Annotated in this window: 48 protein-coding genes and 2 pseudogenes (2 of these 50 cut by a window edge); 40 read left to right on the top strand and 10 right to left on the bottom strand. The window is 45.6% G+C overall.

Annotated features, from left to right (window positions below; translation table 11 throughout):
- Positions 1-401: pseudogene (locus tag NLX82_RS01830) on the top strand (NucA/NucB deoxyribonuclease domain-containing protein); it begins 38 nt to the left of the window's first position.
- Positions 402-635: 234 nt separating this feature from the next.
- Entirely contained in the window at positions 636-1,370 is a 735-nt protein-coding gene (locus tag NLX82_RS01825) for a fibronectin type III domain-containing protein (protein ID WP_226887760.1), read from the top strand.
- 475 nt (positions 1,371-1,845) lie between these two features.
- Here the strand turns inward: NLX82_RS01825 and NLX82_RS01815 are convergent, their stop codons facing one another.
- Positions 1,846-3,321 carry an FAD-binding protein gene (locus tag NLX82_RS01815; RefSeq protein WP_028540685.1) on the bottom strand — a complete coding sequence of 492 codons (1,476 nt, stop codon included), beginning with the start codon at positions 3,319-3,321 and terminating at the stop codon, positions 1,846-1,848.
- 607 nt (positions 3,322-3,928) lie between these two features.
- Between NLX82_RS01815 and leuC the strand changes: the two genes are divergently transcribed.
- The 22 genes from leuC (at position 3,929) to NLX82_RS01705 (ending at position 33,899) form a co-directional block, all read left to right on the top strand.
- Positions 3,929-5,353, top strand: a complete 1,425-nt coding sequence (gene leuC, locus NLX82_RS01810) for a 3-isopropylmalate dehydratase large subunit (protein ID WP_013310634.1) — start codon at positions 3,929-3,931, stop codon at positions 5,351-5,353.
- Positions 5,354-5,373: 20 nt separating this feature from the next.
- Entirely contained in the window at positions 5,374-5,976 is a 603-nt protein-coding gene (gene leuD, locus NLX82_RS01805) for a 3-isopropylmalate dehydratase small subunit (RefSeq protein WP_013310633.1), read from the top strand.
- 232 nt (positions 5,977-6,208) lie between these two features.
- Complete coding sequence (locus NLX82_RS01800) at positions 6,209-7,783, top strand: N-acetylmuramoyl-L-alanine amidase family protein (protein WP_068942691.1); 1,575 nt, start codon at positions 6,209-6,211, stop codon at positions 7,781-7,783.
- A 293-nt stretch (positions 7,784-8,076) separates the two neighbouring features.
- Complete coding sequence (locus NLX82_RS01795) at positions 8,077-9,576, top strand: N-acetylmuramoyl-L-alanine amidase family protein (protein WP_023989083.1); 1,500 nt, start codon at positions 8,077-8,079, stop codon at positions 9,574-9,576.
- Between the two features lie 45 nt (positions 9,577-9,621).
- Positions 9,622-10,272: a GerMN domain-containing protein gene (locus NLX82_RS01790; protein ID WP_023989082.1), complete on the top strand. Its 651-nt coding sequence runs from the start codon at positions 9,622-9,624 to the stop codon at positions 10,270-10,272.
- 213 nt (positions 10,273-10,485) lie between these two features.
- Positions 10,486-11,160 (top strand): endonuclease III, encoded by a 675-nt coding sequence (gene nth / locus NLX82_RS01785; RefSeq protein WP_023989081.1) that lies wholly within the window; start codon positions 10,486-10,488, stop codon positions 11,158-11,160.
- Between the two features lie 56 nt (positions 11,161-11,216).
- The gene (locus NLX82_RS01780; protein WP_013310628.1) at positions 11,217-11,489 is read left to right on the top strand and encodes a hypothetical protein; all 273 of its coding nucleotides are present in this window, start codon (positions 11,217-11,219) and stop codon (positions 11,487-11,489) included.
- Between the two features lie 482 nt (positions 11,490-11,971).
- Complete coding sequence (locus NLX82_RS01775) at positions 11,972-15,634, top strand: dynamin family protein (protein WP_068942687.1); 3,663 nt, start codon at positions 11,972-11,974, stop codon at positions 15,632-15,634.
- Positions 15,635-15,897: 263 nt separating this feature from the next.
- Positions 15,898-17,673 (top strand): ABC transporter ATP-binding protein, encoded by a 1,776-nt coding sequence (locus NLX82_RS01770; RefSeq protein ID WP_076159253.1) that lies wholly within the window; start codon positions 15,898-15,900, stop codon positions 17,671-17,673.
- A complete protein-coding gene (locus NLX82_RS01765; protein WP_068942685.1) occupies positions 17,670-19,508 on the top strand; it encodes an ABC transporter ATP-binding protein in 1,839 nt (612 codons plus the stop codon). The genes NLX82_RS01770 and NLX82_RS01765 overlap by 4 nt, the downstream gene beginning before the upstream one ends.
- 129 nt (positions 19,509-19,637) lie before the next feature.
- Positions 19,638-20,822: a formate-dependent phosphoribosylglycinamide formyltransferase gene (purT, locus tag NLX82_RS01760; RefSeq protein ID WP_076159250.1), complete on the top strand. Its 1,185-nt coding sequence runs from the start codon at positions 19,638-19,640 to the stop codon at positions 20,820-20,822.
- Positions 20,815-21,276, top strand: a complete 462-nt coding sequence (locus NLX82_RS01755) for a GNAT family N-acetyltransferase (protein ID WP_013310623.1) — start codon at positions 20,815-20,817, stop codon at positions 21,274-21,276. The genes purT and NLX82_RS01755 overlap by 8 nt, the downstream gene beginning before the upstream one ends.
- 208 nt (positions 21,277-21,484) lie before the next feature.
- Positions 21,485-22,225 (top strand): CAP domain-containing protein, encoded by a 741-nt coding sequence (locus tag NLX82_RS01750; RefSeq protein ID WP_076159247.1) that lies wholly within the window; start codon positions 21,485-21,487, stop codon positions 22,223-22,225.
- A 225-nt stretch (positions 22,226-22,450) separates the two neighbouring features.
- Positions 22,451-23,131 (top strand): TIGR00266 family protein, encoded by a 681-nt coding sequence (locus NLX82_RS01745; protein WP_076159244.1) that lies wholly within the window; start codon positions 22,451-22,453, stop codon positions 23,129-23,131.
- Positions 23,132-23,306: 175 nt separating this feature from the next.
- Entirely contained in the window at positions 23,307-24,254 is a 948-nt protein-coding gene (locus tag NLX82_RS01740; protein WP_049828345.1) for a GDSL-type esterase/lipase family protein, read from the top strand.
- Positions 24,254-25,330, top strand: a complete 1,077-nt coding sequence (locus NLX82_RS01735; protein ID WP_028540691.1) for an ABC transporter ATP-binding protein — start codon at positions 24,254-24,256, stop codon at positions 25,328-25,330. The genes NLX82_RS01740 and NLX82_RS01735 overlap by 1 nt, the downstream gene beginning before the upstream one ends.
- On the top strand, positions 25,323-26,312 hold the full coding sequence (locus NLX82_RS01730; protein WP_023989072.1) for an ABC transporter permease: 990 nt from the start codon (positions 25,323-25,325) through the stop codon (positions 26,310-26,312). Before NLX82_RS01735 ends, NLX82_RS01730 begins: the two co-directional genes overlap by 8 nt.
- A gap of 98 nt (positions 26,313-26,410) precedes the next feature.
- The gene (gene parE / locus NLX82_RS01725; RefSeq protein WP_028540692.1) at positions 26,411-28,390 is read left to right on the top strand and encodes a DNA topoisomerase IV subunit B; all 1,980 of its coding nucleotides are present in this window, start codon (positions 26,411-26,413) and stop codon (positions 28,388-28,390) included.
- Positions 28,391-28,412: 22 nt separating this feature from the next.
- Positions 28,413-30,875 carry a DNA gyrase subunit A gene (gyrA, locus tag NLX82_RS01720; protein ID WP_023989071.1) on the top strand — a complete coding sequence of 821 codons (2,463 nt, stop codon included), beginning with the start codon at positions 28,413-28,415 and terminating at the stop codon, positions 30,873-30,875.
- Positions 30,876-31,150: 275 nt separating this feature from the next.
- Positions 31,151-31,621, top strand: coding sequence for a MarR family winged helix-turn-helix transcriptional regulator (locus NLX82_RS01715; protein ID WP_013310615.1), 471 nt, complete (start codon positions 31,151-31,153; stop codon positions 31,619-31,621).
- A 306-nt stretch (positions 31,622-31,927) separates the two neighbouring features.
- Positions 31,928-32,413, top strand: a complete 486-nt coding sequence (locus NLX82_RS01710) for a MarR family winged helix-turn-helix transcriptional regulator (RefSeq protein ID WP_023989070.1) — start codon at positions 31,928-31,930, stop codon at positions 32,411-32,413.
- Positions 32,397-33,899 (top strand): DHA2 family efflux MFS transporter permease subunit, encoded by a 1,503-nt coding sequence (locus tag NLX82_RS01705; protein WP_028540693.1) that lies wholly within the window; start codon positions 32,397-32,399, stop codon positions 33,897-33,899. The genes NLX82_RS01710 and NLX82_RS01705 overlap by 17 nt, the downstream gene beginning before the upstream one ends.
- Positions 33,900-34,036: 137 nt before the next feature.
- Here NLX82_RS01705 and NLX82_RS01700 read toward each other — a convergent pair whose 3' ends face one another.
- Both NLX82_RS01700 and NLX82_RS01695 read right to left on the bottom strand, forming a co-directional pair.
- Positions 34,037-34,783, bottom strand: coding sequence for an RluA family pseudouridine synthase (locus tag NLX82_RS01700; protein WP_023989069.1), 747 nt, complete (start codon positions 34,781-34,783; stop codon positions 34,037-34,039).
- Positions 34,784-34,792: 9 nt separating this feature from the next.
- Positions 34,793-35,656 carry a class I SAM-dependent methyltransferase gene (locus NLX82_RS01695; protein ID WP_028540694.1) on the bottom strand — a complete coding sequence of 288 codons (864 nt, stop codon included), beginning with the start codon at positions 35,654-35,656 and terminating at the stop codon, positions 34,793-34,795.
- A 364-nt stretch (positions 35,657-36,020) separates the two neighbouring features.
- Between NLX82_RS01695 and NLX82_RS27495 the strand changes: the two are divergent.
- From NLX82_RS27495 to NLX82_RS01645, 11 genes and pseudogenes are all read left to right on the top strand, one after another.
- Positions 36,021-36,164, top strand: a pseudogene (locus NLX82_RS27495) (hypothetical protein); the annotation flags it as partial.
- Between the two features lie 107 nt (positions 36,165-36,271).
- Entirely contained in the window at positions 36,272-36,730 is a 459-nt protein-coding gene (locus tag NLX82_RS01690; RefSeq protein WP_034095047.1) for a flavodoxin, read from the top strand.
- Positions 36,731-36,750: 20 nt separating this feature from the next.
- Complete coding sequence (locus tag NLX82_RS01685; RefSeq protein WP_023989066.1) at positions 36,751-37,563, top strand: hypothetical protein; 813 nt, start codon at positions 36,751-36,753, stop codon at positions 37,561-37,563.
- Positions 37,564-37,919: 356 nt separating this feature from the next.
- The gene (locus NLX82_RS01680; protein ID WP_023989065.1) at positions 37,920-38,573 is read left to right on the top strand and encodes an HlyD family secretion protein; all 654 of its coding nucleotides are present in this window, start codon (positions 37,920-37,922) and stop codon (positions 38,571-38,573) included.
- A 15-nt stretch (positions 38,574-38,588) separates the two neighbouring features.
- Positions 38,589-40,106 (top strand): DHA2 family efflux MFS transporter permease subunit, encoded by a 1,518-nt coding sequence (locus tag NLX82_RS01675; protein ID WP_023989064.1) that lies wholly within the window; start codon positions 38,589-38,591, stop codon positions 40,104-40,106.
- A 68-nt stretch (positions 40,107-40,174) separates the two neighbouring features.
- Entirely contained in the window at positions 40,175-41,641 is a 1,467-nt protein-coding gene (locus tag NLX82_RS01670; protein ID WP_023989063.1) for an efflux RND transporter periplasmic adaptor subunit, read from the top strand.
- Between the two features lie 222 nt (positions 41,642-41,863).
- A complete protein-coding gene (locus tag NLX82_RS01665) occupies positions 41,864-42,706 on the top strand; it encodes an STM4015 family protein (RefSeq protein WP_023989062.1) in 843 nt (280 codons plus the stop codon).
- 66 nt (positions 42,707-42,772) lie between these two features.
- A complete protein-coding gene (locus NLX82_RS01660; RefSeq protein WP_076159241.1) occupies positions 42,773-44,113 on the top strand; it encodes an STM4014 family protein in 1,341 nt (446 codons plus the stop codon).
- Complete coding sequence (locus NLX82_RS01655) at positions 44,106-44,888, top strand: STM4013/SEN3800 family hydrolase (RefSeq protein ID WP_023989060.1); 783 nt, start codon at positions 44,106-44,108, stop codon at positions 44,886-44,888. Before NLX82_RS01660 ends, NLX82_RS01655 begins: the two co-directional genes overlap by 8 nt.
- Before the next feature lie 69 nt (positions 44,889-44,957).
- Positions 44,958-46,376 carry an STM4012 family radical SAM protein gene (locus NLX82_RS01650; protein WP_076159238.1) on the top strand — a complete coding sequence of 473 codons (1,419 nt, stop codon included), beginning with the start codon at positions 44,958-44,960 and terminating at the stop codon, positions 46,374-46,376.
- On the top strand, positions 46,373-47,227 hold the full coding sequence (locus NLX82_RS01645; RefSeq protein ID WP_076159235.1) for an STM4011 family radical SAM protein: 855 nt from the start codon (positions 46,373-46,375) through the stop codon (positions 47,225-47,227). Before NLX82_RS01650 ends, NLX82_RS01645 begins: the two co-directional genes overlap by 4 nt.
- A gap of 156 nt (positions 47,228-47,383) precedes the next feature.
- Here NLX82_RS01645 and NLX82_RS01640 read toward each other — a convergent pair whose 3' ends face one another.
- From NLX82_RS01640 to NLX82_RS01615, 6 genes are all read right to left on the bottom strand, one after another.
- Positions 47,384-48,205 (bottom strand): N-acyl homoserine lactonase family protein, encoded by an 822-nt coding sequence (locus NLX82_RS01640; RefSeq protein ID WP_044647803.1) that lies wholly within the window; start codon positions 48,203-48,205, stop codon positions 47,384-47,386.
- Between the two features lie 84 nt (positions 48,206-48,289).
- Positions 48,290-48,919, bottom strand: coding sequence for a TetR/AcrR family transcriptional regulator (locus NLX82_RS01635; RefSeq protein WP_060628785.1), 630 nt, complete (start codon positions 48,917-48,919; stop codon positions 48,290-48,292).
- A gap of 275 nt (positions 48,920-49,194) precedes the next feature.
- Positions 49,195-49,473: a YxcD family protein gene (locus NLX82_RS01630; protein WP_044647775.1), complete on the bottom strand. Its 279-nt coding sequence runs from the start codon at positions 49,471-49,473 to the stop codon at positions 49,195-49,197.
- A 3-nt stretch (positions 49,474-49,476) separates the two neighbouring features.
- Complete coding sequence (locus NLX82_RS01625; protein ID WP_076159232.1) at positions 49,477-49,932, bottom strand: hypothetical protein; 456 nt, start codon at positions 49,930-49,932, stop codon at positions 49,477-49,479.
- A 152-nt stretch (positions 49,933-50,084) separates the two neighbouring features.
- Positions 50,085-50,657 carry a PadR family transcriptional regulator gene (locus tag NLX82_RS01620; RefSeq protein WP_076159229.1) on the bottom strand — a complete coding sequence of 191 codons (573 nt, stop codon included), beginning with the start codon at positions 50,655-50,657 and terminating at the stop codon, positions 50,085-50,087.
- Between the two features lie 250 nt (positions 50,658-50,907).
- On the bottom strand, positions 50,908-51,471 hold the full coding sequence (locus NLX82_RS01615; RefSeq protein WP_075154367.1) for a beta-class carbonic anhydrase: 564 nt from the start codon (positions 51,469-51,471) through the stop codon (positions 50,908-50,910).
- A gap of 173 nt (positions 51,472-51,644) precedes the next feature.
- Here NLX82_RS01615 and NLX82_RS01610 point away from each other — a divergent pair, with 173 nt between their 5' ends.
- From NLX82_RS01610 to NLX82_RS01590, 5 genes are all read left to right on the top strand, one after another.
- The gene (locus tag NLX82_RS01610) at positions 51,645-53,162 is read left to right on the top strand and encodes a carboxypeptidase M32 (RefSeq protein WP_076159225.1); all 1,518 of its coding nucleotides are present in this window, start codon (positions 51,645-51,647) and stop codon (positions 53,160-53,162) included.
- 146 nt (positions 53,163-53,308) lie between these two features.
- Positions 53,309-54,400, top strand: coding sequence for an ABC transporter substrate-binding protein (locus NLX82_RS01605; RefSeq protein WP_023989053.1), 1,092 nt, complete (start codon positions 53,309-53,311; stop codon positions 54,398-54,400).
- Positions 54,397-55,209, top strand: coding sequence for an ABC transporter ATP-binding protein (locus NLX82_RS01600; protein WP_023989052.1), 813 nt, complete (start codon positions 54,397-54,399; stop codon positions 55,207-55,209). The genes NLX82_RS01605 and NLX82_RS01600 overlap by 4 nt, the downstream gene beginning before the upstream one ends.
- A gap of 8 nt (positions 55,210-55,217) precedes the next feature.
- Positions 55,218-56,051 (top strand): ABC transporter permease, encoded by an 834-nt coding sequence (locus tag NLX82_RS01595; RefSeq protein WP_013310592.1) that lies wholly within the window; start codon positions 55,218-55,220, stop codon positions 56,049-56,051.
- Positions 56,052-56,168: 117 nt separating this feature from the next.
- Positions 56,169-57,125 (top strand): aromatic acid exporter family protein, encoded by a 957-nt coding sequence (locus tag NLX82_RS01590; protein WP_023989050.1) that lies wholly within the window; start codon positions 56,169-56,171, stop codon positions 57,123-57,125.
- A 21-nt stretch (positions 57,126-57,146) separates the two neighbouring features.
- Here NLX82_RS01590 and NLX82_RS01585 read toward each other — a convergent pair whose 3' ends face one another.
- On the bottom strand, positions 57,147-57,671 hold the final stretch of the coding sequence (locus tag NLX82_RS01585; protein WP_069080287.1) for an amino acid permease. Its footprint extends 792 nt past the window's final position; only the last 525 of its 1,317 coding nucleotides appear in the window; its start codon lies beyond the right edge, outside the window — the gene reads right to left on this strand; the stop codon is at positions 57,147-57,149.

The raw sequence follows: 57,671 nt of genomic DNA, 5'->3' as shown, positions 1-57,671 counted from the left end.
ACTGGCAGCTATCTTTTCCGTACAGGGTGTTTATGCTGAACCGGCAGCAATCAACCAACAAGCAGCAGTTGGGTATACGCTGGAGTTCCCAAGCTCACGTTATCCAGAAACAGGGGATGCAATAGCAGCCGGACATTCTGCGGTGTGTACAATTGATCGGGATGGAGCCGAAGAAAACAGGAAGGAATCGCTCAAGGGCTATCCGACGAAAAAGGGATATGATCGCGATGAATCGCCAATGGCAATGTGTGCAGAAGGTGGCGCAGGTGCTGATATCAGATACATAAAGCCTAGTGATAACCGGGGAGCAGGATCATGGGTAAGTCATCCGTTAGATGAGTATGAAGATCGGGACTAAAGTGAGGTTTATTGTAAAAAAAACAAGGACTCAACCAGTATAGAAGCTGGCATGAGCCCTTTTTAATACCCAATAAAAAATAAATATGCAAATATATTGATTATATTTATAGATTAGCAAGTTTATGTTTAGACACATTCTAAAGAATGTATTACCGTAGTATCTGTTATACAGCACTTCAAAATATACGACCCAATCGGGAGCGCAGATTAAGTTCTCATTCTATGGAACAAAACTGAGACTGATTGGTACAAGATACCTAGATAGACCAACTAATGTGCAAATTACAATAGATAATATTGATGAAGTATTTTCTCAAAATGGAACGCTTTTAAGACAAAATCTATCATATGAAAAAACAGGACTACCAGAAGGAAGACATAATGTAACAATTACTGTACCACAGCTTACCGGGGGTCACTATGATTTGGATGCAATTGATATTGATAAAAATGGTAAATTAGTAGATGTTAATACTGCCGCTAATCTTACAGCAAAAGCTGGAGACGGCAAGGTTACTTTAAAATGGGATCAAATAGAGAATGCAGAAAGCTATACAGTTAAATACGGAACGGAGTCAGGTAAATACACTGAAACTGCTACAGCAACAAAAGATGCCTATGGAAACTTCATCATTCCAAGTCTGACCAATGGAACGAAATACTACTTTGTTGTGAGTGCTAAAGTAAATGGTGTGGATTCAGAATACTCCAATGAAGCTTCAGCAACTCCACTAGGAGGAGGAGGCAGTCAACCTGATCCAGAGCCAACTACTGGAGATCGTGCAATATTGGTGGTCACTATGACAACAGGCTTGGAAAAAGAGTTTGACCTAAGCATGAAAGAGGTTAATGACTTTATCTCGTGGTACGAAAACAAACAGGCTGGTTCTGGATCAGCTTCATACGCAATCAATAAGCACGATAACAATAAAGGCCCATTCAGCAGCCGCAAGGACTACATGCTGTTTGATCGTATCCTTACGTTCGATGTAAGTGAATACTCTAAATAAATCAAAAAGCTCAGCTGACCTTAATTGGTCGGCGGAGCTTTTTTTTGTTAAGAAGCCCTTCCTTTAACCAAGACCTCGCATAGCCTATGGAGTATAGTACCCTAAAGTAAAGGAGGCGTTACGTGTGGGGGAAATGAAAAGAGACTACGAGGGAATCACCGGAAGAGTTTGGACATCGATAGCTGCTGTATTGGCATTGTTCATTTTGCTGGTAATCATCTTAAAATTAATTCATTTATAAAGATTCTTAAGCTCCACCGGCATTTTTTCGAATTGCTGTTTAGCCCTGTGCTTTTTATCCTTTTGGTCATAATGACTAAAGCGTGTTGAATTTAATTTCTTGAGCATAGCCACATTAGTTCCCGAGGAATCTATAAGGTTCGCCGTTCGGCCCTAGGCTAATCCATGAGGGTCGCCTCTTTTTGGAATGGTTGGGTGGTACTTTCCATTAGCCAAAAAGGCGACTCTTTTTATCCTATTTTTGGATACTCAACAAGCCTGACTTTGCTTCAAGATCTTCTATAATTTCCATTGCAACAAAATATCCAAAAGACAATGTTAAAATATCCTCGTATCGTTTTCCTGATCCTCTTGCTCTACTTAATATGATGTTTTGACTTTCTTGTATTTTTTTTCTAAGGAATGATAGAGAAACCACAGGTGGATTGGAAGCGATCAAATCCATCATCAGAGTTGACAACTTTTTCTGAAACTCTTCAATCGGAAAGTCATTATTTTCTTTTGAATACAGATGCATCGTTTCAGGTGGATCTTTAAATGAAGTTTGATATTGAGTATTGAAAACACCTTCATTAGCTATTTTGTCCGCAATTAATTTACCAAAAACGATCCCCGATGCGAATGCTTGCCCAGGGATTCTTCCTATACCAAGATCACCATTAAATTGAGCTTCTCCAGTAGCAAAAACACGATTCAAGTTTATAGCCTCAGCATTAGCATTGATTTCGATTCCTCCTGAAGAATAGTGCATCGTTGGTGTAATTTTAATTCTTTTATTTTTAACTACCTTAGGACTAAATCCATATTTTTTGAATTTTTCATTTAAAACATTTTCATCAGCATGGCTCATATCCAAGTACATGTCTTTTTTTTGTTTGATACATTCAAGTTGGAATTTTAAAATCTCATCAATCATTTCGTGGTAATCATCTCGAGCAATTGCATCACAAATATACTTATCTTTTAATAATTGAACTCCATCCTCATCTATTATTTTCCCTTGACTCAAAGATACAACCCCGCCCAATAAAATTTGCCTTCCGTTATATATAGACCAAGGATGACACATTACTGTAGACATTCCCTTTAATCTTGCACCTATTTTTTTAGCTAAGATAAGCGTTTCACCAGTTGAACCCGGCGAATTATCATTGAAACAGAATTGTCCTGCATATCCTCCCGTAGCTAATACCAAATAATTTGTAAATATTCTGATAAATTGATCTGATTGTGTGTCATAAAATATTGCGATAATTCCTTGATCGTACTTTTCCAAATGAATCAAAATTTTATTACACATCGGTTGTTCAATATGTTGTAACAAACAATTGATTAATTTCTTTCCCCCATGTGATTTAATCAAACATTCAGGCATGATACCAAAGGATGTTTTCTCATAAGGAATTCCTAATTCTTTGAAGAAATTTATAATTATGTTGGAATTCCTATATAGCGCTTCAATTACTGATCGATCTGCTCCACATTTATCAATAGTAAGATTAATAATATTGTTAACTTCATTCTCTGATGGAACCCGAGTATTTGCGGCTGAAAGAAAGGAGTTGCTTTGTTTGGGTGCATTCTTTTTTGTTACAATCGTGTACTTAATATTATTTTTCGACAAATAATAAGCAGCAGTAAGCCCTGAGATCCCCGTACCGACAATCAAAATTGGAGTGTAGTTTTCAACGGATATTCCATTTTGTTTCATCATTCCAACTCCCTTTTAGGATGTGAATGTTATCTTCGGCTGAATCTCGTAGTCAGTTTTCTATTTGTTGCAACAAAACGCATCATGATGATATTCATAAAATTCTTGCTCCGTTGTTAATTGCCTGTAATTTATATCAAATTATATAACTATATTTCGTTTTATACTTTATATAGTTATTGAGAGCTAACAAAATCAAATACGAACAGTTTTGCAAAAGTAGAGGAAAAAAAGAACCATTATAGCAATCGCTAAGATGATTCTTATTACGATTTCCAATATCCTTGTTACCAACGAAGAATGGAATCCAAAAAAATATTTTCCTAATTGTACAAGTTTATTCCTTATATTGTCAACATTATCTGAGAATATATAATTGACTCAGCTTTCGCAGTATGAATATTCAAACAAATCCTTAATGTAATAACTGGCAGTACCTTAGAAAAGGCGACAGAGTTCATAGTATCCATCCTTATAGCCTTAACCTATCACTTCTATAGATATCATATCTTAGACCAATCAAACATCCCGTGGTATATTGTTGACATTCAAGAGAGAGCCGTTAGCTTCTCTCCAATAGGTTCGAAAAACACAGGGGTGAATAATGATGAGTAAAAAGACCATGTTCGAGAAAATTTGGGATAACCATGTCATCTATCAGGAAGCGGGAAAGCCGAGTATTTTGTACATTGATCTTCACCTCGTACATGAGGTAACATCGCCGCAGGCGTTTGAGGGATTACGTCTTAGCGGACGTCAGGTACGTCGTCCAGAGCTTACGTTTGCAACGATGGATCATAACGTGCCGACTAAGGACCGTTACAATATTACGGACCCGATTTCCAAGCAGCAGATTGATACATTAACTCAAAATTGCCGTGATTTCGGTGTTACACTGTATGATCTGGATACGGTGGATCAAGGTGTCGTTCACGTTATGGGGCCTGAACTTGGTCTGACTCATCCGGGCAAAACGATTGTTTGTGGTGATAGCCATACCTCCACACACGGGGCGTTCGGAGCACTCGCTTTTGGTATCGGAACCAGTGAGGTAGAGCACGTAATGGCAACACAATGTCTCCAGCAAGCTAAAGCCAAAACGATGGAAGTTCGCTTTGTAGGCCGCCGCAAACCTGGTGTGACAGCAAAGGACATGATTTTGGGTGTCATTGCCAAATACGGTACAGATTTCGCCACAGGTTATGTTATTGAGTACACAGGTGAATCTATCCGCGAATTGAGCATGGAAGAGCGCATGACTGTGTGTAACATGTCCATTGAAGGCGGAGCCAGAGCAGGAATGATTGCACCGGACGAAACCACCTTCAATTACTTGCGTGGACGTCAACATGTAGCACAAGGAGCTGCTTTCGAGCAAGCGGTTGCTGAGTGGAAAGAGCTTGTCACAGATGAAGGCGCTGAGTTTGATGTCGTGCTGGAGTTTGACGTAGATGCTTTGATTCCGCAAGTAACCTGGGGCACCAGCCCGGGGATGGGTACAGATATTTCCTCAACCGTACCGATTCCGGCAGAACTGCCAACCGAAAACGAACGTAAAGCAGCTGAAAAAGCGCTTGAATATATGGATTTGAAGCCAGGTACTCCGATCACGGATATTGCGATTGATTATGTGTTTATCGGCTCCTGCACCAATGGGCGGATTGAAGATTTGCGTGCAGCCGCTGAGGTTGCCAAAGGTTACAAGGTTTCTGACAAAGTAACGGCCATCGTCGTACCAGGTTCGGGGCGTGTGAAAATTCAGGCTGAAGAAGAAGGGCTGGACGTCATTTTTACAGAAGCAGGATTTGAGTGGCGTGAAGCGGGATGCAGTATGTGTCTTGCGATGAATCCAGACGTACTGCAACCGGGACAGCGTTGTGCATCGACTTCTAATCGTAACTTTGAAGGTCGTCAGGGACGCGGAGGACGGACTCATCTGGTATCTCCAGCAATGGCAGCCGCTGCGGCGATTCATGGACATTTTGTTGATGTACGGGATTGGAAATTCAAGCAGGAAGAAGTAGTCCGCTAGGATACAGAGGAGGAATTACGATGGAAGCTTTCACAACATTAAAAGGAATTGTAGCACCTGTGGATCGGGTGAATGTGGATACAGATGCTATTATTCCTAAGCAGTTTTTGAAACGAATTGAACGTACGGGCTTTGGACAGTTTCTGTTCTACGAGTGGCGGTTTGATGAAGCGGGCAATATCAATCCTGAATTTGAACCGAACAAGCCTCGTTATGCAGGGGCGTCTGTGCTGATCTCTCGCGCTAACTTTGGCTGTGGCTCCTCACGTGAGCATGCGCCGTGGGCGATTATGGACTATGGGTTTCGTTGCGTAATTGCTCCGTCTTATGCGGATATCTTCTATAATAACTGTTTTAAAAACGGTATATTGCCGATCAAGCTGTCTGAAGAGCAAGTAGAGGAATTGTTTCAGCGCACGGCGCAGCATGATAACTACCAATTAAACATCGACCTGAATGATAAAACGATCACTGACGATTATGGTCTGAAAATTGAATTCGATTTGGATGAACATCGCCGCCAGTTCCTGCTGCAAGGCTTGGACGATATTGGCCTGACACTCCAGCATGAATCTGAAATTCTGGCTTATGAACAAAAACGTGCTGCGAAACAAGGCGCATAGGGTTAATTCCCAGTTCAGTTTCAATACGTAGTCATATAGCTAGCTCATTTGTTAGACAGAAAGCCCGTACTGGCATTACTTTTGCCTGCGGGCTTTTATCATGCTCAAAAAATAAATTGGAAAATAAGGGGTTGACGGTTCGACTCAGCATGGTATTGTAAATGTAAAATGATTGAAGGACTGTGTCTGTGAGAAATACCAAAAAATACATATATAAGTTAGGGGAATGAGAATGAAGAAATATGGTTGGGTGATACTAGCGGCTATCCTGATTTGGTTGTGGCCGTCCTCCCCTCATGCGAATGCGGCTGGAGCAGATTTGTTTTTAGATGGCAAAAGGGTGGAAGCGCCTGCAGATGCCAAGCCTGAAATGGTCAATGGAAAAATCATGGTACCGCTAAGGGTGGTTGGGGAGCAGCTTGGATATCAATTCAAGTGGGAACCACAATCCTATAAAATCTCAATTCAAAAAAATAGTACCGATATGTCCATGTATGTAGGCCGTACATCGGCTGATGTGAATGGAAAAACAGTTAGTCTGGATGCACCTCCTGTGCTTCGGGGAAGCTCGACCATGGTCCCATTGCGTTTTGTTGGGGAGCAAATGGGGCTAAAAGTAGATTGGAATAATAAAAGTAAATCCGTTAATCTCAGTCAAAAGGCTGTAACTCAACAAGTGAGTAAACAGTCTCAATCCCAACCATCGTCGCAAACGTCAACACAGAGTACAACAAGCACCAATAAAACGTCTTCAGCAACAGCGACGACAATAAATCCAGTTGAAGCAGACAAGCATACTGAAGCCGCATCTTCACCAGCCAAGCAGCAAAATACAGAACAGACCACAGCAAATGCGTTGCTTGTACAAAATATTACTTTTGAGGGTGAAACGTTAAAGATTTCTCTGAACAAAGATGTTACCCCTAAAGTATCCAAAATGACGGGGAATGATCGTATTGTTGTAGATTTACCCGGGGCTTCACTGGCGACTGATTTTCTTCAGCCGTTCCCGATTCGCACCGATGGCACGCGGGCGTTGACGAATAGTGACAGTGAGGATGTGCAGGAAATTAGATTTGCTCCCACAGATGGACAAAATGGGGGCGTACGCATTGTCATTGCTTTAAATCAAGCACGTGATTACGACCTTTTAACCAATGGCCTAGGCGATATCACCCTTCAATTGCGTGAGCGTAGTGTGAATCCGGTAGTGGTAACACCAACGAATGTCGAAGGACGGCGAATCGTTGTCATTGATCCCGGACATGGTGGCAAGGACCCTGGGGCAGGTAGTGTGACTGGGCGACATGAGAAGGAATTTACATTGGCGGTAGCGTTAAAGGTCGAGCAGCTTCTACAAAATGATCCTGACATTCAAATCGTATTGACTCGCAATGGAGATACGTATCCCACGCTGGATGAACGACCACAACTGGCTAATAGTCAACAGGCAAGCGTGTTTGTATCCATTCATGGTAATAGTATGCTAGCTTCAGATAAAGGAAAAACCAATGGCTCTGAAACCTATTATGCACGCCAGGACAGTTTGGCACTGGCAAAGGCGATGCATAAATATCTTGTAGCGGCTACCGGATTTAAGGATAATGGCATCAGGGTGGCAAACCATGTGGTGACGAGAAAATCACAAATGCCCGCTGTATTGCTGGAATGTGGCTACCTTAGTAATTTATCAAATGAAGCAGCCATGTTCACAGAAGAAACACAGGAAAAGATCGCCGAAGGTATTGTCGATGGGTTGAAGGAGTATCTTGGAACAGGCACAGGAGCAACTGAATCACTTAACTAAGGATGTTTACAATAAAAGCTACTTTCCACCTTTTAATGAAAATTCATGGGGTGAAAAGTAGCTTTTTTAGTTTTTTTGGCTGTGACTTTTGACGGAAAGCGAATGATCTATATTTTTAGTCAAAATTCGACAAAAATAGTTCTTTGGCACGTATATTTCTGTTATGATGGAATATATTCGCAACTTTTGGTGTGAGATAACGTCTATAAGGTTGTCTGATATTACATAAGCGCGTATATCAGGTCGCCGCACCGGAGCATGTGGCAAAAAAATTATGAATGGAAGGGTGACGAATGAAGAAATTTGGTTTTTTGTTGTTATTATTTGTCTTCATGTGGGCGGTTCCGGGTTATGGACATGCGGCTTCGAGTGGAACACAAATCTATCTCGACGATCAACAGTTAAGTGTCCCTAGTGGTGCTAAGGCACAAGTAATTGGCGGAAGTACAATGGTCCCGCTACGCGTAATTTCTGAAAATTTGGGATATGACGTGACGTGGAAGCAGCAGGCGCGAACCATAACGATTGAGAAAGACAGTACCTCGATCCGAATGATAATCGGAAGTAAGACGGCGACTGTCAATGGAAGCGACATTAGTCTGGATGCTTCGCCTCTGCTGCGTTCCAATTATGCCCTTGTACCGCTTCGTTTTATCGGCGAGCAAATGGGACTGGACGTAAAATGGGACAGCAGCTCCAAGTCCGTAAAATTATATACCCGCAGTAGCGGGTCTGGAAACGGGGAATTTACACCTCCCAAGTCCGGAAATAACAGTACAGGTACTGGTAGTGTTACTGCACCAACGAATAATGCGAACTCAGGTGTTACACAGGTGCAGGGAGTTAGTTTCAGCCAAAACCGTTTAACCATCACAACAGCCAGTGCCGTCAAGCCGAAAGCGTTTACGATGGCAGGCCCTGATCGGGTAGTGGTGGATTTGCCAGCGACTGCGTTTGCTGACAATTTCGGAGAGCAGCAAAAGCTGGATAGCAACTTAAATGGTTCGCTGGACATTGAGAATGAAGCGGATGTGTCCGGTATCCGTTATGCTTTATTCCAAAAGGAACCTTCAACGGTGCGCGTTGTTATTGATTTGAAACATGCCATGAATTATACCGCATATAATGATGGTTCGAATCGTGTTATCGTCGATCTGGCTTCCAAAGATTCTGTGAATACCACGCCAGACGCAACGTTACCAGATGGCTCACAGCCGGATGACACGCAGACATCACCAACTAACAGCAATGGTAAAAAGGTCGTTGTTATTGATGCTGGCCATGGAGCAAAAGATTCTGGAGCAGTTGGTGTTTCAAGAAAAAATTATGAAAAGACCTTCAACTTAGCTATGGCTCTGAAAGTAGAAAGCATATTAAAGCAGAACCCCAAGCTTGAGGTTGTGCTGACACGCAGTGATGATACATTCTTGGAGCTTAAACAGCGCGTAAAAGTAGCTGAAAACCTTAATGCTAACGTGTTCGTGTCCATTCATGCTAACAGCAGCGGTAGCTCAGCCTCCAACGGTACAGAGACGTATTACCAGCGTAGTGCAAGCAAAGCGTTCGCTAACGTTATGCATAAGTACTTTGCTCCTGCGACGGGTCTGACAGACCGAGGCATTCGTTATGGCAATTTCCATGTAATTCGGGAAACGACTATGCCAGCCGTATTGCTTGAAGTAGGATATCTGAGTAATGCAAAAGAGGAAGCCACACTGTTTGATGAAGATTTTCAAAACCGGGTAGCTCAAGGGATTGCAGATGGAATCACAGAGTATCTCGACGTAAAATAGATCTTCAACAAATCGCTTGTCAACGTCAAGCAAGGAGGGGGACATATGAACAAGAAAATCGTAATTGCAGGTCTGCTGGCACTGTTTGCCATTGCAGGTGCAGGGTGTGCCTCTAAGCAAACAACGGCTCCTGCGACTCCATCTCAGGAAACACAAACTTCGAATGCACAAAATAGTACACCTGAACAGACGACTCCTGAACCTTCGGCTCAATCTGCTGAAAATAATGGGGCGAGTCAAACACCTGCATCTCCGTCAACAGAGCCTACAAAGACCAAGACGGACACGGAAAATTCAGGAGATCGACAAACACAGCAGATTACGGTGTACTATACGGATACACAAGAGAACGGCTTGAAAGAACAGAAAAAGGAAATTACCTATCCAAGCGAGCTGGAAAAATTGCAAAAAGCGTTTGAAGCTCTGCAAAAGAGTGGGGATTCTGCTCTTATCCCGTTGTGGTCCGAGAAAATTTCCGTGCATAAGATCAAATTAGATAACGGTGCATTGACTTTTGATATTTCTCTGCCGGACGAGGCTCGATTGGGAGCTGGTGGCGAGGAATTAGCTATCGATGCCTTGAAGAAAACGATGTTCCAATTCAAGGAAGTCAAAACGCTGGATTTGCTCGTAGATGGTCAATCTTTAGAGTCCTTAATGGGACATGTAGATTTGGATCATCCCATGAGCCGCTAACCGATCAGACAGTATGAAAATTTCTTGGAGATTTACACACTTTTCACGTGCAATCTGTGACAGATAATGATAATATAGGAGTGTATTTCTCGCCTATGCAGGCAGTCATGCACAAATAGTATTCGTTTCTTTCCGGATGATTATTTAGAGTGACCGTCTTGATGCGGGCTATCCCGTATCAAGACGTTTTTTTTGGTAGGAGGTAGGATTTCCGTGAATGCAGCAACCGCACGTCATATATTGGACACCATCGGTACGATGTTTCCGGATGCCCATTGTGAGTTGAACCATGACAATGCTTTTGAATTAACGATCGCCGTGTTATTGTCTGCTCAATGCTCCGATCAGATGGTCAATAAAGTAACGGCAGACCTGTTTCAAAAATACAAGTCACCTGAGGATTATTTGGCTGTTCCTCTTGAGGAACTGGAGCAGGATATTCGCAGAATCGGCTTGTACCGAAACAAGGCCAAGCATATTCATAACCTCTGTCGTATTTTAATAGACCAGTACGGGGGAGAGATACCTTCGGAGCACGATCAACTGGTTAAGCTACCCGGTGTTGGCCGTAAGACGGCTAACGTCGTAGTATCTACTGCTTTTAATGTACCGGCTATTGCGGTAGATACGCATGTAGAGCGTATTTCCAAACGGCTCGGTTTTGCAGGGTGGGATGATTCAGTGCTTGAGGTGGAAAAAAAGCTGATGAAGAGGGTACCTAGGGATGAATGGTCTTTGACCCACCACAGGCTTATTTTTTTCGGACGCTACCATTGTAAAGCTCAAAATCCTCAATGTCAGGTATGTCCGTTACTTGATGTGTGCAGGGAAGGCAAGAAACGTATGAAAACGTCTCTTATCAGAAAAGATAAGGAACGTAGAGCTTAAAGACCCACAGAGTAACAGAGGGTTTAACCATTTATGTGTAGAAAAGGATGAAGAGTATGAAGTGCATTTCGGTATATACAGACAATTTTGAAGCGTTCTCTGATATTTTTGAGCAAATTGTAACAACAGAATTTGCTGAAAACGAAGAGCGCGAGCTTGAGGGAATCACAGTTAGTCATTCCGGTGATGTACCTGAACATTATCTGGAGCGTATGTCACAAAAGCCAGAAGTGGTCGTAATGAAGGACAAATCCCGTGGGATTACGATTTTACAGCATGGTCAAGTATTTGAAATTTTGCTGCCAGTGCTTGAGACTGCAGCCAATTAAGTTCAATTCGCGGACGACATGCGTTGCATGTTCCGGTGTAGGCGGCTCGGCTGGTTTAACCAGCCCGAAGGCGCATATATACACGAACCTTGCAGACCATCCTGATATGGATAGAGCCTCGTTCCAATGAAGTGTGCATACATTTTGACCCTGAATTATGGTGTCGCGTTCCCCATGTTCTAAAAGGTGAATGTACGTGATGAGCAGGCTCACCCGTTGTATACATATCTTGCTTCGTCGGTGCTCTTTGAGAGCTTTGATGAATTGCATTCGGTTGCCTAAATATTTATTTTTAATGATCCGTTTTGAACAGAATAAAATGAACTTATTATTATCATGTACGAAAACAGCGTTCCCTAATGCCAAGTACTGGCGGGGAGCGCTGTTTAGTTTTTTTGATGTGATGATTCTCACAACGGCTTAGGAATGCTACAATATAGCTATTTGGTGCAGACAAGTGATAAGGAGTGGAACCGTAGCTTATGATGCAAACGATTACAGGAGATGCGGGAAAGTGGTTGGATACGATAGAACAGATACAGAGTACATTGCGTAAAGCCGAGGATGAAGCGGGAGCGAAGGCGATAGGTGATCTGCTGGAAAAAGCATATGCGCAGGAGCTGACCATTGCCTTTTGTGGACATTTTTCAGCGGGTAAATCGAGCTTGATTAACAGCCTGTGTGGTAAAACTGTGCTGCCGTCTGGACCGGTGCCTACGAGCGCTAATGTAGTGTCCATCCGTTATGGACGTCCGAGAGCGCTCATTCATCCAGCCAAATCAGCGGAAAATCCAGAGCCGGAAAGCATGGAAGCCTCCCTGTCCGAGCTTGCTGAGTATTGTAAAAATGGTGGAGCCTATGAATCGGTTCAAGTGTGGGAGGATGTTCCGATATTATCTAGCGGAGGAGTGCTGCTGGATACACCAGGCGTAGATTCCACAGACCACGGACATGCGCTGGCGACACATTCTGCTTTACATTGGGCAGATATTGTTTTTTATGTGATGGATTACAATCATGTCCAATCTGAAAATAATTTGTCCTTTGCCAAAAGTTTGTCGGATTGGGGCAAGCCATTATATTTGATCATCAATCAAATCGATAAACACCGGGAGCGAGAGCTTTCATTTACACGTTATCGTAATGAGGTGGAGACCAGCTTTCATGCCTGGCAGGTTCATTATACGGATATCCTCTTTACTTCCTTGAAGGAGCAGAATCATCCATGGAACCAGTGGAAACAGTTGACGTACCTGATTCCGAATTTGCTGGAGCGAAAAACAGAGCTTTTGGCATACAGTTTAGTGTCCTCTATGCATCATTTGGTAGAGCAACATGTGGAGACTGTGCAGGCAGCTGAAGAAGAGGAACTGAACACACTGTTAAAAGAAGCAGGTGGAGAAGAAGCCATTTTGCGCCTGGATATAGAGCAGAAAACCTTGCAGCAAGAAGATGAACACTGGAAGGTGCTTCCGGAGCAGGAGCGTAAACGACTGCGTCAAGAGCTGGATCATTTACTGGAACACGCACATTTGACGCCAGCGGAGCTACGTGAAGCCGCAGGCGAATACTTAGAGAGCCGCAAGCCGGGCTTCAAAACAGGAATATGGTTTGCAGGAGGAAAGACTGAGCGAGAAAAGGAAAGCCGCTTGGAACGGCTGGCAGGAATGCTGACTGATCAGGTGGAGGGACAATTGCTTCCCCATGTACGGGAGCTACTGAGGTCTTGGGGTGACAGTCAGGGTTTGTGGTCCGCTGCGATGGAGCAGGAGCTGGATGACATCCGCCCTGTGACGGACCGGCAACTGGTAGAGCAGACGGTGAAGGAAAATGCGTTGTCGCCGGAGTATACGTTGAACTATTGCAAGGATCTACGCGCTGCTGTGACCGCCGATTGTCGCCGTAAGGCGCTAACGCTGGTAGACCAGCTGCTGGCCCAGCTTGCAGTGCGAGCCGAAGCCCGCCGCGCGGCTCTCGCGGATGCACGCACTGCGCTGCTGGCGCAGGCGGACGCGGCGAGCCGCTACAGCACCCGCGTGCAGGCCTCGGCTTCGCACGCCAGCCTGCTGCGCAGCTTGCTGCCGCAGGCGTCCGCGCCAGGCGGCTTGCCCCGTGCGGACGCGCCTGCACCGGCGTCCGATACCGCCGCTGCTGCCCCGCCAGCTGCGGCACCAACGGGCGTTGCGCGTTCTGACATCGCTGGCCCGCGCAACGCATCGGCGCAGCCGCTAGCAGGAACGGCGTCAGCACAGCCTGCCGCCGGAGGCCGCCGCACGCGGCTGGATGCAGCAGCGGCCCGATTGAAGGCTGCCGCTGCCCTGGTAAGCCCGTACCCTGCCATACAAGCGGCGGTACGGGATTTACATGTCCGCGCCGCTGCGCTGGAGGGCGGGCAGTTTACGCTGGCGCTGTTTGGAGCGTTCAGCGCTGGGAAATCCAGCTTCGCCAACGCTTTGCTGGGTGAAGCTGTGTTGCCCGTATCGCCGCATCCAACGACAGCGGCGATTAACCGCATAATGGCGCCTGCAAGTGCTGAGCGCCATGCCACGGCCGACGTCCATATGAAATCAGTGGACGCGTTGCGGGAAGATCTTAAATACTCATTTCGGCTATTAGGATTGGGGGAACCCGCGGCAGCGGGCTGGCAAGAAGCCGTTCATGCTTTATCTCCGGAAGGCATCCATCCTGCGGGCAGGCCTCATTATAGTTTTTTGAAGGCTGCTGCAGCCGGATGGGAAGAAGCTGAAAGCTTGCTGGGAGAACAGCTTCAGGTGGATTTAGAGCAGTATCGGGATTTTGTTGCGTCTGAGCACAAATCATGCTTTGTGGAGCATATCGACCTTTATTATGATTGCGCTCTGACCCGTCAGGGCATCGTGCTAGTGGATACGCCAGGAGCGGATTCTGTGAATGCACGACACACAGGCGTGACTTTCAACTATATGAAGCATGCGGACGCTCTTGTATTTGTCACCTATTATAACCATGCGTTTACGCAAGGTGATCGCCAGTTCCTGAACCAACTAGGTCGAGTTAAAGAGACCTTGGCGCTGGATCAGACGTTTTTTATAGTTAATGCATCAGATCTGGCTTCTTCTGAAGAAGAACTGCATTCTGTTACCCGGCATGTACAGGAACAACTACAGGCGAATGGAATCCGAAAACCACGTATTTATCCGCTTTCCAGTATGCTGGCGTTGGAAGCTGCCGAACAGGGAGAGGCTTCGCTGCGTTCAGCTTCACGTTTTGATGCATTTGAAGATGATTTTTCAGCATTTGCAGCCGAAGAGCTGGCAGGTTTGTCCATTGCTTCTGCTATGCAGGAACTGGGTCGGCTGCGGAACCGCATAGAGCAACATGCAACCGATGCCCGGTATAGCGAGGAAGAACGTGAGATTCGATTAGAGCGATTAACTCGCATCCGTGGAGAATTGGAGCATACGCTCCTAGGCCTGACTGACAGCAACGGTGCATCTGTGTTATCGGGTGAAACCGATGAATTGCTGTATCATGTACGTCAAAGGCTGTCCTATCGGACTGGAGAATTTATGGCAGAGGCTTTTCATCCATCTGTTCTGCGTGAAGGAGTAGGTGATCTTCGTTCGGCTTTTGCATCTTGTGGTCGTGAGCTGATGCGTTTAATCGAACTGGAGCTGTCTCAGGAATTGCTGGCAACCACACTCCGGCTGGAAAAAACGGGCCAAATTTTGGTACACAAGACTATACAACAGTGCGTAGAACACATGAACCACCAGTTGCAAGGACTAGATTGTACGATTCCTGAATCCAGAAACTGGGCTGTTCCCGAGCTGAATGAAATTTCCCTGCAGGAGTCTATTCATTGGAAGGACTATTGGAATAGCTTTAAAAATCCAAAGCTATTTTTTGAAGGAACTGGGCGAGCGAATCTACAAACCAAACTGGAGCCGATATTACGCCAGCGAATCGGGGAAGCTGTGGATCAGCAACGAGAACGAATGTCTTCTTTTTACGTTACGCTGATGCAGGAGGAACAAATGTGGCAGAAAGCTCAGCTTCGAGAGCAAATGCTGGAGACGACTCGTGGCATGGAGCATGCCCTTATGGGCGGTGAGCAGCCACAGGTTTGGGAAGAGCTTGCTGGCAAGATTGCGGCTTTGGAGTAAAGATAAATAAGTACACCATTTATTTAAGTTCAGGACACCGGGTTGTGGGACAACCCGGTGTTTTATGCATGCTCCAAAAAGAAAGCAATACTGAGTAAATAGCCATATTCAATAATAAGAAAGCGATTTAATTTGTCTAATCACCCACCAATTGATAACCTGCCTGAATACGGCTTGTTATCCTCTTTGCCCCCTTGGAAAGCGAATGGTAAACTTCACTAAGCCATATAACAACGTCGTGCAACTAATGGAGGGACATTGACATGGAAGTGCTCAGGCAACTGCAAGTTTTTTTTCGCGAGAGGAGACACTATCTGTTTCTTTCTATTTTATGCCTTGCGATAGCGACGGCCCTGGGACTGGTGTATCCGAACCTGCTCCAAAGGCTAATTGATAACGCTATCATCCCCGGTGACTTCGGGAAAGTCCCGGCGCTGGCTCTGACTGTGCTGGGAGTAGTCATCATCAAAGGGTTCATGCAATTTTTACATGGTTTTTTTGGTGGACGGCTAGGTAACTACTTGGCGTACCGACTCCGCAATGCTTGTTACGAAAAGCTGCAATTTCTGTCCTTCAGATATTATGACACTGCCAAAACGGGGGATCTCATGTCCCGACTGACTGGTGATTTGGAGGCAATTCGTAACTTTATCGGGTTTGGTTTTGCCCAACTCCTCAATGTGCTACTGATGGTCGTATTCGGCTCTATGATGATGCTGTATATTAACTGGCAGCTCACCCTCATTACGATGATCAGCATGCCATTGCTACTCTTCGTCACATTCAAGTTTGAATCCCGGATTCATCCCACCTTTCAGGAAATGCGGATTGCCCTTAGCGCCTTGACGACAGCGGTCCAAGAAAATATAACAGGTGTGCGAACCGTCAAATCTTTTGCCCGCGAATCCTATGAAGTTGAGAAATTTTCAGTACGTAATGAACAATACAAGAGTAATCAAATTCAGGCTGCTTCCTTATGGAGTCGGTTTTTCCCCGCTATGGAACTGATTGCTTCTGTCAGTGTGGTCCTTCTGTTGGGCATGGGGGGGTATCTGGTCATTCAGAAGTCAATGACCTTGGGGCAGCTCGTCGCTTTCTTTAGCTTAATTTGGTATATTATCGGCCCCATCTGGAGCATTGGCTTTCATATCAATAACTATACGCAGTCCAAAGCTTCTGGTGAAAGGGTCTTGGAACTGCTAAATCAGTCCATAGATGTAACCGATGAAGCCGGAGCACTTACACTCGATGCCGATCAGGTGGAAGGACATGTTACGTTTGAACATGTTACCTTTGCTTACGGAAATAAGCTTCCGGCTGTTGTTGACATCAATTTAGACGCACCGCCAGGATCAGTCATTGGAATTTTAGGAGGAACGGGGTCAGGGAAGTCTACCATTATTCAATTACTCATGCGCGCTTATAATGTGAATGCAGGAAGTATCAAGTTGGATGGCAAGGATATACGTCACTTGAAGATTCGCTATTTACGTGCTCAAATTTCTTCCGTGTTTCAGGAGACGTTTTTGTTTTCGTCCTCTATACGCAACAATATTTCATATGGTTTAAGTCATGTCAGTATGGATGACATCATACGCGTTTCCAAACTGGCTCAGGCGCATGAATTCATAACTGAACTACCGCTGGGATATGACACTGTCGTCGGAGAACGTGGATTGGGACTGTCCGGAGGACAGAAACAACGGATCGCCATCGCCCGCGCACTACTCAAAAATCCGAAGATTCTGGTTCTGGATGATGCTACCAGTGCGGTCGATATGGAAACAGAGCATGAAATACAGACCGGTTTTCAAGAGGTTATGCGTGGTCGAACAACATTTATAATCGCTCATCGAATCTCTTCGCTTCGTCATGCCAATGAAATTGTGGTGCTTGAGGAGGGGCGAATCGTCCAGCGTGGAACACATGAACAGCTCATTGCTACTCCAGGTCCATATCAGGATGTGTATCATATTCAATACGCCGATTACATAGCTCAGGCTCCAGATGGTGTATCCGAAGGGCAGGTGAGATCATGAATATACCCGCAGAAAAAGTCAAACCGTTAAAAAAACCAACGAATGAGCGCTTTGTCTATCAAGATGATGATGTCATTGACAAACCGTTTAACTGGTCAGAATTCAAACGTTTGCTGGCATACATGAAGCCTTATGCCCGTCAGATTTTGCCGATCCTTCTGGTCATGATGATTCTCGGCACCATTACCAAGCTGACGGTTCCTTATTTGATCAGTCTGGCCATTGATAAAGCAATTGCTCCCGCATGGCCTGCACTGCCCAGCGTAAAGTTACTGCTGCTCATCACGGGTGCCGTGCTCTTGTTATATTTAATTCAATGGGCAGCCAGCACATACCGCATTAAATTCACCAATATTATCGGTCAACGGGTTATTTACGATTTGCGTGAAGATTTATTCAAGCATATTCAAAAGCTATCCTTTAACTTTTTTGATAAGAGACCAGCAGGTTCTGTATTAGTGCGCGTGACAAATGACATTAACTCGCTACAGGATCTTTTTACGAACGGTGCAGTGAATGTCCTGATTGACTGCGTACAGCTTATCGGAATTATTGTCATTTTGCTGCTTATTAACTGGAAGCTCGGTTTGGCGGTAATTGTGACCGTTCCGATCATGTTTTTGATCTCGACCAAGCTGCGCGTACGCATCCGCCGTGCTTGGCAAGAAGTGCGTATGAAGAACTCACGTATCAACTCTCATTTGAATGAGTCCATTCAGGGGATTCGTGTGACACAAGCGTATACGCAGGAGCAGGAAAACATGGCTTATTTCGACGATATGAACAGCTCTAGCAAAAAATCGTGGGATAAGGCTTCTGCCATGAATCAGGTCTTTGGCCCACTTATTGATATTACCGGAGGATTTGGTACGCTTGTGCTGTTCTGGTTTGGAGCGCATTTAATTCAGACAGATCAGCTTACGGTGGGATTACTGGTTGCGTTTGCTAACTATGTTGGGAACTTTTGGGAACCGATTAATCGACTGGGGCAAATGTATAATCAGTTACTGGTTGCGATGGCTTCGTCAGAACGAATTTTTGAGTTTATGGATGAACAGCCGAATATTGCAAACAAACCGGGAGCAAAAGCCTTGCCGTCCATTCGAGGCGATATCCAATTTGAAAAGGTCATTTTTGAATATGAAAAGGGACGTCAGGCGCTTAAAGGTATTAATCTTTCTGTCGAGGCGGGCCAATCTATAGCGCTTGTGGGTCATACCGGATCAGGTAAAAGTACAATTATTAATCTGCTCAGCCGTTTTTATGACATTACGTCAGGGCGGCTTACGATTGATGGCCATGATGTGCGCGATGTCACGGTGGAGAGCTTGCGAAGCCAGATAAGCATCGTGCTTCAGGATACATTTATTTTTTCGGGGACGATACGCGATAATATCCGATTTGGCCGATTGGATGCAACGGATGAGGAAATTGAAGCGGCTGCGAAGGCGGTCAATGCTCATGAATTCATTGTTCACTTGCCAGCTGGCTATGAAACAGAGGTAGAGGAGCGGGGGGGAATGTTGTCCATGGGCCAGCGACAGCTCTTATCCTTTGCTCGTGCCTTGCTGGCAAATCCGAGAATTCTTATCCTGGATGAAGCAACAGCCAGTATTGATACGGAAACGGAGTTGAAAATTCAGGAGGCTCTTCAGGTTTTACTGGAAGGCAGAACTTCGTTTATGGTCGCTCACCGTTTGTCCACCATCCGGAATGCTGATCATATCGTTGTACTGGATCATGGGGAAATCCAAGAAAGTGGTAATCATGAACAATTGATGAAAAAACATGGAATATATCGGGGGCTGGTGGAAGCACAGTTCAGATTTTTGTAAAAAAAAGATCAAAAAATCGCGTTTTTTGTAAATTTAAATGCCGAGCACTATTGCATTCTTGGAGCTAAACCCTGAAAATAAAGATGAAAAGAGATCAGAGCAATTTCGTCAGAGGGGGAAGAGTTCAAGATGTGGGGTGCTCCTTTTTCTGCCAAAGCTAAGAAGATGCTGCTGCTGGGTAGCGGCGAATTGGGAAAAGAAGTCATTATTGAAGCTCAGCGGCTTGGCGTGGAATGTATTGCTGTTGATCGCTATGAACTGGCTCCAGCAATGCAGGTGGCCCATCGCTCTCACTGTCTGGATATGCAGGATGCTGAGGCGTTGAAGGCACTAATTCGTGAGGAAAAGCCCGACATAATTGTACCTGAAATCGAAGCTATTGCTACGGGTGCTTTGGAAGAATTAGAGCAAGAAGGATTTTACGTAGTACCAACGGCCCGTGCCGCCCGTCTTACGATGGACCGGGAAGGTATCCGCAGGCTGGCTGCCGAGAAATTACAGCTTCCGACTGCTGCCTATCGTTTTGCAGATAATTTTGACCAGTTGCGGTCGGCGGTTCATGAGCTGGGCACGCCATGTGTGGTCAAGCCTTTGATGAGTTCGTCGGGTAAAGGGCAGTCTGTATGCCGGGCACTCGAAGATGCAGAATCCTGCTGGAATACGGCGCTGGAAGGCGCGCGTGCCAAAACAACACGTGTCATTGTTGAAGCTTTTGTCCCGTTTGAGAGCGAAATTACCTTATTGACCGTCAGATCGGTTTCGGGTACGATTTTTTGCCCACCGATTGGCCACATTCAGAAAGATGGGGATTATGTCGAATCCTGGCAGCCTCATGGCATGACGGACAAGCAGCTTTCGGAGGCGGAGAACATTGCCCGTACGATTACGGATGAACTGGGTGGTTACGGATTGTTTGGCGTAGAGCTGTTTTTAACAGCTGATGGCGTCATATTCAGTGAAGTATCCCCTCGTCCGCATGATACAGGAATGGTGACCATGATCACGCAGGATTTGTCGGAATTTGCGCTTCACGTGCGGGCCATTCTCGGATTCCCGGTGCCATCCGTCACGCTGCTTACACCAGGAGCTTCAGCTACTTTGAAGGCAGAAGTGGCTACGCGGGATTTCGTAATAAGCGGTCTGCATGATGCATTATTGCTACCCCGGACACAGGTGCGAGTGTTCGGGAAGCCTGAAACCAAGCCGGGACGCCGGATGGCTGTAGCGCTTAGCGCTGCAGAAGATGTGGAAACAGCACGGAAGACGGCCAAAGAAGCTGCTAATATGCTGAAAGTGGAGGTAAATCATGTCTAACAATGTGATGATTCCAGTACTGACAATTCGTTCCGTAGAGCTTGGCGATTGCGAAGCCGTAACTGGACTACTAAGAGAAGTCGGGTACCCGATGACTTGTGGTGTAATGAAAGAAGTTATGGGAACAACGCGGGAGGACAGTCAAGCGAATATGATGGTTGCAGAAATGGATGGTCGTGTTGTCGGAGTAATCGGCATGCATACGGCTCAAAGCTTGGCTTATCCTGATCCTGCCGTACAAATCACCATGCTGGTCGTGAGCGGGGAGTATCGCGGCGAGGGCATTGGCAAGCGCCTGGTGGCTTGTGGTGAGGAGTGGGGACGTGCGCAAGGATGCTATCATTTATTCATTACCGGAGCGAATAACCGCATCAAACAAGTAGAGGCCCGAGCATTCTACAATCGAATCGGCTTTGAAAAGCAAGGCTACCGTTTCAGCAAAAAGCTTAGATAATCAGCCTATAACAAGACAATCTAATACTTAAAGCCTCACTACTTTTAACTTAGTTCCGCATGGGTCAATTCCGAGCGGGGCTATTTTTTTTCCAACTTTTATACCATTGATCCTTCTATAAAACATGATATACTGCTAGAGTAAAGATTACAAAGTTGTAACCAGACGCGTTCACACCAAGGCATTTATACAACAAGGAGATGACGAAATGAAGAATATGTTGAAAAAAACACTGGTGATGGGAAGTCTAAGCGCCATTTTATCCGCAGGATTCATCGTTCCGGCATCAGCTTCACCAGCTGACGATTTGACTGCCCAACTGCAACAATGGTTTCAAAATAACGGATATACCGTCAATATGTCCAACGGGACGACTACGATAACAAAGACCGTAATTAAGGATGTTTCTGAAAAGGACAAGGCTAAAAACAAAACAGCAAATCCTTCATCCGGTAAACAAGCAACAACCAAACAGGGTAGCCAAAAGGCATCGCAGTCTAGTAACAAGCAACAGACTCAAAAACAAAGCACAAACTCAGGCGCGGGTCAGTCAGCAGGATCGGATGCACAACTGAGCAAGTCCCAATTTGCAGCTGAGGTTGTAAAGCTTGTAAATAACGAGCGCAGCCAAAAAGGTCTGAAGCCCCTCGCATCGAATGCGAAGCTTACAGAAGTAGCCTTAGTCAAGGCGAAGGATATGAGTACGAACAATTACTTTTCCCATACATCACCGACCTATGGTTCACCATTTGATATGATGAAAAAATTCGGTGTAACTTATACGTATGCGGGCGAGAATATTGCCATGGGACAACAAACACCACAAGAAGTGATGAAAGCCTGGATGAACAGCCAGGGACACCGTGAGAATATTTTGAAGGCAGAATATACACAAATTGGTGTGGCTTACTACAATGGATATTGGGTACAAGAGTTCACACGTAACTAAGATGATCGTAAATACGTTCCCAACGTCATGTCGCTGCTACGAAAAGATAGTGACGTGACGTTAATCTGGAGACCCGCTGACACGTTCAGCGGGTCTTTTGGTGTCTCTTATTCCTCCAGTGGCATAACCATTGCTTTATACCAGAAAAGACATAAGGGACGTATTTATAGTATGATAGCAGCAAGTTGAATGGATTGCAGACTACATGGAAAGCCAGGTGAACAAATGAGCTACGAAATCGTGCATGAAGGTGCCTTTGCTATGCTCAAGGTGCAGTTGAACCCCGGAGAAATGATTAAAGCGGAAATGGGAGCGATGGTTTCCATGTCTTCCAGTGTAGATATAAAGGGGACGGTAGACGGTGGACTGTTACGTGGTTTAGGCAGAATGTTGAGCGGAGAAAAATTCTTTTTTCAAGAACTGAGGGCAGCCCGGGGACCGGCTGAAGTGTTGTTAGCCCCTGCCAGTATAGGTGATGTACAAGCGGTGGAACTGGATGGCACGTATAGACTGTTGGTCCAAAAGGACGGCTTTCTGGCTTGCACGGAAGGTATTGAGGTTAGCACCAAAATGCAAAACCTGATGAAAGGTTTATTCTCTGGTGAAGGTTTTTTTATCGTAGAAATCAGTGGTCGAGGTACGGTATTCCTGTCCTCTTATGGAGCCATTCATCCCATTTACATCGCGCCAGGAGAGGAGCGTATTATTGATAATGCTCATCTGGTGGCATGGCCGGATTATATGGATTATAAAATTGAAAAAGCATCTAAAGGCTGGTTGTCCAGCGTAACGAGTGGAGAAGCGCTTGTATGCCGCTTTCGCGGTGAAGGGACGGTACTGATTCAAAGTCGAAATCCGGGCAGTTTTGGACAATGGATCAAAAGTTTCATCCCTGATAGTAAATAGTTTGGTTCGTCTGATTAGAGTTGTGAGGATAAACTATTCGCACAAGAAAGTATAATATAAGGGTGGCCATTTGCCATCCTTTTTTTGCATGTTCATGGGAAATTATGTGTGACTCTAAGCGTTTATTGCGCTTTTATTCCGAACGGTTTATTTGCAAAATGATATGAGAAGCCTTATGTTTATTTCACTAAGCTATCAGGAGGGAACACGAGTGAATTCATCAAAATGGATTTGGCGGTCTGTCGGTTCCGTTTCCATTGCCGCCACATTGCTATTATTGTACGGATTTATTACAGCAGTACAAAGTATCACGGCTCCAGAGCCAATGGTTAGCACTCAACCTGTGCATTCCGGTTCATCGCAGACACAAACTGCGCCATCCGCTACAAATCAGACGGGAGAGTTTCGGGTAGCTGCCATTGGAGATTCGCTAGCCAAAGGCACAGGGGATGACTCCGGAAGTGGTTTTGTGCGTCGGTCGGTGAGCTTGTTAAATAATCAGGAAGGCCATAAGGCTCAGCTCATAAATAATCTGGGGATTAATGGACTGACGACTCAAGGACTATTGACCAAGCTGGATGAGCCTGGTGTTTCTTATGTGTTGAAAAAGGCTAACGTCATTATTGTCTCGATTGGCGGAAATGATTTATTTCAGGGGGCTCAGGCTGCCCAAACTGGCAAAGAGCCACCTACACTCAGTGGTTTGCGTAAAGCTGTGCCTGATGCCGCCAAACGTCTGCAAAAAGTGCTGACAAAGGTAGGGAAAATCAATCCGAATGCTAAAATTATCTATGTCGGATTATATAATCCATTCAGTGATCTGCAGGAAATGAAAATTCCTGGTAATCTTGTGGTCACAGAATGGAATCTGGCTGCCATGGCAATTACCAACCAAAACAGCAATATGACTCTGGTTCCAACTTTCGATTTGTTCCAGCAAAATTTGCCCGTCTATTTATCTTCCGATCATTTTCATCCAAACGGACAGGGCTATCAGGCAATCGCTGAACGTATCGCGCAAGGGTTTGCAGTTGCAACCACGAAGGATGCCGATAAAGTGGAAAATGAACAACAGTCTACAAGTAGCCAACCCGCTGAAGTGAAAAAGGGAGGGAACAAGTAATGAGCATCCAATCTGCTGACAAGACCGGGGCTGGAATAACCCAAAATCCGACATCAAGGGATGCAGTGTCCAGTTTCCATTCCGCCAATCAGGTTGGCAGCGCAGGCAGAGACAGAAGCAATAACGAAACAGTTCTCTCTGTTCAGCGCGTTAAGAAACGTATCAAACGCAAAATGATCATTCATGATGTAACATTCGACGTTCGTGCGGGTGAAATTTTCGGATTTCTCGGTCCTAATGGGGCTGGAAAAACGACGACTATTCGTATGCTGGTCGATTTAATTAAGCCTACGGAAGGGACGATTACTGTCTGTGGACATAATGTAAATCGTGACCCTGAGCAGGCTTTGCGGCATATTGGTTCTATTGTGGAAAATCCAGAGGTGTACAGCTACCTGACAGGGTGGGAGAATTTAGAGCATTTTGCCCGTATGCAGCCTGGTGTAGACGAGCCGCGTATCCGCGAAGTCGTTGAGCTTGTTCGGCTCGATCGCCGTATCCATGATAAAGTAAGTACGTATTCTCTCGGAATGCGCCAGCGTCTTGGTATAGCCCAAGCCTTGCTTGGTAGACCGAAATTGCTCATTTTGGATGAACCGACGAACGGGTTAGACCCCAAGGGGATCAAGGAAATGAGAGCTTTTATCCGTTTGCTAGCGGCAGAAGGCATGGCTGTATTTGTTTCCAGCCATTTGCTCAGCGAAATCCAGCTGCTATGTGATCGGGTGGCAATTATAAGTCGGGGAAAGGTGCTAGCTGTAGGTGGTGTACGGGAATTGGTTGATACGCACTCGCACATGGCCGTATGGCAACTGGAGCCTCGTGATCAGGGTCTTGCCATATTGCAAAATTCTCCGCATGTGCAAATAATTACGAACGCCGATGAATTAATTGATGACAGCATTGTGGCAGGCAGCGGAGCCGATGCAATTTTTACAGAAATGGATGAAGAGCATATTGCGGAGCTGGTGACACAAATGACGGCTTCCGGTATTTCCGTTAAAGGTGTAACCAAAATCAATCCTACACTGGAGCAGCTATTCCTGAAAATGACGGAAGGTGAGATACTTGAATAACATTTTACCGCTCGTACAAAATGAAACGCTCAAAATTATCAAGAAGAAACGATTTTATGTCATTTTACTTGTTTTACTTGTGCTTGTGCCGATTTTTACGTACGCTCAGATGAAAGTGGCAGAAAACAATCGCGAAAAATTCGGCAATGATTGGCGACTCGAACTGCGTCAGGCGATTACCGATAATCAAAACTCGCTGGGAAGTGACCGGGTTCCCGAGGAATGGAAGACCTACCGTCGGGTCTTTGTGCAGCAGATGCAATATTATTTGGAAAATGATGTGAATCCTAATGAGCCGAGTGGTGTCACCTTTACCAGAGAGTTTATGGATAATTCCATTAATCTGTTCGTTCCGCTGTTGATTATGGCCATTGCCTCCGACTTGGTTTCTGGAGAACGGACGACAGGCACGATAAAAATGTTGCTGACTCGCCCAGTCAGGCGGTGGAAAATACTGCTGAGCAAGCTGCTGACATTGTATATGTTCGTCTCGCTCATCATTTTAGCTGTATTTGTAATTAGCTATCTGATATCAGGCTTGTTTTTTGGTTTTCGCGGTTTTAATGTTCCGGTATTTACCGGATTTCAAATTGTTGGATCGACGGTGGATTTGTCTGCTGTACACGCGATTCCACAATGGCATTATCTGATGCTGCAAGCCGGATTGATCTGGTTCGTCAGTCTTGTGGTAGCTTCGTTAGCCTTCATGGTATCTGTCCTGGTACGAAGTACGGCGGCAAGTATCGTGGTCATGATGGCTGCACTTATTTCGGGCACTATTTTGACAAACATGGCTTCATCTTGGCAGAGTGCTAAATATTTATTTATGGTTAACCTCGAATTAACCGATTATTTATCTGGAAGCCCCGCCCCCATTGAGGGAATGACCTTACCCTTTTCTTTAGCTGTACTGGGCATTTGGGGGGCTGCGGCATTGATTGTTTCATTCGCCGTCTTTACGAAACGGGATATATTGAATTAAAATGGACAAGGTAAAAGAAAACATCTGTTTGCATTTTTGGTGAAAATCATCAAGAATAAGGCAAAACACGGTTACGATTAGACAAAGGGGGAGCATGAATGGTCGACAAAATCGACTTGTCTGCGGGAGTGTCCGGCACACAAAGCGGAGCTTCGGAATATGGCGCGGACGACATTCAAGTGCTCGAAGGGCTTGTGGCAGTTCGCAAACGGCCGGGCATGTACATCGGGAGCACCAGTTCTTCGGGGCTGCATCATTTGGTATGGGAAATTGTAGACAACGCGGTGGATGAACATCTCGCCAAGTTTTGCTCTCGCATTGATATTACAATGCATAAGGACGGTTCCGTTACAGTATCAGACAACGGGCGCGGTATTCCTACGGGAATGCACAAAACGGGAATTCCTACGCCTCAGGTTGTATTCACCATTTTGCACGCCGGAGGTAAGTTTGGCGGTTCGGGATATAAAAAATCCGGGGGTCTGCACGGTGTAGGTGCGTCTGTAACGAACGCTCTTTCGGAATGGCTTGAAGTAGAAATTTACCGGGACGGCAAGATTCACCGTCAGCGGTTTGAATATTGGCAGGACAAGAAGGGCGTGGAGCATGTCGGGGAACCGACCACAGGCCTTGAAGTGCTGGGCAATACTAACAAGACGGGCTCGAAAATTACATTTAAACCGGATATTCGTGTTTTTCAGGCAGGCATTCATTTTAACTACGATACGTTGGCTGAGCGCCTTCAGGAAATTGCTTTTCTAAATTCGGGCCTTCGTATTCAACTTAAAGACGAACGCAGCGGAAAGTCAGATGAGTATTTTTATGAGGGTGGCGCAAGTCAGTTTGTTGCTTTTCTGAATGAGGGCAAGGATGTGCTGCATGACGTTATTCACTTTAATGCCGAGAAAGAAGACATTGAAGTAGAGATTGCCATCCAGTACAATGCTGGTTATACAGAGACGATTGCTTCGTTCGTTAACTCCATTCCGACACGTGGAGGAGGTACGCATGAAACGGGATTCAAAACCGCTTACACTCGTGTCATGAACGACTATGCCCGGAAAACGGTGATGTTGAAAGAAAAGGATAAAAACTTGGAGGGCAACGATCTACGTGAGGGCATGATGGCTGTAATCAGTGTCAAGATGGCTGAGGTTGAATTTGTCGGCCAGACAAAGGATCAGCTGGGAAGCGCTTCGGCACGGAGTACAGTGGATGCCATCGTATCTGAGCAGATGCAGCGTTTTTTGGAAGAAAATCCGCAGATAGCACAAACTTTGATCAAGAAGGCAGTTCAAGCATCCAGAGCGCGTGAAGCTGCACGTAAAGCTCGGGATGAAATGCGTTCCGGCAAAAAACGCAGTGAAAGTTCCAATTTGAATGGTAAATTGTCGCCTGCGCAGTCCAAGGATTTTACACGTAATGAGTTGTTTATTGTGGAAGGCGATTCGGCTGGAGGATCAGCCAAGCAGGGACGGGATTCCAAAATTCAGGCCATATTGCCGCTAAAGGGCAAGCCGATGAATCCGGAAAAATCCAAACTGGCGGATATTATGAAGAATGATGAGTACCGTGCTATTACAGCAGCTATTGGTGCGGGAGTAGGAACAGAGTTTTCGCTGGAAGACAGCAATTATTCCAAAATCATCATTATGACCGATGCAGATACAGATGGTGCGCACATTCAAGTGCTGTTGTTGACGTTCTTTTATCGGTACATGAAAGAGCTTATTGATGCAGGACGCATATTTATTGCTCAACCGCCATTGTATAAAATAACTCGAAAGTCGGGTAAGCTCGAAACGGTGCGTTATGCTTGGACTGACGAGCAGCTTGATAATTATTTAAAAGAATTTGGACGAAATTTTGAGCTTCAGCGCTATAAAGGACTTGGGGAAATGAACCCTGATCAGTTATGGGAAACAACGATGAATCCCGATTCACGCACCTTGCTACGCGTTCAGATAGAGGATGCAGCCAAGGCTGAACGCAGGGTGTCCACTTTGATGGGTGATAAGGTGGATCCGCGCAAGCGCTGGATCGTGGAAAACGTAGATTTTACGGAATACGTAGAGTAGTGCTATCAAAAGAGGTGTATACATGAGCTTATCGGAGCAGTTTTTGCCAGCTTTTCTGGAGGAAGTGGTCGGTGACCGCTTTGGCCGATATTCCAAATATATTATTCAGGATCGGGCGATACCCGACGTACGGGACGGATTAAAACCCGTACAACGTCGTATTCTTTATGCAATGTACGATTCGGGCAATACGCCGGATAAAGCATATCGTAAATCGGCCAAAACCGTTGGGGACGTTATGGGTAATTACCACCCCCACGGTGACTCGTCGATATACGACGGCATGGTACGGATGGCGCAGCCTTGGAAAATGAGTCACGTGCTGGTGGACGGTCACGGTAACTGGGGCTCCCAGGATGATGATCCGGCGGCAGCTATGCGTTATACGGAGGCTCGCTTGTCTCCGATCGCAATGGAAATGCTGCGCGATATTGAAAAGCGTACGGTTTTGTTCAAGGACAATTTTGATAACTCGGCCAAAGAGCCCGTTGTGTTGCCGTCTCGTTATCCAAATTTGTTGGTGAACGGTTCCAGTGGGATCTCGGCGGGATTTGCGACAGAGATCCCTACACATAGTTTACGCGAAGTTATTGATGCCAGCATTGCGGTGATGGAAAAGCCAGAGATTGAGCTGGAAGAGATTATGACCTTTATCAAAGGTCCTGATTTCCCGACTGGCGGACTCATTATGGGTGGCGAAGGCATCAAGGACGCTTACCGTACGGGAAAAGGACGTATTTATATTCGTTCCAAAACGGAAATTCAGTCCTTGCGCGGAGGTAAGCAGCAGCTAGTCATTACCGAAATCCCATACCAGATCGTCAAATCAAGGCTCGTAACCGCCATGGAGAATATCCGTCTGGAGAAAAAGGTGGAAGGGATTGCCGAGGTTCGTGACGAAAGCGGACGAAATGGTTTGCGCATTGTTGTGGAGCTGAAGAAGGAAGCCGATGCGGAAGGGATTTTAGCTTATTTGCTGAAAAAAACCGACCTACAGGTGGCATATAACTTCAACATGGTAGCTATTGTGAACAAAGCGCCACATCAGCTTGGGCTAAAGTCCATTTTGGAAGCGTATATCGCCCATCAACGCGAAGTTGTCACTCACCGTATCCAGTATGAACTGGAAAAGGCAGAGGATCGTGCCCATGTGCTGGAAGGTTTGGTCAAGGCGCTGAACATTCTGGATGAGGTCATTGCAGCCATTAAAGCTTCCAAAAATCGCCAGGACGCGCAAAATAATTTGCAATGGATGTTTGGTTTTAGCGAACGTCAGGCAGATTCTATTTTGACTTTGCAGTTGTACCGTCTCACCAATCTGGAAATCACCACGCTTGAAAAAGAACTGGGGGACATCCAGAAAAAAATCGCGCAATATCGTTCTATTCTGGAAAGTGATCGCAAGCTGATCAGCCTGATTCGCAAGGAACTGTTGGAAATTCGCGAAAAGTACGGCATTGACCGTCGTTCAGATATCCAGGGCGAGGTAGAAGAGATTAAGGTGAACCTGGAAGTCATGGTGGGAGCAGAGGATGTGCTGCTGACACTCTCGAAAGATGGCTATGTGAAACGCACAAGTATGTTGTCATTCACTCGTTCAGGCGGGGAACGTTCAAGTTCTGGTGTTAAAGAAGGGGATTACGTTACCCAATTGCTTGATGTGAATACGCTGGACATATTGCTCGTCTTCACCCAGCGTGGACAATACTTTTTATTGCCTGTACATCAGGTGCCAGAGTATAAGTGGAAAGAGCCGGGCACACCAATTGTCAACGTTATTCCGTTATCGAAGGAAGATCGTATCGTAAGTGTTATTCCGCTCAAAAACATCGAGGAAATAGGAAAAAGCCTGGTATTTGTAACAAAGAAGGGCCAAGTAAAGCGTACAGAATTAAAAGAATATGCTACAAAACGTTCCAGTGCCGTAGCCGCCTGCAAAGTAGCAGGGGACGATGAGGTGTTATCGGTAACGTTAAGCGAGGGTACCCAGGATATTATGCTGATTACCCGCGCGGGTATGAGTATACGCTTCAAGGAGCAAGAGGTTAATGCGATGGGGCGCGTCTCGGCTGGTGTCAAAGGTATACAGCTAGCCGAAGGCGATGAAATTATCGCGGCGTTGTGGGTAGAAGAGGATGAAGGAGAAGTGTTGGTGCTGACCGAGTCCGGTTATGGTAAGCGTACGCTTCTGCTGGATTATCCTACACAGGGAAGAGGCGGCAAAGGTATCACCACCTTTGAGTTCAAGGAAGGCAAACGAGTACGTTCGAATGGAACTCGAATCGTGGCTGCCTTCTATTGCCGTGAAGCTGTTCAATTATTTGCAATCACAGCAGAAGGACAAACGATGTCCTTCCTTTCGGAAAAGGCCCCTTTGACCGACCGAAAGGATACAGGCAAGCTGCTAGCTCCAGTGGAGAAGAAGGACGAAATTGTGAATGTGCTGCTGCGTAGTGAGCCGCAAGCTTCTCAGTCCATAGAATAATAGGAAAGTCAAGCGCTTTTTAGCTCGAAAAAGAGAGGTCCTCTCGTGCCATTCCGGCACGAATGAGGACCTTTTTGCCGTCATGCTGTCGAACCCTGACCAGCCTTCAAAACCGAAGTGAGACTTCCTTCCCCTTTTCATTTCGTGCTCCAAAAACGGCAGGAAACCGGGGCTGAATGGCGAAAATTTAATGTGATGAAATACAATCCGGACGGTGGCCCATACGGTAACTTTGATGCTTTTACTGACCCTGTTATTTAAAGGAGTGAGGCAAAATGCAAACGACCGAATTTGCGAAAATCTGGTCCAGAATGGCTAAGGATTATAAGGTTCATATGGAGCAGCAGCTGGCTCCATCACTAACGGAAGCTCAACTTACGGTGCTGGAGGTTTTGAACGAATACGGCCGTATGAAACCGTCTCAACTAATCCCATATCTCGCCACCACACCAGCCGCGGTTACGATGCTGCTGGATCGGATGGAGCGGAATCGACTGGTCACCCGTTTCAGAGACGTAAAGGACCGTAGAATTGTATGGATTGTTATCTCGGATCAAGGGAGAGAAGAAGTAGAGCGTGGATTGCGAATCCGGGATGATTTTCTGGGTTCTGCACTAAACCGAATTTCTCAGCACAATCAAAATTTGCTGGTTTATTTGTTGGGGAAAATTACAACGAAGGCGAAAACTTCAGTAATGACAAGTGAGGCTGAGGGAGTAAAGGAACCAATAGAGCGAGCAGAATAACTAGAATGGCGTCTACATGAAAAGTAGCTGTACGCAGCAGATTATCATTTTAAGGTAAGTAGGAGTGCGCGGATGTAAATACCTATCGTGGTATTCATACCGCGCTTTTTTGTGTTGAAGTATAGGTGATATTTGGGTGAATGTTGACATTTACATAAGAGATGATAAAATAATAGTTATGAATAAATAACATTTCGTATGCAAATAGTTTCTAGTATATGTATATGTATATGTATATGTATATGTATATGTATATGTATATGAATATGGATTGTCAATTGGATATTAGAAAGAAGGATGGTTCCAGTGAGTGATAGAGAGGAAGACAGACTTGAGGTGTACCGGATTATTCAATCGGTAAGGGAGGTTAACAAAACGATATTTTATTCCTTCTGGAATGAGGAGCAGCATTTGGATCTGACGGCCATTCAGCATATGGCTTTGGCAATTCTGAATAAACGCCCCAACATCGGATTATCCGAGCTGGCAGACATAGCGCATGTGGGAAGCAGCTCTATGAGTGGGGTAGTTGACCGCTTGACCAAGGCGGGATATATTGCTCGCGGACGGCATGAGCATGACCGTAGATCCTTAGTGCTGACGCTTACGCCAGAAGGAAAAGATATCATGCAAAAAGTAGACGCCATGTGGATGGAGCGCGTCTTGCCCATTCTGGACATCCCGAAGGAGCAGCTAGAGATGGTCCTGGATATCCATAAACAAATGATCATGAAATTAACACCGAAGGGAATGAATCAACTTGAGCAGTCCTCAAATGACACTACCAGGTAATGTACGCAGAGCACCCATTGTGGCCGCTCTGCTGATTGGCGCGATTGTAGCGATATTAAATCAGACGTTGATCAGTGTGGCTTTACCGAAAATGATGAGTGATTTGAATATAGATGCCAATATAGCTCAGTGGCTTAGTACGGGCTTTATGCTCGTGAATGGGGTATTGATCCCGGTGACCGCGTTCTTGATTGCCCGTTTCTCCACTCGTAAATTGTTTATTAGCGCGATGACTATTTTTTCAATAGGCACGCTGTTATGTGCTGTAGCTCCAAGCTTCAGCATATTGCTGATCGGTCGGCTTATTCAGGCCGCGGGAGCAGGTATCATGATGCCCTTAATGATGGTGGTTATCTTGAACATCTACCCAATAGAGCGTCGTGGCCGGGCGATGGGAACCTTGGGGATTGCGATGGGTTTTGCTCCAGCCATTGGGCCAACCTTATCCGGTTATATAGTACAGCATTATGACTGGCGGGTTTTGTTCTGGATCATCCTGCCGATTTCAGTGATTTCGATTGTGATCGGATTTATTTTTCTGAAAAATGTAACGGAGCAGTCCAAGCCAAAGCTGGACATTCCCGGCATCATTTTGTCTACGCTCGGTTTCGGTGGAATATTATACGGCTTTAGTGATGCAGGAACATCGGGTTGGGGAAGTATTCCGGTCCTGTCTACGCTTATCGTTGGGACTATTGCGCTTATTTTGTTTATTGTTCGCCAACTGAAGGCAGATGAGCCTATGCTGGAGTTCCGTATCTTTAAATACGATGTGTACAGCTTGACGACAATCATTAACGTGATTGTGACGATGGCTTTGTACGCCGGTATGATATTGCTTCCGATTTATTTGCAAAATATTCGGGGGTTTACACCGCTCCAGTCCGGTATGCTAATGTTACCGGGAGCGATTCTGATGGGGCTCATGTCTCCTGTAACGGGGGCTATTTTTGACCGAATCGGAGCACGCTGGTTGTCTGTAATTGGCTTGCTGATCATGGCTATAACGACTTGGGAATTTACACGGTTGACCGAAACAACCACCTATATGACACTGTTAATTAATTATACGGTGCGGATGTTCGGGATGTCGTTGCTGATGATGCCGATCCAAACAGCCGGGTTGAATCAGCTTCCGCAACGATTGAATGCACATGGTACGGCGATGAGTAACACGCTGCGTATGATTTCTGGCTCGATTGGGACGGCAATTCTGGTGACAGTGATGTCAACACAGAGCAGCAACCGTTTGACATCGATTGTTACATCTGAGGGACTGACCGTGACAGATAAAGCGGGGATGCTGGCTGCAGGCAACCAAGCTACAATTTATGGGATTAACTCGGCTTTTATCATTGCAACAGTGTTGAGTGTGGCCGCTCTGATTTTAGCGTTTTTCATCAAAAATACGAATGCACAAAACGCCCATCCCCGTCAACAGCTGGTAAACAGCAAGAAGGGGCAGTCCGTGGCTTCCTCGTCATAAAAGGATGGGATGACGCATTAATTTAATTTTCTGCAAAAAAAAGAACCTGCAATGCATGTTTGTTTACATGCGTTGCAGGTTCTTTGTGCAAATGGGGTTGAAGATGTTGATATCCAGATAGGGCAGGGCTTTCCGGTTCAAATTTCAGACGTAATCATGTTCTCATAAAGCGACCGGGGCCATTCATTCCATGGAAATTGGACTGGAGGTAACGAGTGAAATCTCATATCGTCCTTGCTAACCGGATGCGGTGCTCCAGCGAGTAAGGACCAGAGCGCGAGCTGTTGACCGGGCCGGCTCAGATTACCGCCATATTTTTGGTCACCGTAGAGGGGACAGCCGATCGCCTGCATTTGCACACGAATTTGGTGTGAGCGTCCGGTGTGCAACTTAATCTGCACGAGACTGAGTCCATCTGCTTGTCCGATCATGCGGTACTCCAAAATGGCTTCCTTCGCACCAGCCGTGCCAGGCCGAACCGCTTGAACCGTGTTGGTACGGCTATCCTTTAGCAGATAATGGGTTAGACGGCCCTGTGGGGCCGTAGGAACGCCATTCAGAACTGCTGTATACAGTTTGTGAAAATGACGACTTCGAACCGACTCAGACAGGCGAGAAGCAGCTTTGGACGTCTTAGCAAAAATCATGGCTCCACCTACAGGCCGATCCAGTCTGTGAACTAAACCCAAAAAAACGTTACCAGGCTTATTGTGTCTAATTTTTAGATCTTCCTTGAGTAAAGACAACAGATCAGGATCACCACTGGCATCCTCTTGCGTTGGAACATTGACAGGCTTTACAACCGCCAAAACATGATTGTCCTCATAGAGGACAGGAATATTCGGCTGTGCATGCTCATGCCGGGTAAGTTCATTTTGAGTCATAAGAGGAATTTAAGCCTCCCAGCGTCCGAGAATACCACAAGGCAAATTCAATCCCGAGCGTGTGATCGGCAATCCAATTTCACCAGCGCTAATTTGGCCGCCGTACTTTTGTTGCATGGTCATGCTCAGCATGTTGCGCAATACAGTAGGCGAAATACCTGTAGTATAAGAGTTAATCAGCATGAACAGCGGTTGATCTGAAATAATGCTCATGCAGGATTCGAGAAACGGGTATAAGCTTTCTTCAAGCTTCCAAGTTTCTCCGTTTGGTCCGCGTCCGTAAGAAGGAGGGTCCATAATAATGGCATCATAACGGTTGCCCCGACGTTGTTCTCGTTGCACGAACTTGAATACGTCGTCCGTAATGAAGCGTACCGGACGGTCAGCCAGACCGGACAATTGAACGTTTTCCTTTGCCCACTGCACCATGCCTTTGGCGGCATCCACGTGAACTACACTAGCTCCAGCATACGCAGCAGCAGTCGTGGCTCCTCCCGTGTATGCAAACAGGTTCAGTACGGAAATTGGTCTGCCTGCGCCTTTGATTTTATCCATCATCCAGCTCCAGTTCGCTGCTTGCTCTGGAAAAAGACCGGTATGCTTGAAGCTGGTCGGTTTAATGTGGAATTTAAGCGGTCCATAGCTAATTGTCCAGCGCTCGGGGATAGGTTTTTTCATATCCCAGTTGCCACCACCGGAGGAACTACGGTGGTAATGTCCATGAACATTACGCCATTCGGCTGTTTCCTGGGCCAAAGGCCATATGATTTGCGGATCGGGACGACGCAGGACAATATCACCCCAACGTTCCAGTTTTTCACCACCGCCTGTATCCATTACTTCATAGTCTTTCCATTCTTGTGCTACATACATGTACAATCCATCCTTCAGCAGTCAATTCAGGATTCAGGCAGCAAGCTGCACAGAAATCCCCATATGGAGTCTATTGTACAACAAACCTCAGCAACAATCGAATGATTACATAAATAAGTAAGTAGTCAAATGGTCCAAAATATTTTTTCTAGGATGTACTTGTAATTATAGCGCTTCCATATTAAAATGAAATCAATCCCACTTGTACGTACAACCATCCGTTTTTTATCATAATAATGAAAAACGGATTGTATTGTACGTACATAATATTTTTTTATCAACACAGCTGAAGTTCTACTTAATTAAACACAAACTGCCTAAACTGCCTGTAGCCAGCGTTTTGTGGTAGACGAAGCCTTCGTTCGAAGCTTCTGCCGAAGCGTGGATTCATGTTGGCGGAGCGCATTATAAGGTAATGACCTATGTTGTAACTAATAATTTGTTTATCCATAGAGTTTATCTGCCAACAGCCGCATGTAATGCGGCTGTTTTGCGTATATTTCCATAAGATTAAACCTAGTTTTTGAAATTAACATTTGACAATGAGAATCATTATCAAATATTATTTGAGTAACAGGGAGTGAAAGCATCCCATATTTCAAATAAAGGTGAGGGATGAACTTGGGTAAAATCATGATTGCTTATGCCAGTTTGACAGGTAATACAGAGGAAATCGCGGAATTGATCGCCGAGGGCGTCCGTCAGGCAGGGCACGAGGCGGAGTTGAAGGCTTCGTATGATTGCAGCGCGCAAGAACTGCTCGCATATGACGGGTTCCTACTGGGTGTATATACATGGGGAGATGGTGAGCTTCCTGATGAATTTTTGGATTTTTACGAGGAACTAGACGAGCTTGATTTGTCTGGTAAAAAGACCGCAGTATTTGGCAGTGGAGATACATCTTATACGCAATTCTGTGGCGCAGTGGACTTGGTAGAGGAAAAAGTCAAAGAACGCGGCGCATCGGTCATTCAGGAGAGTCTGAAGATTGAATTTAATCCATTGGATGATGATAAGGAGAATTGCCGAGCTTACGGAAGACAATTTGCACAGGCGGGTATTGGGGTGTCCTGAGAAGAGAGTGAGGGATAGGTATGCGCAATAGCGATGGCTTAAGCGCCTTTCCTCTTCTGCACGACTATCAGCTTGAGGAGATGTGGAGAACTCCACAGCCAATTCGTCAATCACAGAGGAAAAGAGGGCGTGAGGGTTGGAATTGGCGGCAACGGGTTCAATATGCAATAGGGCATGCGCTGAACGAATACTTTGGAATGGAAGTAGAGGTGCGGCGGGAAGTCCCTGTCCAGTATGTGCTGGAGAAATGGTGGCCCAAGCAGTCAGACAGCTTTGAATCTTTGTTCCATTATTGGGATGTCAAAAATAAAGTGTCAGGTGAGTTGTCAAAAATTTGTGGCTTAAATAATGACTTGCTGGTACCTGTAATGCTGTATGAACAATTTTGTACGTCTGTGCCTGAGTTAGAGGTCAATATTTCGCTTATTGTTCAGGCTGCTTGGCAACTATCAGCAGAAGCAGATTCCCTGCTCATTCAAAAGTACATCGTTGACTATAACCCTAACGTTATTAGTACGTTCCAACATATGACAAATGTATTTTGTTATTATGCATTTGGAGCTCTTCCTCAGCTTATTGAGGTATATTGTCTGCTAGAAGGCAAGAAGGTCCGTTTCATTCCGGGACCTGCTTCTTTACAGCAATCTCTGGATTACGTGCGGCTATTACGGGATTCCAAAGAGGATGTACATGGGACGACAGAACGCTGCCGTTGCGGGGGTTGCATGGAAAAGCAAGCTTCTCAAGGGAATAGAATGAATAGGAACACGAAGGAAGGGCAGGGGGCGAAAAACTGCAAACAACGGTCAGCTGTACCTACACCTTTCTCATAACGTTACTGTGTAACCCTTTAATTGTAAACTATCCCTTTTCGTGAAAGAGCCTTGGAAACAAGGCTCTTTTTTATGAAAAAAATTATGAAAAAACTGAAAATTTATGTTGCCTGAATAGATAAATATATCTATAATATTTCAATGTACAATAGTTATATGAAAATATTTAAATATAAAAAGACGGTTTGTGGATCATGGATCAGATTGTCCTATGTACATAAAGTTAGTCCTGTCTTTTGCATGGAATGTTGCCATGTGTTTATTTACGTTCTCTATTTGGTTTAATGGCCTAATATTTCAATTTTAAAATATTAGCGTTGAATAATAAAATTTTTTGGACAACAGGGGTGGAAGAAGTGAGTAAGAAAACTGTATTGCCAATCCTCATTGTACTGCTCATTCTGAGCGGTGGAGCTATTGGCTACTATTATTGGTATCAAGCAACACACTTTGTTAAAAGTGACGATGCGCGCATTCAAGCCGATCAATATAAGGTAATGCCGCAAATCTCCGGAGAAATTAGCCACATTGATGTGGAAGAAGGAGATGTTGTTCAGCGTAACGAACCGATTGCCGAGCAGGATGTATCGGGGCTGGATGCGAGTATGATCAGCAAGTCCGTACTGCGCGCGCCGATCAACGGAACCGTTATTAAGATTTATTCGAAAGAGCATGAAATCGGATCGCCGGGTAGTGCTGTTGCAACTATGGTGGATATGAACAGCTTGTACGTATCCACGAACATTGAAGAAACCGATATTAACCGTATTAAACCAGGACAGCTTGTTGATATTACGCTTGATGCAGCAGGTGACCAGGTGATTCAGGGTAAAGTTCGTAAAGTGGGCGAAGCCTCCAACGCCGTGTTCTCACTCGTTCCTGCAGTGAACACAAGTGGTAACTTTAACAAGGTGACTCAGCGTGTGCCTGTAGAGATTGCTGTGAACAAGCCGAAGGATATGAAGCTTATCCCTGGAACGAACGTGGAAGTAAAAATTCATACACCTTAAAAAGGAGGGGTCCATGTGGCTGCCAATGATATTGCTGCTGCTCCTTCGACAGATTCTTCCAAAGAACGCTGGCTTGCCTTTTTCGCTATCGTTTTAGGCGCCTTTGTCGCCATTCTGAACAACAGTCTGATCAATGTCGCCATTCCTAGATTGACGACGGATTTAGGATCTACGACGACACGTATTCAGTGGGTTATTACAGGTTACACGCTTGCATCTGGTGTAATTGTACCGATTACCGGATATATGGAGCAGCGCCTCGGATACAAAAAGTTTTTGATTCTTGCGCTCAGCGTGTTTTCGCTGGGAACGGGAATATGTATTTTTGCATGGAGTGATTCTTCCCTGATCGCAGCACGGGTGCTGGCTGGTCTGGGCGGTGGTGTTATTATGCCGCTGAGTATGACGATTATTTACAAAATTATGCCGCGTGAACAAATCGGTATGTCCCTTGGTATATGGGGGATCGCCGCAATGGCAGCGCCGGCTGTAGGGCCTACGCTCAGCGGATATTTAATTGAGTGGTTTAACTGGCGGTTCTTGTTTATTGTCAGTGTGCCAGTTGCTTTATTTGCAATTTTAATGGTTATTCTTCTAATCAAAGAACCGCCTAAAGTAGAGCCGAAGCCGTTTGATCTACCGGGCTTTTTGCTGGCCGCAACTTGTGCCGGAACACTTTTGTACGCACTGACAAACGGACAGCGTGATGGCTGGACTTCTTTTGGAATTGTATCCTTGCTGTTTGTTGCTTTCTGGGCACTTGTTTTTCTGATCTATGTAGAAAGCGGGAAGGATAATGCGGTAATTGAAATCTCATTATTCAAGAATTCAAAATATACGATTAGTGTTATTGCTTCCAGTCTGGTCATGATGGGGATGTACGGAGGAACGTTCCTAACACCGTTGTTTTTGCAAAATATCCAGCGTGTGTCACCGATTGATACCGGTATTATCCTCATTCCACAGGCCATTGCCATGGCGGCTATGATGCCTATTGCCGGGAAGCTGTTCGATAAGTTCGGCATTGTGCCTTTGGGACTTGTGGGCCTGACGCTAACCAGCTTTATGACCTATCATCTTCACCAGCTTACGCCAGATACTTCGCATGCCTGGTTGGAAACCGTAATGGCATTACGGGGTCTGGGAATTGGTATTTGCATGATGCCATTGTCCACGGTCGGCATGAATGCCGTTCATCCGAGCAAGGTAGCCAATGCGTCTACAGCGTCCAATCTGGTACGTACTGTGGCTGCATCTATGGCGATTGCGGTGCTAACCGCCATTATGCAAAGCCGTTCGGCTGCTCATGCCCAGCAAATTTCGGAGTCCATTACACCAGACTCGGCTCATACGCTACAAGCGACATTGGGCAGCTCATGGATGTCATCCATAAGTAGTTTAATCACACTGGATGCTACATCAAGAGGAATTGGGGATACGTTCCTCATTTCATCCATACCGCTGTTTTGCACGATTCCACTAATCTTTTTGTTTATTCAGAGGAAGAAAGCAAAGACACAGCCGGAAGCATAACCAAAGAACTATAAAATACGACTGGATGGCTTACATTATTTCCACGGACAGAAAGAAAGGGAATTATCATGAAAATATTGAGAGTAGAAAGTACATTAGCGGCTTTAGTGCTCGGCGGCGCAGTGCTGGCAGGCTGCTCCAGTAATAGCGGGGCGGCTCAGGATATGGTCGTTCCGGTTAAAATCAGCCAAGCACAGCAGGGAATTATCGGACAGGGAAATATTTATACAGGAACCGTAACACCTTCGGAGACGGTGAACATCGTGCCTAAAGTGGGCGGCAAAGTGGTTGAACTGCCTGTGGATATTGGCACCGAGGTTAAAAAGGGTCAAGTACTGTTCAAGCTTGATGATAAGGACATGCGGAATAATGTTGCGAAAGCCCGCGCCGCAGCAGCTGCGGCAGCAGCCGGAGTAAGCACCGCTCAAGCATCCCACGAATCTACGATGGTTCAAGCAAACTCGGGCTTAGTGCAGTCCAAGAGCGGCGTGATTCAATCCCAAAGCGCAATCAATCAGGCACAGGGGGCTATTAATCAAGCCACTACAGCCGTAGAACAAGCAACACATGGTGTCTCCTCGGCAGCCAATACGGTGAAACAAACGCAGCAAGCTTTGGCAGATGCACAGAAAAATGTAACACGCACACAAAGTCTATTTGATGCAGGTGCGAGTACCCAAGCACAATTAGAACAAGCCAAAACAGCAGTTGTGAATGCGGAAGCGGCTTACAATAATGCACAAAATGCTCAGGCTAATGCGCAAGATCAGTTGGTAGCTGCGCAGAAGGCCCTAACTACAGCTCGCAACAGCTATGATTCAGCAAAAAATAGCTATAGTAATGCCAATAGCGGTTACAGTAATGCGCAAAATCAGCTCAAAGTATCTCAAAATACTGCGGTTATCGAGTCCAGCCAACAATCTTTTAAGCAGGCTCAGCTGAATGTGAACATTGCTCAGGATGCATTGGATGACACCGTTGTTACATCACCGATCAATGGTATTGTGGGTACGAAAAATGCAGAAGTGGGCGAAATGGTATCCGCTCAGTCTCCTGCACTGGTCATCGCTAATCTGAGTACAGTCAATACTTTGATCTATGTTCCAGCGGAACAGATCAACAATGTAAAAGCAGGTGACAAGGTACAGGTTCGTGTTGCAGCTTCCAACATTGTAACAACAGGTACAGTTAAAAATGTAAGCCCGTTGGATGCAAGTGGAAAAGGCTATCCTGTAAAAATCTCAGTAGCGAATCCAGACACGAAACTGAAATCCGGTATGTTGGCTGATATCAGCTTTGTCGCTGCCAATGCACAAGAAGGCATTGTGGTTCCTACTGCGGCAGTTCAAAAGGATCAAGGTAAAGAATATGTATATGTTGTAAACGGAGACCATGCGAAACGTAAGGAAGTGAAGACTGTTCAGACGGCAGGTTCCCAAACACTCGTTACCAGTGGTTTGAGCAATGAGGAGAATGTGATCGTGAATAATCTGGCATTGCTGTCCGATAACTCACCGATTACAATTAGCCAATAATTTGGCTCTAAACTCACGTACTATATAATAGTAGAAGTTTATTGTGAATATGCAAGACAGCCTTCTTAGCGGGCTGTCTTGTTTTTATTTCATTGAGCACATTTTACATAGGATTGATGTCGATATAGGACTATTTTTGACGAACATTGGTAGAATAGGATAGACTAAATTGGAAATAGATAGTTTACGAGATCTCAGACAAGCGATCGGAGGAATTGTAAGATGGAAGTGAAATTGGTAGTGGATTATGAAGCTTATGAGAATGGCCAAACGATGGCTAAATCTATTGAGGAACTGGCAGCCAAGCCGGAGAGCGCGCAAATTACTGATCTCATCATTGGAGATTGGGGCGGCGCCTATGAAAGTTCACCAGAGGATTTTATCCCAGTGTTAGTGAAGCTCAAAGATCAATTCCCTAAGATACGCAAACTGTTTATTGGTGATATGGAATATGATGAGTGTGAGGTTTCATGGATTAACCAGACGAATCTGTCCCCGTTGTTAGAAGCGTTTCCAGCATTGGAGTCCTTTCATATCAAAGGAAGCCAGGACCTGAGCTTGGAGCCGCTTCGTCATAGCCATCTTCAGGAATTGGTTATTATCTGTGGTGGCCTGCCTGCGAGGGTTCTTCAGCAAATACGTAATGCCGAACTGCCTGAACTGCGCAAGCTGGAACTGTATTTGGGTGTCGAGGACTATGGTTTTGACGGTAACCTCAATGATATTTTGCCGTTCTTGGACAGCAATCCTTTTCCCAAACTTACATACTTGGGACTCAAAGATAGTGAAATACAGGATGAAATTGCAATTGCAGCAGCTAATGCCCCTGTGATTGGACAGCTGGAAGTGCTGGATCTCTCACAAGGTACGTTGTCTGATAAAGGTGCAGAAGCGCTGCTGGCTAGTGAAAGTATAAAAGGGCTGAAGCATCTGGATTTGAGCTATCATTATATGTCTAGTGAAATGATGCAACGTTGGAAAAGCTCGGGTCTATCTGTGAACGTGGAAGATCAACAAGAAGCGGATGAGGAAGATGATTGGCGCTATCCATCACTGACTGAGTAATTTGTTAAATGGATTTCTAAAACGGACTGTTTTCAAAATTAAAATGATCTAAAGTGAGGCGGCTCTATGGTTAGGATGTCAGACTGTAATGTCAGCGAGCCGTTTATCTTGTTCGGTAATCCGGGGAATCGTCGAACTACCGGGCTGCAGGAGGCGCGAAGCAGATTAAAGCTTCCGCCCGCTCTGGAGGTTTCCTATAAGAATGTGCTGGAAGCTATTCGGCAGAAACAAGGTCTGAGCGAGCTGATGTTGCGAATAGCTGCACGAGCTACGCAGGATAGCGTGAATGGCAGTTCTTTTGTGCAAGAGAGCATTGATCAGTTACTGGCGGGGCAGATGGACAGTGGTCCGCTGCTTCGTCTGGATGCACCGGGCGAAAACTTTGAGGTAGAGCGTGAGTTGATTGCTCTGGGCGCCTCGGATGTTGAGGGAGACGATTCTCTGTTGCCATGGCCCGAATGGACACAAGGCACAGGTATAGCGGCGGCAGAAGCGCGACGTCTGCAGGAGCAGCACGGTCGTATTTGGCACCCGGCACAATGGTTCCGGGGCTATTGCCGTCTGCTGGCCTGGCTGCGGGATGAAGTGGCTCTGCTCTGGCCCTCGTCACACTGGATGAATGATCCGGCGGAAGTGGCCGTGATGTTCGACAAACGGCGTTGTAGCGCCGATTTAGGCAAGGCAGACATAAGGGTCCCGCCAGTACTTGCATCTTCAGGTGGTGCATTTCGTGATGTTGATGATCTGCACACGGCAATGAAGGAGAGCGGGTTTCACCGCGTATTTGTGAAAATATTTTGTGGGTCCGGTGCTTCTGGTGTCATGGCCTATCAGGTACATCCCCATACACACGCGGAACTGGCGGTGACCACGATTGGAACGGAAATCATACACGGACAGCGCGTGTATTATAATGCCGGACGATTACGTCGTTATACGAATAAGCAGGACATTCATGCTATCCTTAACTGGCTATGCCTGGAAGGGGTACATGTGGAGCGCTGGATTCCCAAAGCGACCCTGAACGGGCGTGTTTATGATGTGCGTCAACTCGTGTGCGGATCAGAAGCTTGCCATGCGGTTTTGCGTTTGAGCCACAGTCCCATTACCAATTTGCATTTGCGTAATGAGCGGCTCTCGCTGAAGGAAGCCGGATTACCACAGAGTACGGTGGAATCGGTCCAGCTTACTGCGAAAGCTGCTATGAGTGTTTTTCCGGCGTCCATGGTCGCTGGGCTGGATGTGCTTGTTCCGGCTCATGGGGGTCGTCCCTATGTGTTGGATGTTAATCCGTTCGGTGATTTGCTGTACCGGGTTGAACATCAGGGTTGGAATCCGTATGAATGGGAAATGCAGCACCTCGCTAATAGGAGCGTGGTTAGGGAAAGGAAAGACAGATATGACTGATATGAACCAAATTGTCGGCTCTCATGATATTGTCATGATTACGCTGGATACCCTGCGTTATGATGTAGCAAAGCTGGAGGAAGAGAACTGTCCGAATTTGTGTGGCTCCGGGTCGTGGGAAAAGCGCCATACACCGGGTAGCTTTACCTATGCTGCACATCATGCTTTTTTTGGCGGATTTTTGCCGACTCCGGCGAATACGGATAAGACTTCACATATCCGTCTGTTTCACACAAAGGATACGGGGCTGCGTACGCATCCACATACCTGGCTGTTCGATGCCCCGGATATTGTGTCCGGGCTAGAGGGTGAAGGTTATCGGACCATCTGTATCGGCGGCGTTATTTTTTTCACGAAGAAAAATAAGCTTGCCAAGGTGCTGCCTGGATATTTTCAAGAAAGCTACTGGCGTATGAACTTTGGCGTTACCAACCCCCGTTCGACGGAGAATCAGGTGAATCATGCTCTGAAACTGTTGGGGAATACAGACCCGTCGCAGCGCTTGTTTTTGTTTCTGAATGTATCAGCGATTCATGGGCCAAATCATTATTTTGTGAAGGGCTCTGCTAAAGATTCAGTGGAGTCTCAACGGGCAGCCTTGCGGTATGTGGATGGTGAACTTGGACGTTTGTTTGATGCCTTACGAAATCGGGGCAAAACGTTTTGTATGGTTTTTTCCGATCATGGTACAGCTTATGGGGAAGACGGCTATGAAGGACATCGTCTGGCGCATGAGGTAGTCTGGAATGTGCCTTACCGCGAATTTATATTATAGAGCAAATAGAAATATAGATTGCACTGGTAAAATATCAAGAAATCAATCCAGCGCGAGGAAGGAGCAGAAATGAAAGCCATGAATCTGAATCACTCGCATCCAACGGGTGCGGCAGCCCCGGAGATAGATACAAACTTAACACCGTCTAGGTTTCAGTGGCCTGAAACTCCTGTTGAATGGGCACGCACGATCCGTGAAGCTCCCTATCGCTCCTATCTGTACTCCTACCCACATAAAACGGCCTATCGTCCGTTTGATACACCGCTCTCGTTGCAGGAATTGTGGGAGAAGGAGGAGTTAGAAAGCTATTTTTTGTATATGCATATTCCATTTTGCGCGGCTCGCTGTGGATTTTGTAACCTCTTCACTTTGCCGGACAAGCGTCTGGATGTACATAAGGAGTATGTGGATGCGCTAGAAAGACAAGCCAAGCAATGGGCACCAATTATGGGCCGTCGGCCTTTTTCGCGTTTTGCGATTGGCGGCGGTACACCGACCTTACTGGAGGCTCCTTTGGTGGAGCGCTTGTTTGACATTGCGGAAAATATAATGGGACTGGACCCTAAACGAGCTTCTATTTCGGTGGAAACCTCTCCCGATACTGTGACTGAGGATAGGTTGGAGGTGCTCAAGCGCCGCGGGACAGATCGTGTCAGCATGGGAATTCAGAGCTTTGTGGAATCAGAAAGTGCCGCCATATACCGACCTCAGAAGCCAAAACTTGTTAGAGAAGCACTTGAGCGGCTGGTGGAATACAACTTTCCTTTGCTGAACGTGGATCTGATCTATGGCCTGCCTGGTCAAACGGTGGAAACCTGGCTGTATTCTTTAGAGGAAGCACTGTCTTACTCGCCAGGAGAGATTTTTCTTTACCCGTTATATATTCGAGAAAATACGATTTTAAAGCCAGGCTATACCGGGCTGGATCATGATATTCGCCTTACTTTGTATGAAGTGGCGCGTGAACAGCTCAAACAGGCAGGATATGTACAATATTCCATGCGCCGTTTTGCTAAAAATGATGGTATATCCAGCAAAGAGCTTTTGCCCTACAGTTGTCAGGAGGAAGGTATGGCCGGTCTGGGGTGTGGTGCACGCTCCTATACACGCAATGTCCACTATGCTAGCCGTTATGGTGTTAGTGCAGCAGCTACGCGTAGTATTATCGCAGATTATGTTGCTGCGGAACGTCATGATCTGGCTGACTACGGCTTTATTTTAAATGTGGATGAGAGGAAGCGACGCTTTATCTTAAAGGCGCTTCTTCATCGGGAAGGTTTGGAGCTATCGGCCTATGCAGAGCGCTTCGGTGTATCCCTGTCGGACGATTTTACAGGAATGTCGTTGCTGCTGGAATCCGGTATGGCTGTCGTCGAGGAGGGTACGCTGCGACTTACAGAGGAAGGAATGGCCTATTCCGATGCGATTGGGGACTGGATGATCTCCACGTCAGTACGTGAGCGCATGGAAGGATATGTAGGCGCATGAGAGCGACCTTATATTATCGTGGTTCGTTGACCTCTTGCAACTATGCTTGCCCTTACTGCCCGTTCAGTAAAAACGTTGATAGTCGGGAAACGTTGAACAATGATCGGGCCCAGTTGGAACGTTTTGCTGATTGGGTACGGGAACAGGGCGCTTTGGGGCATCGTCTCTCTATTTTTTTTAATCCGTATGGAGAAGCCTTAATTCATTCCTGGTATCGCAAGACCATGATTGAGTTTTCCCACATGGCGCATGTGGAAAAAGTGGCGGTACAGACGAATCTATCGACTAAGCTGGATTGGACGCAAGAACTGAACCCGGAGACTGCTGCGCTGTGGGCTACATATCACCCTGGAGAGACGAAAGAGCAAGTTTTTATATCGCAGGCTATAAAGCTATATGAACTTGGTATTTCCTATAGTGTCGGTACCGTCGGGTTAAGACAGGCATTTCCGGCTATTCGTTCCTTACGATCGCAACTTCCAAAGGATGTTTATTTGTGGATCAACGCCTACAAGGATCGCCCCCATTATTATACGGATGCCGAGATGGACGAATTGGCTGTAATCGACCCCTATTTCCAATGGAATTTGCAGGATTACAGCAGTCAGGGGCGAGCATGTCGTGCCGGAGAGGATGTATTTTATGTTCAAGGCGATGGACGTGTAAAGCATTGCTATCAGGATCGACGTGTAATTGGGCATCTGTACAGGGATGGCTTGGAAGGTCTGAGCGGCAAGCGCCCGTGTCGGATGAAAGAATGCGGCTGCTATATCGGCTATATCCATATGGAGGAGCAGCCGTTTCGGGAAATGTACGGTCGCGGCTTGCTCGAAAGGGTGCCGCAAAGGTAGATGAATTCAAACTTCTAATGGTAGCTAAAATACTGTAGTGTGGTATACCGATTTGACTAATGCAAATGAGCCCATCACCGATTGCTTGGAAGTTGATTTATTTCCAATTGGCATCGGGATGGGCTTTTGCTTAACGCCCCCCAAAGATATGACTCATCATAACACAATCGTATGCGGCTTAATGTCTGGGTCATGATTAGCGATCACTTCTATACAGTTAGGTTCATTACTCATATGTTTGACCCACTTCAACGATTCAATGGCCTGTTGTTTATTAACAAGTACACCCTGAAGAATCATTTCCTCCCAAGACTTTTTTGCATATCCTGTATCGCTAGTTAAGAGAACAAATTTCCCGTTATTTTTTACAATAGTAGCTGACAAACCATGGGAATGACCAGGAGTGTGCACAAAAATTAAAGATTCATCACCAAATAAGTCAAATGACTGATGTTGTGGACCATATTCTGATGGTTTAAAAGAGAAGGTCCTGATCGGGACTCCTTCCCACATATGTTGTAAGTAGCGATGTTTGCTTTTGGGCGCGGCTTCCCATTCAATGTCACTAGTCAAAATATTCTTAGCTTTGCTTACCAGTTTAATACCGCTCGCATGATCAATATCGAGATGGCTTAAAATGACATAATCTAAATTCTTTATTTTCACACCCAAATTCTGAAGTTGTTCATCAATTGCCTGACCTTCTGGAAGAATAGCTTTATTAATTTGGTAATGAATTCTACCCATGTATTTGCGCTGATCTTTACGTACATCGGTGTGCCAACCGGTATCAATTAATACGAGGCCCTTAGGATGTTCGATTAAATAAGCGGAAACAGGCAGCTTATTCTGATATTTTTTTGACCTGAAAATCCCTGTAAAAGCAATAGGGTTGAGTGTGTTTTGGTTAAATGGCAGAGCCATGTCGGTTTGAACTTGGCCGCAGTGCAGTACATGAATTTTAATCGTTTCAGACATTATAATAACCTCAGCTTTCGTCAGCAATTTAAATTTCATTAACCGGTTGTTGAATTTAATTTCCTATTAAACCCCTTGACACGATTATGATGTCAAGGGGTTCCATAAATCGAGCATATGATCAATAATTTGTTCCCTGGTAATATCTCTGGAAAGGTCGCTTAATAATTCAATATTGATCAATTTGCTTACAATATCCTGTATACTCATAGACATGAACTGTCTAGCTGCGATTTCAAAGTTCATTTTACGTACTTCGCCTTTTTCATATCTTCTCTGCAAAAAACCTGCGAACCATTGGAGCCGCTCATGAAGTAAATTTGAAAGGTGAATGGTTTCAGAAAGCTCCATCACATCACTTTCTCTGAACAAAATACGCATGAGTTCTATGTCCCCCGTAAACAATTCATTTCCCAATTCATATATCTTTTTCAATGCTTCCTTTAATGGAAGGGATTCTAAATCTGAATTAGATGAATTAAGTTTTCCTAGTTGTTCTTCGAATCCTTCTTGAATAAGAACAGTCAGCAATTCTCTTTTCCCACCAGGAAAATAATGATACAAAATGCCATCTGCCATATTTAATGCTCTATGAATGCTTCTTACTGTAGTTTTATGATAGCCTTCCCTAAAAAACAGTATTTTAGCTTGTTGCAGAATTTTTCGACGTGTTTCTGCAGCTTGGATCTGTCGAGAGTTTTTTGGAGTATGCACTACATACATCATCTTCTTTCATATTCATTAACCGTCCGTTGAATGAAATATATAATAATTAAATTAAAGTGTCAACCGCATTAAGTGCCTGATCAATAAATAAGGATGTGGCTGGGCCTTTACTGGAGCTACGTACTTCACACTATATTTCCACATTTCGAAGAAGCTATAACAAAAAACGGTGTCAAAAAAAGAACCGACCCTTGCATCAAGCAAAGGTCGGTTCTGATGTTGTATAGCGTGCTTAGCACGACTAATCTATGCGAAATGCAGAGTTAGTTCTGGACAATGGCTGTAATTTCTTCGTCCAGATCCAGTCTGACCTGCTCGCGATAGGCACGGATATTGTACTCGGAATGCAGGTATCTCAGAATTGCTTCAATCATATTGGCTTCCACCAGATATTGACTGCGGCCCTGTACATGGACTTCTGCTGAATAACCTGTATCCTCTTCCCAGCTTAATTCTACTGTCACATCAGTGGGCTGGACACCTTTGCGTTCAGCCATATGCAAGCAAATAGCGTTGACAATCTCATCCATACTCAAAATCATAGCTTAGTAACGTCCTCCGCGGGAATCATCTGGTCTGCGACGATTTTTAATAGCACGGTAGATACCTACTCCGGCCATGATCAGGACATAAATGGCGAGAACGTTAACGGCAAGGCCAAGCAAGCTGCCTAATGCGCCCATGTTACCGAACAATCCACCGAAGAGCATACCTGCCAAACCGCCCAGCATCATACCTTTCAGGAATCCGCCGCCACCGCCAAGGAATCCACCAGTTCTGCTTGTATTACCGGCAGTTGCCCCTGACTTGGTTCCGCTATCTGACTTATTGATGCCATTGCTGTCATTCGCCTTGCTTGGTGTAGATTGGTATGATTTAGGCCCGGATTTAAACCCGCCGCCTCGCCTTGCATCAGCTGTAGATGGTGCGATCATAGCAATGAGTAGGGTAAAAGCCATCATCAGCATCATCATATTTTTCAAAGTGAATGTTTTTTTCATGTAAATATATCCCCCTTAGTAAATTTTTTTATAGGTCAAACAACCGCTTACCAGTAATACGAATGGCATGGAAAAGGGTTTCAAAGAATTTTAATTTTTAAAAATTAAATAATAACGTCCCATAAATCCTATGCATGGATTAGCAAAAGCATTCAGCTTTGCGGCTTAAGTGCAAACGGATTAGTGTCCACACTGACATCACCGGCAAGCAGCATGCGCAAAACCATCTGGCACCATTCCAGACCTGCTTTAGCATTCAAAAGCCCTTTTTGTACTAAAATATAGTCACCAAAGTTTTTACTGCCAAAATGTAAATTCTCTGCGGGAATGTTGTTCAGAATATCCTCTAGATGCTGGATTTTCTGAATAAAATGACGTTTGCGTTCCTCCAGCATACGATTGGCACTACTTTTGTCTGTCAACCAAAGACAGAACAGTCGAAGACTTAATTCATCCCGTGTAACCGGAGCAGCTAACGCTTCCTGGGACCATTGCTGAAGCATATGGATTCCCTTGTCGGTAATGGTATACATTTTCTTATCAGGCTTGTCGGACTGCTGAATCCAACGGGAGGCTAGTAGTTCCTTGCCCTCCATACGGGCCAGTAGCGGATAGATCTGACTGTGCTTGGCCTGCCAAAAAGGCTGGATACGCAACATCAGATCATAGCCGGAGGATTCCTCTCTTGCGAGAAGCCCCAACAGACCATACGATAGTAAATTCATAGATCTTATCTCCTTCATCCATCATAGTAACGGTTGTAACAGCACTGCGGCAGGTATTCTGCAGCTTCATGAAAAGTGTACACTGAAACTGTATGGTTTGACAACTTTCAGACAGGTCGTTCACAGGTTAGCCAAAATTGGCTCCTGTCATTCTCCACGTATATGCGTTTTTTTTCATAAAAAAGGGTAGTTTAAGCTCGTATGTACGAGCTTAAACTACCTGGTAACTTTCTGCCGAAGCGTATCCTATTTACTGTTCATTCCCGTCAACGACAAGCGTTAACGCTCCTGTATCTGGATGAATAACCATGCCGTGAACGGGAGCATTAGGGGGGAGAAGCGGGTGATTTTTAATAAGCTTCACGGTAGTTCTTACCCCTTCTTCAATGTTGTCAAAACCTTTCAACCATTTATTTAGCTTAATTCCTGAATTTTCTAATGTATTCAGCACTTCCTGAGAAATTCCGCGATCGAGCATTTCATTGACCATGTGGTCTGCATTTAATGCAGCCATGCCGCATTCATAATGGCCCACGACCACTACTTCGTCTGCTCCCAGCTCATACAGGGCGACTAGTACACTGCGCATTACGCTTCCAAAGGGCTGTGAAATAATCGCACCCGCATTTTTGATGATTTTCACATCACCATTACGCAGGTTCATGGCTTTAGGGAGTAACTCTGTTAGCCGTGTATCCATACAGGTGATAATGACCATTTTTTTATTGGGGAACTTGCCCGTTCTATAGGCCTCGTATTCTTTGTTTTCTACGAAAACACGATTGTACTCTAAAATGTCTTTGATGTGATCCACGATTGTTCCCTCCAGGTTCTTATAAAGTTTGATATGTACAGCCCAACGTTTATTTCAGGTCTTAGGAGCTGGTCGTACATGTTGTGTGTTGATTATACTTTTTAATATAAGTATCATCAAGTATAGGTATTGTAAAGTTTTAACCATTTTAAGTTAAAGAGGTGACCTCAAATATGGCGCAACAGACGTTGGATCAATTGACGGCTTTAAAGGAGCTTGCACACAAAATTAGTAGTTATGGCGAAGCAGTAGGTCTGCTGCACTGGGATTTACGGACTGGTGCCCCGCGAAAGGGCGTTGACATTCGGTCGGAGACGTTAGGTATGCTGTCCACTGAAATGTTCAAGCTGATGATCTCGGATGAAATGGGACAATTGCTGCAATTTTTTGCCCCAGAAGACAAGCTGAAGCAACTGGAGGACAATGATCGCAGATTGGTGGAGGAATGCCGTAAAAATTATGAACTGAATCGTTCGGTTCCGGCAGACCGATATCGGCAGTATAGCATTCTTGCAGCACAGGCAGAGAGCAAGTGGGAGGACGCAAAGGAACATAGCGATTTTGCCGGATTTGAACCGTACTTGTCTAAAATCGTCGACATGAAGCGTGAGTTTATCGGCTACTGGGGTGTTAAGGATACAGAGTATGACACGCTTTTGGATCAATATGAGCCGGGGATGACGGTTGAAAAGCTGGATGCTGTGTTTGATCGTCTCAAAAAGCGCCTTGTGCCCCTATTGTCTAAAATTCAGGCTTCATCGAACCAGCCGGATAAGAGCTTTTTAGATGGTGTGTTTGATGTGAAGCAGCAGGAGAAGTTCAGCCTGTTCATTTTAGGACAGATGGGGTATGACTTTGACGCAGGTCGTTTGGATGAGAGTGTACATCCTTTCGCAACAGGATTAAATCCAGGTGATGTGCGTATAACAACTCATTATCTGCAAGATGATGTAACCAGCGCTATTTTCAGTTCGTTGCATGAAGGAGGCCATGCGCTGTACGAACAAAATATTGCTCCAGAGCTGGCAGGATCACTACTGTCTGGAGGAACCTCTATGGGGATTCATGAATCCCAGTCGCGCTTGTGGGAAAATAAAATCGGACGCAGTCGTGCTTTTTGGGATCGGTATTACGATGATTTGCAACAGCATTTTCCTGATCGTTTGGCGAAGGTTACGGCAGAGCAATTCTACCGGGCAGTCAACCGTGTGGAAAATTCACTGATTCGTATTGAAGCGGATGAGCTAACATATAATTTACATATCATTATCCGTTATGAAATTGAAAAAATGCTGTTTAATGAAAAGCTGGATGTGAAGCGTCTCCCCGAGGTGTGGAATGCGAAATATAAGGACTACCTGGGGCTTCTACCACCGAATGACGGACTGGGCGTACTTCAAGACGTTCACTGGTCCGGTGGTGATTTTGGTTATTTTGCTTCCTACTCGCTTGGCAATATGTATGCAGCGCAAATTTTGGCGACATTACGCAAAGAGTTGCCCAATCTGGATGAATTAATTGCTGCTGGGGAACTTGAGCCGGTCAAGCAATGGCTGACCGAACGTATTTACCGTTACGGCAAGAGTCGGACGCCATCCGAATTGATTGTAGCCATTACAGGTGAGGAGCTGAACCCGGATTATCTCGCCGACTATCTGGAAGAGAAATATACCTCCATATACAAGCTGTAATTTAGAAACTATAAAATAATCATATATGCATCTACCCCGCGTTCCTAGGCGAACGCGGGTTTTTTTTGTGCGATTAACCATTATAACGACAGTCGCATAACAATATATGAAGTCAACCGATGTAAAAAGGTGGGGAGGGAACAAGGATGAAAAACGGCGCTCGTTTCAAAGCTGTGGTGGCTGCGGCACTACTCGGATTACTGTTGCTCAGTGGGTGCACCCCTAAAGGAGGGGAGCAGACGATTGAGATCAGACTGGGCGAGGTAGCCCGTACGGTCTTTTATGCGCCGCAGTATGTAGCCTTGAGCCAGGGGATGTTTGCTCAGGAGGGACTGGATGTCCAACTCGCAACGATTCCCGGGGGTGACAAGGCGATGACGGCGTTATTGTCCAATCAGGCAGATATCGCGCTGATCGGCGCGGAAACATCTATTTATGTGTATCAGCAAGGAGCAGAGGACCCTATCATTAATTTTGCCCAACTGACACAGAAGGATGGTACCTTTTTATTTGCCCGTCAAACGCAGGATAGCTTTGAATGGGAAAAGCTGAAAGGACAAAACTTTTTGGGGCAACGCAAGGGCGGGATGCCGCAAATGTCACTTGAATTTACGCTTCGCAAACACGGCATTGATCCTCATAAGGATCTGAAGCTGATTCAAAATATTGATTTTGCTAATGTTGCCTCTGCTTTCGGCTCCGGTACAGGGGATTATGTGCAGCTGTTTGAGCCACAGGCATCTATTTTTGAAAAGGAAGGCCGTGGACGGGTAGTTGCCTCTATCGGTGTGGAGAGCGGCGAGTTGCCGTATACGGTATATATGGCTAAGCAAAGCTACCTGAACACAAATAGCGAGGCTGCACAGAAATTTACAAATGCTGTATATCGGGCACAACAGTGGATTGCTACGCATTCACCTGAACAGATTGCTGAAGCAATCACGCCCTATTTTAAAGATACAGATTTAGCTGTTTTGACGAGTAGTATCAAACGATATAAGGAACAGAGTACCTATGCTTTGAACCCGATGATTGAGGAAAAGGAATGGAAGAACTTACAGGATGTCATGACCTCGGCAGGGGAGCTTAAAAGTCCGGTTGTACTAGATAAGCTAGTGAACCCAAGCTTTGCACAACAAGCGATTTCATCAAACTCTACCGGGAATACTGAACCGCCTGTGAAAAAGAGCACAACTGAATCTACGGATGCAGGTGTCGGTGCTGGAGGTTCGTCATGATGGAGGAACGGAGTGGCCTCACTTCGGACGCGACCATCCCGATGGTGAGAATGGAGAAAGTGACGCATGTCTATGTAACGGATCGTGAAGCTTCGCTGGCGGTTGAGAATATTGATTTTTCTGTAGAGACAGGGGAGTTTGTCAGTTTGGTTGGTCCAAGCGGCTGCGGCAAAACGACGATCCTGTCCATGATCGCGGGGCTACTGCGTCCAGCGGCAGGCCAAGTCATGCTGCAAGGTCAGCCGGTAAGTGGTCCGAGTCCAGAGGTCGGTTACATGCTGCAGCAGGATTATCTGTTCCCGTGGCGGACGATAATGGATAACGCATTGTTGGGTTTGGAGCTAGGCAATAGAGTGGATGAAGCTGCGCGTGAGCGGACACGGCTGTTGCTGGAAGGCATGGGTCTAGGAGGGAAGGAGCATCTGCATCCGTCCCAGCTGTCTGGGGGAATGCGTCAGCGCGTGGCGCTGGTACGGACGCTGGCGACCAATCCGGGGCTGCTGCTGCTGGATGAGCCTTTCTCCGCGCTGGATTATCAAACCAAGCTACAGCTGGAAGATCTGATTGCGGAAACCTTGCGCGAGCGGAGAAAGACGGCTATTTTAGTCACACATGATTTGGCCGAGGCCATTGCGGTCAGTGACCGGATTATAGTGATGGGTCGAAATCCTGGTCATGTCCGACGTACCTTCGAGATTCCGGATTGCATCCGAAAAGCTCAGCCTTTTTATGCACGCGAGCAGCCGGGTTTTAATGAGCTTTTTCATGAAATATGGGGTGAACTGGAGGCTTCGGGAGCAAAGGAGTGAGTTAACGTATGAAGGACGAAGCGGATCAGCTTGAGCAACGTTGGATTCAAGGACTACATCAGGCGTATTTACGCAGCAGGCGTTCGCAGCGATGGTTAGTGACAGGTGTACAGACAGCTATTTTACTGCTTTTGTTTGTGCTATGGGAAATTGCAGGCCGTTTGAAGTGGATTGATGTACTGTTGTTCAGCTATCCGAGCAAAATTTTCACCCAGATCGGTAAGGATGCGGTCAGTGGTGAATTATGGGGACATGTAGGTGTCACCGTGGGAGAAACGATGGCGGGGTTTTTACTCGGTACACTGTTAGGTACGTTGCTGGCTGTACTTATTTGGTGGTCACCGTTTTTGTCGAGGGTGCTTGATCCCTATATGGTCGTGTTCAACAGTATGCCTAAGGTGGCGCTAGGTCCAATTTTTATCGTCATGTTTGGGGCGGGATTTACTGCTATCCTAATGACAACCCTCTCCATTACGGTCATTATTACGACACTAGTCGTATACAACAGCTTTCAGGAAGTTGATTCGAATCTGATCAAAGTGGTTCGTACGTTTGGCGGATCACGCCGGGATACGTTTCAAAAGGTGATTTTACCTGCATCCTTTCCTGCAATCGTCTCTACGCTGAAAGTGAATGTCGGTATGGCATGGGTTGGCGTGATAGTTGGTGAATTTCTGGTGGCCAAAAACGGCTTAGGCTATTTGATTATCTATGGTTTTCAGGTGTTCAATTTCACGCTGGTTATGTCCAGTTTGTTGATCATTGCTGTCGTAGCTACACTGATGTATCAGGCGGTCGTGTATGTGGAGCATCGTCTGCTTTCCGGTCGTCCTCATCGGTAATAATAAAATTTCTGAACATTTGTGTAAAACGTGAAAATAAAGTACCATGAAAATGAAATACTTAATATTTATGAAAATGTGGAAACAGATTTCATCTAGAGAGGACAGAATTTTTTCATGGGCTTTCGTACGATTAAAACGGCTATTGCCGCATTAATGGCCGTACTTATTGCGGAGGGTTTTGGCATTCATGGAGCCACCTCAGCAGGGCTTTTAGCGATTTTGGGGGTGGATGTCACACGCAAGAGAAGTCTCCGTACCATTTCGGCGAGATTTTTTGCATCCGTCGTGGGGCTTCTTTTTGCTTGTGTTTTGTTTGTGGTATTCGGATTTCATGATTGGGTACTAGCATTATATATTTTAACGGCGTTTCCAGTCATTGTACGGGTGGGCTTTAAAGAAGGGATCGTCACCGGCTCGGTCGTGGTTTTTCGTGTATTCAGCGGCGGCGTGATTGATATGGAGGTACTGCTGACCCAGCTAGCTCTGCTAGTGATTGGACTGGGTTCCGCGATGATTGTCAATTTAGCCTATATGCCGGGTTCTGATAATACAATGCAACAAATTCGGCAGGAAGTGGATCGGACATTTTCTGTTATATTCAGAAATATGGCCAATACGCTGCGTAGTCCAGCATACATATGGGATGGCAAGGAAGTTATTGAAGCGAACAGCGTGATAGCCAAAGGGGTCACTGAGGCGGGGCGTTCCTTGGAAAATCAGATGCTTCGTCCCCAAGAGGGCTGGAATGTGTATTTTTATATGCGAAAAGAGCAGCTGGATTCGATCCAAAACATGATGCAGTTGATCGCACAAATGTATCAGCATATGCCGCAGGCCAAGCTGCTGGCCGAGCTGTTCGACCAGCTTAGCAATGACGTTTTGGCTGGACATTATACGGGACAGACTGAGAAGCTGCTGGAGCAGGTTCGTGAAGAATTTAAAGCTATGGAGCTTCCCGCAACCCGGGAGGAATTTGAGATTCGTTCGGCATTATTGCAGCTTACACATGAGCTTCATCAGTATTTGAAAATTGCGAAAAAGGACAAGGCCCCTACTCCAGTGAAAAATTAGAGTAAAGGCCTTAAGCGGCTACTATCCATGACGGACAGTAGCCTTTTCTTGTTCAGTGATGGTAGAAGTCGGATGACTCAAAGTCCGTTTGTGCCGAATTCGGTCTGTGATCCATAAAACAGCGGTGATCAGGCAAGGGTACAGCATAGCCCACCCAACAAAGGGGAAAACGATCGCCGTAGAGATGAACGATATCCAACTAATGGAAACGCCCCAGCGACTACCACGCAGAAGCTTAATTCCTGCTGCACAACCGCCTAGATAGGTCAGAATAAAGGTGGCGTTCGGGAACTGGATCAGGTTAGTGAGTGAAACAGTACCACTACCGTACAACACCATAATGATCACGAAGCAGACGCTAAGAAAAGCAATGCCACCGATAGGGGTATGGAATCGTTGGGATAACATGCCCATCCAGCGAAAGGCCTGTCCTTGCCGGGATAAAGCATAAGCGACACGTGAAGCGGCACCAACATAAGCAATAATAGTAGCGGTACAAATAAAGATACCCGTCAAGCCTGCAATTATCGCGCCCCATGGCCCGAT

Origin of the sequence: Paenibacillus sp. A3M_27_13, assembly GCF_024213315.1 — a bacterium.
GTDB lineage: Bacteria > Bacillota > Bacilli > Paenibacillales > Paenibacillaceae > Paenibacillus > Paenibacillus polymyxa_B.
Note: the sequence above shows the minus strand (reverse complement) of the source record. Positions and strands in the feature narration are given on the sequence as shown.

Excerpts from the sequence above, each read along its gene's own strand:
- NLX82_RS01815 (WP_028540685.1), bottom strand. The coding sequence starts at position 3,321 with ATGAAACAAAATGGAATATCCGTTGAAAACTACACTCCAATTTTGATT.
- leuC (WP_013310634.1), top strand. The coding sequence starts at position 3,929 with ATGAGTAAAAAGACCATGTTCGAGAAAATTTGGGATAACCATGTCATC.
- leuD (WP_013310633.1), top strand. The coding sequence starts at position 5,374 with ATGGAAGCTTTCACAACATTAAAAGGAATTGTAGCACCTGTGGATCGG.
- NLX82_RS01800 (WP_068942691.1), top strand. The coding sequence starts at position 6,209 with ATGAAGAAATATGGTTGGGTGATACTAGCGGCTATCCTGATTTGGTTG.
- NLX82_RS01795 (WP_023989083.1), top strand. The coding sequence starts at position 8,077 with ATGAAGAAATTTGGTTTTTTGTTGTTATTATTTGTCTTCATGTGGGCG.
- NLX82_RS01790 (WP_023989082.1), top strand. The coding sequence starts at position 9,622 with ATGAACAAGAAAATCGTAATTGCAGGTCTGCTGGCACTGTTTGCCATT.
- NLX82_RS01780 (WP_013310628.1), top strand. The coding sequence starts at position 11,217 with ATGAAGTGCATTTCGGTATATACAGACAATTTTGAAGCGTTCTCTGAT.
- NLX82_RS01775 (WP_068942687.1), top strand. The coding sequence starts at position 11,972 with ATGATGCAAACGATTACAGGAGATGCGGGAAAGTGGTTGGATACGATA.
- NLX82_RS01770 (WP_076159253.1), top strand. The coding sequence starts at position 15,898 with ATGGAAGTGCTCAGGCAACTGCAAGTTTTTTTTCGCGAGAGGAGACAC.
- NLX82_RS01765 (WP_068942685.1), top strand. The coding sequence starts at position 17,670 with ATGAATATACCCGCAGAAAAAGTCAAACCGTTAAAAAAACCAACGAAT.
- purT (WP_076159250.1), top strand. The coding sequence starts at position 19,638 with ATGTGGGGTGCTCCTTTTTCTGCCAAAGCTAAGAAGATGCTGCTGCTG.
- NLX82_RS01755 (WP_013310623.1), top strand. The coding sequence starts at position 20,815 with ATGTCTAACAATGTGATGATTCCAGTACTGACAATTCGTTCCGTAGAG.
- NLX82_RS01750 (WP_076159247.1), top strand. The coding sequence starts at position 21,485 with ATGAAGAATATGTTGAAAAAAACACTGGTGATGGGAAGTCTAAGCGCC.
- NLX82_RS01745 (WP_076159244.1), top strand. The coding sequence starts at position 22,451 with ATGAGCTACGAAATCGTGCATGAAGGTGCCTTTGCTATGCTCAAGGTG.
- NLX82_RS01740 (WP_049828345.1), top strand. The coding sequence starts at position 23,307 with ATGTTTATTTCACTAAGCTATCAGGAGGGAACACGAGTGAATTCATCA.
- NLX82_RS01735 (WP_028540691.1), top strand. The coding sequence starts at position 24,254 with ATGAGCATCCAATCTGCTGACAAGACCGGGGCTGGAATAACCCAAAAT.
- parE (WP_028540692.1), top strand. The coding sequence starts at position 26,411 with ATGGTCGACAAAATCGACTTGTCTGCGGGAGTGTCCGGCACACAAAGC.
- gyrA (WP_023989071.1), top strand. The coding sequence starts at position 28,413 with ATGAGCTTATCGGAGCAGTTTTTGCCAGCTTTTCTGGAGGAAGTGGTC.
- NLX82_RS01715 (WP_013310615.1), top strand. The coding sequence starts at position 31,151 with ATGCAAACGACCGAATTTGCGAAAATCTGGTCCAGAATGGCTAAGGAT.
- NLX82_RS01705 (WP_028540693.1), top strand. The coding sequence starts at position 32,397 with ATGACACTACCAGGTAATGTACGCAGAGCACCCATTGTGGCCGCTCTG.
- NLX82_RS01700 (WP_023989069.1), bottom strand. The coding sequence starts at position 34,783 with ATGACTCAAAATGAACTTACCCGGCATGAGCATGCACAGCCGAATATT.
- NLX82_RS01695 (WP_028540694.1), bottom strand. The coding sequence starts at position 35,656 with ATGTATGTAGCACAAGAATGGAAAGACTATGAAGTAATGGATACAGGC.
- NLX82_RS01690 (WP_034095047.1), top strand. The coding sequence starts at position 36,272 with ATGAACTTGGGTAAAATCATGATTGCTTATGCCAGTTTGACAGGTAAT.
- NLX82_RS01685 (WP_023989066.1), top strand. The coding sequence starts at position 36,751 with ATGCGCAATAGCGATGGCTTAAGCGCCTTTCCTCTTCTGCACGACTAT.
- NLX82_RS01670 (WP_023989063.1), top strand. The coding sequence starts at position 40,175 with ATGAAAATATTGAGAGTAGAAAGTACATTAGCGGCTTTAGTGCTCGGC.
- NLX82_RS01665 (WP_023989062.1), top strand. The coding sequence starts at position 41,864 with ATGGAAGTGAAATTGGTAGTGGATTATGAAGCTTATGAGAATGGCCAA.
- NLX82_RS01660 (WP_076159241.1), top strand. The coding sequence starts at position 42,773 with ATGGTTAGGATGTCAGACTGTAATGTCAGCGAGCCGTTTATCTTGTTC.
- NLX82_RS01655 (WP_023989060.1), top strand. The coding sequence starts at position 44,106 with ATGACTGATATGAACCAAATTGTCGGCTCTCATGATATTGTCATGATT.
- NLX82_RS01650 (WP_076159238.1), top strand. The coding sequence starts at position 44,958 with ATGAAAGCCATGAATCTGAATCACTCGCATCCAACGGGTGCGGCAGCC.
- NLX82_RS01645 (WP_076159235.1), top strand. The coding sequence starts at position 46,373 with ATGAGAGCGACCTTATATTATCGTGGTTCGTTGACCTCTTGCAACTAT.
- NLX82_RS01640 (WP_044647803.1), bottom strand. The coding sequence starts at position 48,205 with ATGTCTGAAACGATTAAAATTCATGTACTGCACTGCGGCCAAGTTCAA.
- NLX82_RS01630 (WP_044647775.1), bottom strand. The coding sequence starts at position 49,473 with ATGATTTTGAGTATGGATGAGATTGTCAACGCTATTTGCTTGCATATG.
- NLX82_RS01625 (WP_076159232.1), bottom strand. The coding sequence starts at position 49,932 with ATGAAAAAAACATTCACTTTGAAAAATATGATGATGCTGATGATGGCT.
- NLX82_RS01620 (WP_076159229.1), bottom strand. The coding sequence starts at position 50,657 with ATGAATTTACTATCGTATGGTCTGTTGGGGCTTCTCGCAAGAGAGGAA.
- NLX82_RS01610 (WP_076159225.1), top strand. The coding sequence starts at position 51,645 with ATGGCGCAACAGACGTTGGATCAATTGACGGCTTTAAAGGAGCTTGCA.
- NLX82_RS01605 (WP_023989053.1), top strand. The coding sequence starts at position 53,309 with ATGAAAAACGGCGCTCGTTTCAAAGCTGTGGTGGCTGCGGCACTACTC.
- NLX82_RS01600 (WP_023989052.1), top strand. The coding sequence starts at position 54,397 with ATGATGGAGGAACGGAGTGGCCTCACTTCGGACGCGACCATCCCGATG.
- NLX82_RS01595 (WP_013310592.1), top strand. The coding sequence starts at position 55,218 with ATGAAGGACGAAGCGGATCAGCTTGAGCAACGTTGGATTCAAGGACTA.
- NLX82_RS01590 (WP_023989050.1), top strand. The coding sequence starts at position 56,169 with ATGGGCTTTCGTACGATTAAAACGGCTATTGCCGCATTAATGGCCGTA.